48 protein-coding genes and 1 pseudogene (1 of these 49 running past the window's edge) are annotated in these 57671 nt (G+C 55.8%); 26 read left to right on the top strand and 23 right to left on the bottom strand.

What is annotated here, in order from left to right; translation table 11 throughout:
- Positions 1-1580, bottom strand: the 5' portion of a protein-coding gene (locus V3W49_RS13850) for a PTS mannitol transporter subunit IICBA (protein WP_500146231.1). Its footprint begins 328 nt before the window's first position; only the first 1580 of its 1908 coding nucleotides appear in the window; the start codon lies at positions 1578-1580; its stop codon lies off the left edge, out of view.
- A 473-nt stretch (positions 1581-2053) separates the two neighbouring features.
- Here V3W49_RS13850 and V3W49_RS13845 point away from each other — a divergent pair, with 473 nt between their 5' ends.
- The 3 genes and pseudogenes from V3W49_RS13845 to V3W49_RS13835 all read left to right on the top strand — a co-directional run bounded on the left by V3W49_RS13845 (position 2054) and on the right by V3W49_RS13835 (position 4107).
- Entirely contained in the window at positions 2054-2662 is a 609-nt protein-coding gene (locus tag V3W49_RS13845) for a glutathione S-transferase (RefSeq protein ID WP_500146230.1), read from the top strand.
- A gap of 148 nt (positions 2663-2810) precedes the next feature.
- Positions 2811-3272, top strand: coding sequence for a hypothetical protein (locus V3W49_RS13840; protein ID WP_500146229.1), 462 nt, complete (start codon positions 2811-2813; stop codon positions 3270-3272).
- 35 nt (positions 3273-3307) lie between these two features.
- Positions 3308-4107: pseudogene (locus V3W49_RS13835) on the top strand (colicin-like pore-forming protein).
- A 99-nt stretch (positions 4108-4206) separates the two neighbouring features.
- Here V3W49_RS13835 and V3W49_RS13830 read toward each other — a convergent pair.
- Complete coding sequence (locus V3W49_RS13830; protein ID WP_500146227.1) at positions 4207-4506, bottom strand: colicin E1 family microcin immunity protein; 300 nt, start codon at positions 4504-4506, stop codon at positions 4207-4209.
- Between the two features lie 268 nt (positions 4507-4774).
- Between V3W49_RS13830 and selA the strand changes: the two genes are divergently transcribed.
- The 5 genes from selA to V3W49_RS13805 all read left to right on the top strand — a co-directional run bounded on the left by selA (position 4775) and on the right by V3W49_RS13805 (position 11714).
- Positions 4775-6157: an L-seryl-tRNA(Sec) selenium transferase gene (gene selA, locus V3W49_RS13825; protein WP_500146225.1), complete on the top strand. Its 1383-nt coding sequence runs from the start codon at positions 4775-4777 to the stop codon at positions 6155-6157.
- Positions 6154-7995, top strand: a complete 1842-nt coding sequence (gene selB, locus V3W49_RS13820; protein ID WP_500146223.1) for a selenocysteine-specific translation elongation factor — start codon at positions 6154-6156, stop codon at positions 7993-7995. The genes selA and selB overlap by 4 nt, the downstream gene beginning before the upstream one ends.
- Before the next feature lie 307 nt (positions 7996-8302).
- Positions 8303-9454, top strand: coding sequence for an L-threonine dehydrogenase (gene yiaY / locus V3W49_RS13815; RefSeq protein ID WP_500146221.1), 1152 nt, complete (start codon positions 8303-8305; stop codon positions 9452-9454).
- A gap of 68 nt (positions 9455-9522) precedes the next feature.
- Positions 9523-11049, top strand: coding sequence for an acetaldehyde dehydrogenase ExaC (gene exaC, locus V3W49_RS13810; protein ID WP_500146219.1), 1527 nt, complete (start codon positions 9523-9525; stop codon positions 11047-11049).
- 158 nt (positions 11050-11207) lie between these two features.
- Entirely contained in the window at positions 11208-11714 is a 507-nt protein-coding gene (locus V3W49_RS13805; protein ID WP_500146271.1) for a 4Fe-4S dicluster domain-containing protein, read from the top strand.
- Here the strand turns inward: V3W49_RS13805 and avtA are convergent.
- Positions 11704-12960: a valine--pyruvate transaminase gene (gene avtA, locus V3W49_RS13800; protein ID WP_500146217.1), complete on the bottom strand. Its 1257-nt coding sequence runs from the start codon at positions 12958-12960 to the stop codon at positions 11704-11706. The two genes, V3W49_RS13805 and avtA, sit on opposite strands and share 11 nt — an antisense overlap.
- Positions 12961-13364: 404 nt before the next feature.
- Between avtA and V3W49_RS13795 the strand changes: the two genes are divergently transcribed.
- Positions 13365-14186, top strand: a complete 822-nt coding sequence (locus V3W49_RS13795) for a protein bax (protein WP_500146216.1) — start codon at positions 13365-13367, stop codon at positions 14184-14186.
- A gap of 51 nt (positions 14187-14237) precedes the next feature.
- Here the strand turns inward: V3W49_RS13795 and xylR are convergent, their stop codons facing one another.
- The gene (xylR, locus tag V3W49_RS13790) at positions 14238-15458 is read right to left on the bottom strand and encodes a D-xylose utilization transcriptional activator XylR (RefSeq protein ID WP_500146214.1); all 1221 of its coding nucleotides are present in this window, start codon (positions 15456-15458) and stop codon (positions 14238-14240) included.
- A gap of 411 nt (positions 15459-15869) precedes the next feature.
- Here xylR and xylA point away from each other — a divergent pair, with 411 nt between their 5' ends.
- Both xylA and xylB read left to right on the top strand, forming a co-directional pair.
- The gene (xylA, locus tag V3W49_RS13785) at positions 15870-17192 is read left to right on the top strand and encodes a xylose isomerase (RefSeq protein ID WP_500146269.1); all 1323 of its coding nucleotides are present in this window, start codon (positions 15870-15872) and stop codon (positions 17190-17192) included.
- A gap of 49 nt (positions 17193-17241) precedes the next feature.
- The gene (gene xylB, locus V3W49_RS13780; RefSeq protein ID WP_500146212.1) at positions 17242-18702 is read left to right on the top strand and encodes a xylulokinase; all 1461 of its coding nucleotides are present in this window, start codon (positions 17242-17244) and stop codon (positions 18700-18702) included.
- Positions 18703-18740: 38 nt separating this feature from the next.
- Here the strand turns inward: xylB and V3W49_RS13775 are convergent, their stop codons facing one another.
- Positions 18741-19736, bottom strand: a complete 996-nt coding sequence (locus V3W49_RS13775) for an acyltransferase (RefSeq protein ID WP_500146211.1) — start codon at positions 19734-19736, stop codon at positions 18741-18743.
- 165 nt (positions 19737-19901) lie between these two features.
- Here V3W49_RS13775 and V3W49_RS13770 point away from each other — a divergent pair, with 165 nt between their 5' ends.
- The 6 genes from V3W49_RS13770 (at position 19902) to glyS (ending at position 26419) form a co-directional block, all read left to right on the top strand.
- A complete protein-coding gene (locus V3W49_RS13770) occupies positions 19902-20213 on the top strand; it encodes a YsaB family lipoprotein (protein WP_500146210.1) in 312 nt (103 codons plus the stop codon).
- A gap of 303 nt (positions 20214-20516) precedes the next feature.
- A complete protein-coding gene (locus V3W49_RS13765; RefSeq protein WP_500146208.1) occupies positions 20517-21506 on the top strand; it encodes a C4-dicarboxylate TRAP transporter substrate-binding protein in 990 nt (329 codons plus the stop codon).
- 48 nt (positions 21507-21554) lie between these two features.
- Complete coding sequence (locus V3W49_RS13760; RefSeq protein ID WP_500146207.1) at positions 21555-22016, top strand: TRAP transporter small permease; 462 nt, start codon at positions 21555-21557, stop codon at positions 22014-22016.
- Complete coding sequence (locus V3W49_RS13755) at positions 22016-23296, top strand: TRAP transporter large permease (RefSeq protein WP_500146205.1); 1281 nt, start codon at positions 22016-22018, stop codon at positions 23294-23296. The genes V3W49_RS13760 and V3W49_RS13755 overlap by 1 nt, the downstream gene beginning before the upstream one ends.
- Before the next feature lie 129 nt (positions 23297-23425).
- The gene (gene glyQ, locus V3W49_RS13750; protein ID WP_500146203.1) at positions 23426-24340 is read left to right on the top strand and encodes a glycine--tRNA ligase subunit alpha; all 915 of its coding nucleotides are present in this window, start codon (positions 23426-23428) and stop codon (positions 24338-24340) included.
- Positions 24341-24349: 9 nt separating this feature from the next.
- Positions 24350-26419 carry a glycine--tRNA ligase subunit beta gene (gene glyS, locus V3W49_RS13745; protein ID WP_500146202.1) on the top strand — a complete coding sequence of 690 codons (2070 nt, stop codon included), beginning with the start codon at positions 24350-24352 and terminating at the stop codon, positions 26417-26419.
- A gap of 207 nt (positions 26420-26626) precedes the next feature.
- Here glyS and V3W49_RS13740 read toward each other — a convergent pair whose 3' ends face one another.
- The 7 genes from V3W49_RS13740 to V3W49_RS13710 form a co-directional block, all read right to left on the bottom strand.
- A complete protein-coding gene (locus tag V3W49_RS13740) occupies positions 26627-27157 on the bottom strand; it encodes a fimbrial protein (protein WP_500146267.1) in 531 nt (176 codons plus the stop codon).
- Between the two features lie 238 nt (positions 27158-27395).
- Positions 27396-27689, bottom strand: a complete 294-nt coding sequence (locus V3W49_RS13735; RefSeq protein WP_500146200.1) for a hypothetical protein — start codon at positions 27687-27689, stop codon at positions 27396-27398.
- A gap of 5 nt (positions 27690-27694) precedes the next feature.
- Positions 27695-30262: a fimbria/pilus outer membrane usher protein gene (locus V3W49_RS13730; protein ID WP_500146198.1), complete on the bottom strand. Its 2568-nt coding sequence runs from the start codon at positions 30260-30262 to the stop codon at positions 27695-27697.
- A 57-nt stretch (positions 30263-30319) separates the two neighbouring features.
- On the bottom strand, positions 30320-31036 hold the full coding sequence (locus V3W49_RS13725) for a fimbrial biogenesis chaperone (protein WP_500146197.1): 717 nt from the start codon (positions 31034-31036) through the stop codon (positions 30320-30322).
- 72 nt (positions 31037-31108) lie between these two features.
- Positions 31109-31672: a fimbrial protein gene (locus tag V3W49_RS13720; RefSeq protein ID WP_500146196.1), complete on the bottom strand. Its 564-nt coding sequence runs from the start codon at positions 31670-31672 to the stop codon at positions 31109-31111.
- Between the two features lie 144 nt (positions 31673-31816).
- Positions 31817-32161, bottom strand: a complete 345-nt coding sequence (locus tag V3W49_RS13715) for a LuxR C-terminal-related transcriptional regulator (protein ID WP_500146195.1) — start codon at positions 32159-32161, stop codon at positions 31817-31819.
- A gap of 837 nt (positions 32162-32998) precedes the next feature.
- Complete coding sequence (locus V3W49_RS13710) at positions 32999-34018, bottom strand: LacI family DNA-binding transcriptional regulator (protein WP_500146194.1); 1020 nt, start codon at positions 34016-34018, stop codon at positions 32999-33001.
- 284 nt (positions 34019-34302) lie between these two features.
- Between V3W49_RS13710 and ascF the strand changes: the two genes are divergently transcribed.
- Both ascF and V3W49_RS13700 read left to right on the top strand, forming a co-directional pair.
- On the top strand, positions 34303-35757 hold the full coding sequence (ascF, locus tag V3W49_RS13705; RefSeq protein WP_500146192.1) for a PTS cellobiose/arbutin/salicin transporter subunit IIBC: 1455 nt from the start codon (positions 34303-34305) through the stop codon (positions 35755-35757).
- A gap of 22 nt (positions 35758-35779) precedes the next feature.
- Positions 35780-37210, top strand: a complete 1431-nt coding sequence (locus V3W49_RS13700) for a 6-phospho-beta-glucosidase (RefSeq protein WP_500146191.1) — start codon at positions 35780-35782, stop codon at positions 37208-37210.
- Positions 37211-37263: 53 nt separating this feature from the next.
- Here the strand turns inward: V3W49_RS13700 and V3W49_RS13695 are convergent, their stop codons facing one another.
- Positions 37264-38631 carry an MFS transporter gene (locus tag V3W49_RS13695; RefSeq protein WP_500146189.1) on the bottom strand — a complete coding sequence of 456 codons (1368 nt, stop codon included), beginning with the start codon at positions 38629-38631 and terminating at the stop codon, positions 37264-37266.
- 399 nt (positions 38632-39030) lie between these two features.
- Here V3W49_RS13695 and V3W49_RS13690 point away from each other — a divergent pair, with 399 nt between their 5' ends.
- Positions 39031-39741: a DUF3053 domain-containing protein gene (locus tag V3W49_RS13690; RefSeq protein ID WP_500146188.1), complete on the top strand. Its 711-nt coding sequence runs from the start codon at positions 39031-39033 to the stop codon at positions 39739-39741.
- 208 nt (positions 39742-39949) lie between these two features.
- Here V3W49_RS13690 and V3W49_RS13685 read toward each other — a convergent pair whose 3' ends face one another.
- Positions 39950-41170 carry an amino acid deaminase gene (locus V3W49_RS13685; protein ID WP_500146186.1) on the bottom strand — a complete coding sequence of 407 codons (1221 nt, stop codon included), beginning with the start codon at positions 41168-41170 and terminating at the stop codon, positions 39950-39952.
- Between the two features lie 199 nt (positions 41171-41369).
- Between V3W49_RS13685 and V3W49_RS13680 the strand changes: the two genes are divergently transcribed.
- From V3W49_RS13680 to V3W49_RS13660, 5 genes are all read left to right on the top strand, one after another.
- Positions 41370-42812, top strand: a complete 1443-nt coding sequence (locus V3W49_RS13680) for an N-acyl-D-amino-acid deacylase family protein (protein WP_500146184.1) — start codon at positions 41370-41372, stop codon at positions 42810-42812.
- Between the two features lie 10 nt (positions 42813-42822).
- Positions 42823-43215, top strand: coding sequence for a RidA family protein (locus V3W49_RS13675; RefSeq protein ID WP_500146183.1), 393 nt, complete (start codon positions 42823-42825; stop codon positions 43213-43215).
- 99 nt (positions 43216-43314) lie between these two features.
- Positions 43315-44796, top strand: coding sequence for a sodium:solute symporter family protein (locus V3W49_RS13670; protein WP_500146182.1), 1482 nt, complete (start codon positions 43315-43317; stop codon positions 44794-44796).
- Positions 44797-44801: 5 nt separating this feature from the next.
- Complete coding sequence (locus V3W49_RS13665; RefSeq protein WP_500146180.1) at positions 44802-45677, top strand: 2-dehydro-3-deoxygalactonokinase; 876 nt, start codon at positions 44802-44804, stop codon at positions 45675-45677.
- On the top strand, positions 45664-46269 hold the full coding sequence (locus V3W49_RS13660) for a 2-dehydro-3-deoxy-6-phosphogalactonate aldolase (RefSeq protein WP_500146179.1): 606 nt from the start codon (positions 45664-45666) through the stop codon (positions 46267-46269). The genes V3W49_RS13665 and V3W49_RS13660 overlap by 14 nt, the downstream gene beginning before the upstream one ends.
- Here the strand turns inward: V3W49_RS13660 and V3W49_RS13655 are convergent.
- From V3W49_RS13655 to V3W49_RS13625, 7 genes are all read right to left on the bottom strand, one after another.
- Positions 46266-47135 carry a MurR/RpiR family transcriptional regulator gene (locus V3W49_RS13655; RefSeq protein ID WP_500146178.1) on the bottom strand — a complete coding sequence of 290 codons (870 nt, stop codon included), beginning with the start codon at positions 47133-47135 and terminating at the stop codon, positions 46266-46268. The two genes, V3W49_RS13660 and V3W49_RS13655, sit on opposite strands and share 4 nt — an antisense overlap.
- 372 nt (positions 47136-47507) lie before the next feature.
- Positions 47508-48485 carry a glyoxylate/hydroxypyruvate reductase GhrB gene (gene ghrB, locus V3W49_RS13650; RefSeq protein ID WP_500146176.1) on the bottom strand — a complete coding sequence of 326 codons (978 nt, stop codon included), beginning with the start codon at positions 48483-48485 and terminating at the stop codon, positions 47508-47510.
- 26 nt (positions 48486-48511) lie between these two features.
- Positions 48512-49801, bottom strand: a complete 1290-nt coding sequence (locus V3W49_RS13645) for an MFS transporter (RefSeq protein ID WP_500146175.1) — start codon at positions 49799-49801, stop codon at positions 48512-48514.
- A 106-nt stretch (positions 49802-49907) separates the two neighbouring features.
- The gene (locus V3W49_RS13640) at positions 49908-50837 is read right to left on the bottom strand and encodes a sugar kinase (protein ID WP_500146173.1); all 930 of its coding nucleotides are present in this window, start codon (positions 50835-50837) and stop codon (positions 49908-49910) included.
- A gap of 3 nt (positions 50838-50840) precedes the next feature.
- On the bottom strand, positions 50841-51590 hold the full coding sequence (locus tag V3W49_RS13635) for a sugar phosphate isomerase/epimerase family protein (protein ID WP_500146172.1): 750 nt from the start codon (positions 51588-51590) through the stop codon (positions 50841-50843).
- Positions 51591-51698: 108 nt separating this feature from the next.
- Entirely contained in the window at positions 51699-52715 is a 1017-nt protein-coding gene (locus V3W49_RS13630) for a LacI family DNA-binding transcriptional regulator (RefSeq protein WP_500146170.1), read from the bottom strand.
- Positions 52716-52784: 69 nt separating this feature from the next.
- Positions 52785-53447: an OmpA family lipoprotein gene (locus V3W49_RS13625; RefSeq protein ID WP_500146169.1), complete on the bottom strand. Its 663-nt coding sequence runs from the start codon at positions 53445-53447 to the stop codon at positions 52785-52787.
- Positions 53448-53630: 183 nt separating this feature from the next.
- Between V3W49_RS13625 and V3W49_RS13620 the strand changes: the two genes are divergently transcribed.
- Positions 53631-55940, top strand: coding sequence for a molybdopterin guanine dinucleotide-containing S/N-oxide reductase (locus V3W49_RS13620; protein ID WP_500146265.1), 2310 nt, complete (start codon positions 53631-53633; stop codon positions 55938-55940).
- Here the strand turns inward: V3W49_RS13620 and V3W49_RS13615 are convergent.
- Both V3W49_RS13615 and tag read right to left on the bottom strand, forming a co-directional pair.
- Positions 55909-56349, bottom strand: coding sequence for an N-acetyltransferase (locus V3W49_RS13615; RefSeq protein ID WP_500146168.1), 441 nt, complete (start codon positions 56347-56349; stop codon positions 55909-55911). The genes V3W49_RS13620 and V3W49_RS13615 overlap by 32 nt on opposite strands.
- A complete protein-coding gene (gene tag, locus V3W49_RS13610) occupies positions 56346-56909 on the bottom strand; it encodes a DNA-3-methyladenine glycosylase I (protein WP_500146166.1) in 564 nt (187 codons plus the stop codon). The genes V3W49_RS13615 and tag overlap by 4 nt, the downstream gene beginning before the upstream one ends.
- Positions 56910-57671 lie beyond the last annotated feature (762 nt).

Raw genomic sequence — 57671 nt, 5'->3', positions numbered from 1 at the left:
TCGACATAGCCGCCTTTCACCAGTTGCTCGCCGGCAAAGCGAATCGCCTCTTCTTTACTGGCGGCTTGCAGGCCCAGGAAGATATTGCCTTCGCTCAGTTTGAACAGGCGGCTGTCGTCCTGATCGAAGCTGTCTTTCAGGCTACTCTGCACCTTCTCTGCGTTTTCGGTATGGCGCTGTGCGGCGATAAGACGCTGGGTCAGATCGCTGTACATGGCGTTATCCAGGAAGTTGGTCAGCGAAATGTGTTGCGCGTGCGGCGCCTGGCGCATAGCGCGTTCGGTCAGATCGCGGTGGGTAATCACCAGATCCACATCGCCAGGCAGACTGTTGATGGCGCAGTTGGTGACCGAGATATTGCTCAGACCGGCATCCTGAACTTTCTTACGCAGCACCCCGGCGCCCATGGCGCTGGAACCCATACCGGCGTCGCAGGCCACGATAATTTTACGCACGTGGCTCAGGTCGCCCGTCTCGTTAGCGGCTGTTGCGTTACCGCTTTTGGACTGGGCTTTCATATCCTGCATACGGCGGGTAGCGGCGTCGATATCGTCATCTTCTTTCACCTTGCTGGTTTTCAGCAGTACGGCGGAAACGACGAAGGAAACCGCCATCGCAGCGACAATAGCGGCGATATTGGCGAACCAGGCGCCTTTCGGCGTCATGGCCAGCACCGCCAGAATCGAGCCAGGAGACGCCGGGGAAACCAGACCGCCGTCCAGCAGGTTTAGCGTGAACACTCCGGTCATACCGCCCAGGATGACGGCGATAATCAGACGCGGATTCATCAGTACGTAAGGGAAGTAGATCTCATGGATACCGCCCAGGAAGTGGATGATGGCCGCACCGCCTGCGGACTGTTTAGCGCTGCCGCGACCGAAGAACATGTAGGCCAGCAGGACGCCCATCCCCGGCCCTGGGTTGGCCTCAATCAGGAAGAACAGGGATTTACCCATTTCCTGGGACTGCTGAATTCCCAGCGGCGAGAAGATGCCGTGGTTAATGGCATTATTCAGGAACAGAATTTTTGCCGGCTCAACGAAAATAGAGGCCAGCGGCAGCATGTCGTGCGCCACCATAAAGTTAACGCCAGCCGCCAGCAGCCTGGAGAGCACCTCTACTGCCGGGCCGATACCGAGAAACGCCAGAATCGCCAGCAGCATACCGATAATGCCGGCGGAAAAGTTGTTAACCAGCATTTCGAAGCCGGATTTGATCTTGCCGTCGACGGCGGCGTCGAACTTCTTAATGCACCAGCCGCCCAGCGGGCCGGCAATCATCGAGCCAAGGAACATTGGCATATCGGCACCGGCTATCACCCCCATTGTGGTAATCGCACCCACCACGCCGCCGCGCTCGCCGCCCACCAGACGGCCACCGGTATAACCGATAAGCAGCGGCAGCAGATAGGTGATCATAGGGCCTACCAGCTTCGCCAGCGTTTCGTTAGGCCACCATCCCGTGGGAATAAAGAGAGCGGTGATTATCCCCCATGCGATAAACGCCCCGATATTGGGCATGACCATATTGCTGAGAAAACGACCAAAGCTTTGCACTTTGATCTTGATATCGGATGACATATTACACCCCTTATTGTGATGTCGAGCAGGGCACAGCCCGGTGTTTTTCGAGGCCGCATGAGGCGGCGGGGTCGCCGGCCTTTCCGTCCATGACGCGAAATCTGGCACCTAATGGGCAGACTGTCCAGATGTCGGAATTTTTTGTGATATAGATCACTTAATATCAGGGGGGTTTAGGTGTTTTTGAGTGATTGTGATCACAAAAATTGAGGGGGCGAAAATACCAACGATGAAAAAATCATCGTCAAACACCATTTTGTGTGAACTTGGTCACATTTATAAGGATCGTTTTTGTTTGGTTATTGTGATGTTAATCACGATTTATGGCTGTGAATTTCTCCCTATGTGATCGCGATCGTCTGATGTCACGCGATGGCTCGTCAAAAGCGCGATAGCGACGATGGAATAACCTGCCTCTTAATTTTGTCGTACACCATAATGATAGGTGGTCGGCTTAAAGAGGGACGGCGATTATGAAACTGATAGGCAGTTACACCAGCCCTTATGTTCGCAAGATCTCGGTAATTCTGCTGGAAAAGGGCATTGCGTTCGAGTTTGTTAATGACATCCCCTGGGAGGAGACAACGCAGGTACCGGACTACAATCCGCTGGGCAAAGTACCCACCCTGGTCACTGATGATGGGGGCGTCTGGTTCGACTCTTCAGTGATCGCCAGTTATCTGGAACTGCTGGATATTGCACCAGCGATGATCCCGCGGGAGCCGAAACTGGCGCTGTGGGAACGGCAGGTTGAAGCCCTGGCCGACGGTGTTCTTGATGCTGCAGTGCTGCTGGTTCGTGAACGTCAGCGCCCGGCGCCGCAGCAATCTGAAGCGTTTCTGGTTCGTCAGCGCCAGAAAATCGTGCGCGGGCTGGACTGGCTCGAACAGCAGATCAACGAGCAGAAAATTGAGTGCGAACCACCACGGTTGGGCACCATCGCGCTGGGATGCGCTATCGGCTATCTTAACTTCCGACGCATTGCCCCCGGCTGGTGCGCCGAGCGCCCGTTGCTGGTACGCCTGGCCGGAAAGCTCTTTGAACGCGAAAGCTTCGCGCGTACCGAACCGCCAATGCCATAAACGCCGTAAGTCGGATCGTGGGTCCCATTTTTCTTTTTTTTGGCGATAAAGTAACCGCAGAGGGTTGACGAAAAATAGGTATGCGTTGTATGAAATTTAATCATCACATGTGTGTGATTTTTTCTATATCGATGACAAGGAGTCTATTATGTCGAGTTCCATTGCGTACTATAAGGATGGCGTTCCGTATTCTGCTAATGGCTATGTTGTAATTACCATTACCGGGAGACCCGTGTCTCAGATCGGGTGGCCAGGTAGTAATCCCAGAAGTCCCAATCCTGTTTATGTGAACTGGCCTGGTGTAGGTAGTATTCCACGCGGTGGTGGGATCGTTGATTATAACCCTAAAAAACTCCCCTTTACAGGTTTATATTACATGAGAGAAGGGCAAAAGAAGATTGATAATATACTGAACAAAGCGAAGAAAGATTATCCAGATAATGCGGACCTGGTAAAGCATGATGCTAATCGCCTCATTGAAAATTTAAAAAACTCTGATTTCATCAAACACCATGAGATCACGACCGCAGTGAATGTACTACAAACAGCTGTAGATTCATTGCAGGATAATATAGCATTAAAAATAAGTTGGAGTCGGAAGTTGACATAAAATCTAAGGATACGGAAAAGACATTTCAGGATTTTATGAGGAAGTATAAGCTGAAAAAATTTATAAATAAACCATACGATCATGTTGATTTAGCAATAGCAACAACGGGACGATGGCTTCACATTTTATGGGATGAAGTAGTTACTCCTAAATTTAGTGTCGAAATTGAAGCGAAAAATCAGCTTATTACTTATCTTGACCGTGTTAAAGTAATAACTAATGATGTTATTGAGAAAGAAAAAACTCTGATTAATGCAAGGAATGATGTGGAAAGTAAAATTAGAGAGGAACAGGCAGTGAAAAATGCGATAAAATTCACTGCCAATTTTTACAAAGAGTTATTTGAAAAATACGGAGAATACTCGTCTAAAGTAGCACAGATGCTGGCTGCTGAATCGAAAGGAAAAAAATCCGTGGGATTAATGATGCATTGAAATCTTTTGATAAATACAAGGATGTGTTGAATAAAAAATTCAGTGTTGAAGACCGAGTGGCTATCAGTAAGGCTCTGGAGTCTGTTAATCGTGATAATGTAGCGAGAAATCTCGCTAAGTTTAGTAAGGCGTTTGGACATACAGGGAAAATTATCAACGGATATGAAGTTTTTGTTGTTGAGTTACCAAAAGCGATAAAAAGCAACGATTGGCGTCCCTTTTTTGTTAAGGTTGAAAGTATCTTTGCTGGAATGGTGGCGACAGCCATTACTGCTTATGCTTTTAGCATCATTCTGGGGACTCCGATTGGAATATTAGGTTTTGCTTTGATTATGACGTTAGTGAGTTCATTTATTGATGAAAAAGCAATGGAAAATTTCAATAAAATAATTGATGTGTGAAGGTGTAAAATCGGCAATGTGGTTAATTTTCTTTAAGGCTTTAAAATTTTCGTGGTACATGGTGCCGCGGCCTTTTAGGGATTTTTAATCTGGTGGTTTTCATTTTTTTCGATTAGTAGTGATGTACAATAAATATATTGTTCCAAACAATGCTGCGACGCTAAAACATAACCCATAATAGAGTACATATAATCCATTCTTGCCGATGGTGTCTTTGAATATACCTTTGTGCCAAAAATCTTCTTTAGTAAATTTCAATGCGATCAACTCTATGGGCTTTTTCGACAGGGGATAAAGCAGGCAGCTAAATAATGAAACAACCAAGATCCATGTTAATATTCTGTTGTCGTGGTTCTCACTCCATTGATAACAAACTATAGCAAAAAAAATATCCCCCAAAAAATATTTTTAAGATAATATTTTATGTCCATATTTATCATCTACTCCTCATTCGGTTGATATTTTTACCTGATAAATTGATAAGCCTTTCTACTCAACGTGAGGCTAAAGTAGTATGGCGGAGATCATATTCCGGGGCCAGTATATTGTTAAAAAGCATTTCCCATTAATGACGTTGATCGCATCATGCCATGATCTGGCTCTTATGACAGGGGGAAGCCCCCCTGTTAAACTTAGCGCTACACTTCTTCCGGAATGACACAGTCTAATGAGTCAACACGCACTATTCAGCCAGCTGCCCGCGACGGATCGTCTGCTGCGAGAGCCGGCGTTTACGGCGCTGTGCGCCGAATTTGGTCACACCCGACTGGTGGATACTCTGCGGCAGATGCAGGTGGCGGCGCGCGATGAAATACGCGCCGCTCAGCGGCTGCCTGAGTGGAGCGCCGACTGGGCGGCGGAAGCGCTAAGACGCCTGCATAAAGATGAAGAGAGCGCCCTGCGTCCGGTGTTTAATCTGACGGGCACGGTGCTGCATACCAATCTTGGTCGCGCCGTTCAGGCAGAAGCGGCGGTAGAGGCGGTCAGTCGCGCCATGCGTTCTCCGGTGACCCTGGAATATGATCTGGATGACGCCGGGCGCGGCCATCGGGATCGCGCGCTGGCGAAGCTGCTGTGCGAGCTGACCGGTGCGGAAGACGCCTGCATCGTCAATAACAATGCGGCGGCGGTGCTGTTGATGCTGGCGGCCTGTGCGCAGGGCGGCGAAGTGGTGGTTTCCCGCGGCGAGCTGGTGGAGATAGGCGGTGCTTTCCGAATTCCTGATGTGATGCGCCAGGCGGGATGCCAGCTTCACGAGGTCGGCACCACCAACCGCACTCACCTTAAAGATTACCGCCAGGCCATTGGGTCGGAAACCGCGCTGCTGATGAAGGTGCATACCAGCAACTACCAGATTAGCGGCTTTACCAAATCGGTCTGCGAAGAGGAGCTGGCGCAGCTGGGGGCGGAAAGCGATATCCCGGTGGTGGTGGATCTGGGCAGCGGTTCGCTGGTGGATCTTACCCAATACGGTCTGCCCGCAGAGCCGATGCCTCAGCGCCTGATTGCGGCTGGCGTCAGCCTGGTGAGTTTTTCGGGCGACAAGCTGCTGGGGGGGCCCCAGGCCGGTATTATCGTCGGGAAGAAAGAGTTAATCGCCCGCCTGCAGTCGCACCCGCTGAAGCGAGCGTTGCGTGCCGATAAAATGACGCTGGCGGCCCTGGAAGCCACGCTGCGCCTGTATCGCCACCCGGAGAGACTGGTGGAACGTTTACCCACCCTGCGCCTGCTCACCCGTAAACCGGCAGAGATTCAGGCCCAGGGGGAGCGCCTGTTGCCGCTGCTGGCGCCGCACTATCCGGATTTTGAACTGCGGGTGGAGCCCTGCCTGTCGCAAATAGGCAGTGGTTCGCTGCCGGTTGACCGTCTGCCTGGCGCTGCGTTGACCTTTACCCCGCGCTCCGGTCGTGGCAGCGCGCTGGTTCGCCTGGCGGAGCGCTGGCGCGGCGCGGCGCGTCCGGTTATTGGCCGTATCAATGATGGAAAGATGTGGCTGGATTTACGCTGCCTGGAGGATGAGGCAGGCCTGATGGAGATGTTGCAGTCATGATTATTGCCACCGCCGGGCATGTGGACCACGGCAAAACCACGCTATTGCAGGCGTTAACCGGCGTCAATGCCGACCGGCTACCGGAAGAGAAGAAGCGTGGGATGACCATCGATCTGGGTTACGCTTACTGGCCTCAGCCAGACGGTGAGGTCATTGGTTTTATCGATGTGCCCGGGCACGAAAAATTCCTGGCCAATATGCTGGCGGGGGTGGGGGGAATCGACCATGCCCTGCTGGTGGTGGCCTGTGACGACGGCGTCATGGCACAGACCCGGGAGCACCTGGCGATTTTGCAACTGACTGGCCTGCCGTCGCTAACGGTGGCCCTGACCCGGGCAGATCGGGTTAGCGAAGCGCGTATCCGTGAAGTGGAACAGCAGGTGAGTGAACTGGTGACTTCGCTGGGCTGGCCGACGGCATCGCTGTTTGTTACGGCGGCTCCTCAGGGCACGGGTATTGAGGCGCTACGCCAGCATCTTCGACAGCTGGATGGTCGCGAGCATCCCGCCAACCGGCGTTTTCGGCTGGCTATCGACCGTGCTTTCACCGTTAAGGGGGCCGGACTGGTGGTGACCGGGACGGCGCTTTGCGGCGAAGTGAGCGTGGGCGATACCCTGTGGCTGACGGGGATGGATAAGCCGATGCGCGTGCGTGGCCTGCATGCCCAGAACCAGCCGGTGGAAAAGGCTCGCGCCGGGCAGCGTATTGCGCTGAATATTAGCGGCGATGCGGAAAAAGCGGATATTCAACGCGGCGACTGGTTACTGGCGGCGCGCCCCGGCGAACCTTCCGAACGGATTATTGTTCAACTGAGCGGCAACGCGTCGCTCCAGCAGTGGCAGTCGCTGCATCTGCACCATGCCGCCCGCCACATTACCGGGCGGGTATCGCTGCTGGAAGGCGATCTGGCGGAACTGGTGCTGGATACGCCGCTCTGGCTGGCGGATAACGACCGGCTGGTACTGCGGGACATCAGTGCCCGAACGACGCTTGCGGGCGCGCGAGTGGTGCTTCTGAATCCGCCACGGCGCGGTAAGCGTCAGCGGCCATTTCTCGACTGGCTGGCGCAACTGGCGAACGCCCGGGACGACGAGGCCTCCTTCACGGCCTGGCTTCAGCGCGGCGCCGTACCGCTGGCGGCCTTCGCCTGGGCGCGTCAGCTTTCACCAGCGGGCATGATGCAGCTTACCCGGCGCCCCGGACTACTGCTGGCGGGCGATCATGTGTTAAGTCCATCCGTTGCTGCCGTCTGGCAGCAGACGCTGCTGAAAACGCTGGCGCGTTACCACGAGCAGCATGACGATCAGCCGGGGCCGGGGCGTGAACGGCTGCGGCGTATGGCGTTGCCGACGGAAAACGAGGCGCTGGTGCTGGGGCTTATTGAACGGCTGCGCCAGGAAGGACTGGTGGAAAGCCGTCGCGGCTGGCTGCATTTGCCTGACCATAAGCCGGGCTTTTCCGGTGAACAGCTGGCGCTATGGCAGCAGGTTGAGGCGTTATTTGGCGATGAGCCCTGGTGGGTGCGCGATCTGGCCCGGGAAACCAGCCAGGAAGAGCAGGTCATGCGCCAACTGCTGCGGATGGCCGCTCAACAAGGGCTGATCACGGCGATCGTTAAAGATCGCTACTATCGCCACGACAGGATCCGTGCATTCGCAAATCTGGTGCGGGATCTGGATAAGGAACGGGGTACTACCTGTGCCGCCGATTTCCGCGACCGTCTGGGCGTCGGGCGCAAGCTGGCGATTCAGATTCTGGAATACTTCGACCGCATCGGCTTTACCCGGCGGCGCGGCAATGACCATTTGCTGCGTGATAACGGGCTGTTCGATGCCTGATTGCCGTATCTGCTGTCAAAACCTGTTCCTTAACGCTGTATAGATGCTCGCGGCGTTAAGGAATCGGTTAGCATGGCGCGTTCTGCGGCCCTGCCCGATTCACCGACTTCTCCCGTTACGTGACGGGTACCTCTCCTCCATGGACTGAACTTGCAGTAATTCATCCATTCTTTAGAAGTGATTCGATTAAGTGAAAAAAATAAAACCATTTAATTTTAATGGTTTTTGGCGTCGGTAATCCGGTCACAGTATTCACGGCAGCGGTTGTTATTTTCATGTAGCCATATGGCAATCTGGAGGATAAATAATGACGACAAGCTGCTTTTATATGCCTTCCGTTAACGTTATTGGTCTGCATAGCGTTAAGGATGTGCCTGACTATCTGAAGGAGTGGGGGTTTCAACGCGCGCTGATCGTGACGGATAAGGGGGTATCCGGGCTGGGTATGACGGATATGCTGGTTAAGATATTAGCGCGGGAAAATATTGCGACTTTCGTTTATGACGGCACTCATCCCAATCCGACCACCGCGAATGTGGCGGCGGGACTCGCATTATTGCGGGAATCCGATTGTCAGTGCGTTATTTCTTTAGGCGGCGGTAGCCCGCATGACTGCGCGAAGGCAATCGCGCTGGTGGCGACAAACGGTGGCACCATTCGTGACTACGAGGGCGTCGATCGCTCCCGCCAGCCGCAACTCCCCATGGTGGCGATTAACACCACGGCCGGCACGGCATCGGAGATGACCCGTTTTTGCATCATTACCGATGAAGAACGGCATATCAAAATGGCGATTGTGGACAAGCATGTCACACCCAGGCTTTCCGTTAACGATCCGCAGCTTATGATGGGCATGCCCGCGATGTTGACCGCCGCGACCGGTATGGATGCTCTGACGCATGCGATTGAAGCCTACGTTTCTACTGCGGCGACCCCGATTACTGACGCCTGCGCCCTGAAAGCGATAGCGATGATCGCGCACGCGTTGCCGACCGCCGTTGCCAGCGGCGATGACTGCCGGGCGCGGGAGGATATGGCCTGGGCGCAATTTCTGGCGGGTATGGCGTTTAATAACGCATCGTTGGGCTATGTTCATGCGATGGCGCACCAGCTTGGCGGATTTTACGACCTGCCGCACGGGGTCTGTAACGCGGTGTTGCTGCCTCATGTACAGAAGTTTAACCGGCAGGCTTCAGCGGACAGGCTGCGCGATTGCGCCTGCGCGCTTGGCGTGGACGTCGGATCGTTGAACGCTGCAGAGGGGGCCGATGCCTGTATTACGGCTATCAGTCAGCTGGCCCGGCGTGTTGGTATTCCACGCGGTTTGCGTGAATTGGGCGTGAAAGAGCAGGATTTTTCCGTGCTTGCTGATAACGCTCTGAAGGACGCCTGTGGGTTCACCAACCCGGTTCAGGCGACACACGAGGAGATCGTCGCTATCTACCGTGCGGCGCTGTAAAGCGCGGTATAAGCGCGAAGCATGCAGCGCTTTGCGATGATTTGTGACAATCAGCAAGGAGTCGAACGATGAATAAGAATGCGTTAACGCCCGGCGAATATGGTTATCCACTGCGTCTGAAAGCCCGTTATAACAACTATATTGGCGGGGAATGGATGCCGCCGCAGGCAGGGGAGTGGTACCAGGATCTGACGCCTATTACCGGAAAACCGCTATGCGAGGTGGCTAATTCCACGGCGCAGGATATTGAACTGGCGCTGGATGCCGCCCATGCGGTTAAAGCGCAGTGGGGAAGGACATCGGTGCAGGAGCGAGCATCGCTGCTGTTAGCGATTGCCGATCGCATGGAGCAGAATATTGATCTGTTGGCCGCCGCTGAAACCTGGGATAACGGTAAGCCCATCCGTGAAACCCGTGGCGCCGACGTGCCGCTATCCATTGACCATTTCCGTTACTTTGCCGCCTGTATTCGCGCCCAGGAAGGGGGAATCAGCGAACTGGACGCCGATACCGTCGCTTACCACTTCCACGAGCCTCTGGGCGTTGTGGGGCAAATAATTCCATGGAATTTTCCGTTACTGATGGCCTGCTGGAAGATGGCGCCTGCCCTGGCGGCAGGGAACGCGATTGTTCTTAAACCGGCCCGTCTTACGCCGCTGTCTGTTCTCGTCCTGATGGAACTCATTGGTGATTTGCTGCCCCCGGGGGTGATTAATGTCGTGAATGGGGCAGGCGGAGAAATTGGTGAATATCTGGCAACCTCGCCGCGTATCGCCAAAGTCGCCTTCACCGGATCAACGGAAGTGGGGCGGCAGATTATGCAGTACGCCACCCGCAATATCATTCCCGTGACGCTGGAGCTGGGAGGCAAGTCTCCTAATATCTTCTTTGAAGACGTGATGGCGAGGGACGATGCCTACCTGGAGAAGGCTATCGAAGGATTCGCTATGTTTGCCTTCAATCAGGGAGAGGTGTGCACCTGCCCAAGTCGGGCACTGATTCAGGAATCGATTTATGAGCGTTTCATGGAACGCGCCCTGAAGCGCGTAGCAGCGATTCGGGGAGGCAATCCCCTGGATGAAAAGACGCAAATAGGCGCCCAGGTGTCAAAAGGGCAAATGGAAGCCATTCTGAATTATATCGATATCGGCAAACAGGAGGGGGCCAGTTTGCTACTGGGGGGTAACGTGCGCCGTCAGGCCGGGGCGCTGGAAGGGGGATTTTATCTGGAGCCGACGGTGATGAGCGGCCACAATAAAATGCGAATCTTTCAGGAAGAAATCTTTGGCCCTGTGCTGGCGGTGACGACGTTTAAAACGCCGGAAGAGGCGTTGGCTATCGCCAATGATACGCAATATGGTCTGGGGGCCGGCGTCTGGAGCCGGAACGGCGCTCTGGCCTATCGTATGGGGCGTGGTATTCAGGCCGGAAGAGTCTGGACTAACTGCTACCATGCTTACCCTGCCCATGCCGCTTTCGGTGGCTATAAACAATCTGGTATCGGCCGGGAGACCCACAAGATGATGCTGGAGCACTATCAACAGACCAAATGCCTGCTGGTCAGCTACTCAGAAAAGCCGCAGGGACTCTTTTAAATCAACCGAAAGTTTCGCTATTGCCCGGGCGGTATTCTTATCGTTCCGGGCGTTTTTAAGGTAAGAGAAAAAAGAGCTGGCCTGGCCACCGGGATCAATAACGCTCTCTGAAACAGTGGGTATGTTACAGGCACCCCAGAAACGGAGAGATAAGGATGATGAACCGTTTTATTTTCGCCGATGCGGCAAAGTGTATCGGCTGTAGAACCTGCGAGGTGGCCTGCGCGGTAGCGCACCGGGCGGAGCGCAGCGTACAGGGATTAACGGCGCAGACTTTGCTGTCGCGCATTCAGGTGGTGAAAGAGGGAAAGGTGTCCGTGGCGCTGGCCTGTCGTCAGTGCGAAGCGGCGCCCTGTGCTGGCGCCTGCCCTACAGGAGCGTTATGGCGTGGAGGGGGCGCGATACGCGCGCGTGATGCAGACTGCATTGGCTGTAAGCACTGCATAGTGGCTTGTCCCTTCGGTGCCATTAATATCGTGGCAGCCCCGGCCAATGGGGGGATGCAGATAGTGAAGTGCGATCTGTGCCACGAACGGGCAGGCGGCCCGGCCTGTGTCAGCGTCTGCCCCACCGGGGCGCTCAGTTGTCTGGACTACCGGGCGTTAGCCGCCGCCGGTGTGCGTAAACGGCAGCGTACGGCCTGCGCGCCGTCGGCTATGGCGTAGTTTCGCGCCAGGCTCGTTCAACCTCTTCGGCCAGAATCTGAACTCCTTTCTCAATCTGTGCCGGTTCCGGTACATAGTTCATTCGCATGCACTGGTGGGTATGGGGCCAGGGCTTATCCAGCCCGGGGAAGAAGTGATTACCCGGCACCATCAGTACGCCGCGTCTCTTCAGACGCTGATAAAGCTGTTCGGTTGTGATGGGCAAATCCTTAAACCAGAGCCACAGGAAGATGGCACCTTCCGGTTTATGGATCAGACAGCGTTCCGGCGACAGCCAGCGCCGCAGGATGGCGATGGTCTCTTCGACCCGCTGCTGATAGAACGGCTTGACCACTGTTTCCGAGAGGCGCAGCAGATCGTTACGCTTGATCATTTCACAGGCGATAGCCGGGCCCACGCCGCCCGGCGCCAGGCTGATAATGCCGTTCATATTGCTGATGGCGCTAATCAGCGCCTCGTTGGCGATAATAATGCCGCAGCGGCTTCCCGGCAGGCCTAGCTTGGAAAGGCTCATACACAGAATGATGTTCGGATTCCACAGCGGGCGGGCTTCGCTAAAGATAATTCCCGGGAAGGGCAGACCATACGCATTGTCGATCACCAGCGGGATGCCGTGCTGATTGGCCATAGCATCCAGCTTACGCAGCTCATCGTCGGTAATGACGTTGCCCGTAGGGTTGGTGGGGCGTGATACGCAGATCATGCCGGTATCTTCGCCGATATGCAGATGTTCGAAATCGACGTGATATTTAAACTGCCCGTCCGGCAGCAGTTCGATGTTGGGGCGGGTGGAAACGAACAGGTCGTCTTCCAGTCCGGATTCGGCATAGCCGATATATTCCGGCGCCAGCGGGAACAGAACCTTCTTCACGCTGCCGTCCGCCCGACGCCCGGCGAACAGATTAAATAAGTAGAAAAATGCGCTCTGACTGCCATTTGTCAGTGCAATATTCTGTGGCCCGATATCCCAGCCTTCGCTCTCCCGCAGCATCGAAGCCAGAGCTTTCAGCAGTTCATCCTTCCCCTGAGGCCCGTCGTAGTTACACAGCGAGCGGGTCAACTGACCATCGGCGAGCATCTCGTTCAATAGCCCCTGGAAGTAGTCATTCATCGCCGGAATTTGTGCCGGGTTTCCACCGCCAAGCATGATGGCGCCGGGGGTTTTCAGGCCGTCGTTAAGATCTTCCATCAGTCGGGTAATGGCGGAGGGACGGGTGAATTTATTGCCGAAAAGTGAAAACGTCATAGCGGTCAGTCAGTCGCAATCCTGGAGAAGGAGCTAACCATAGCGCCAGAGTTCCCGCTCTGCAAACTGTGTGTCATCGCCTGGATTAGTTAATCATGCTTTTATTTTTTGAAAATTTAGATAAAACGGCTGAATTTTCCGTATTGATGGCTCGGGAAGGATGTTGACCGTGGTGGGACTGAGGATTACGCATCAATTTTAGTCATTGAAATCACGATAAAATAGTCGAAATAAGGAGTTTTTTAGCAAACTTTGAGGCTATTTCCGTGACGCTGATTCGGATTTTGTTTATTCATTTAGTGTCCCGAAGTCTGTACATTTGATATACTTCTCGGGTTTATTCCTGAATTTTACTTTTCAAACATAAGGATGTACGACGCTGTCGCATCCAACCAGGAGACATAATGATATCGTCACGCTACCGACGCGTCGGGGCTGCGGTAATCCTGTCTCTCGCGTGGGGTTTTGCCGGCAACGCGCTGGCAAGCAAGCAAGAGACAGGCATAACGAGTCATAAAGCCCAGACTACACAAAGTAAGTTACTGACAAAAAATAATAAAGAGTATTCTCGCAATAGTGAAAGCGGACCACTTCCTGATTTGCGAAAATACCCTTCCGGAACGGCAAGGAAAAAGGCGTTTATCCGGACGGTGATGCCATCCATTAAGCGTCAGAATGCGGCAATTTCCGCAGACCGTAACTGGCTGGTGCAAAAGCGCTACGACAGTCGCTGGTCGCCAGCCGAAAAGGCGCGGATGAAGGCGCTGGCGGCGCGCTATAAGGTATCCTGGAACGGGAATCCCCGTTCGGTGCCCTGGAACACGCTTCTGGAGCGCGTAGACATTATTCCCAGCAGCATGGTGGTGACCATGGCGGCGGTAGAGAGTGGATGGGGAACCTCCAGGCTGGCTCGCGCTAACACCAACCTGTTCGGGATGAAGTGTTCCAGCCGCAGCTGTAATCGCGGCGCGGGGAAGATTGGCGGGTATCAGCACTTCGATTCGGTGAAGGAATCGGTGACGGCTTACGTAAACAATCTGAACACGCACCCGGCGTACAAATCCTTCCGGAAGTCGCGCGCCCAGTTGCGCAAGTCGGATACGGAACTGACGGCGGGCAACATGATCCATAAGTTGAAGGGCTATTCCACCAAAGGGAAAAGCTACAACAACTATTTGTTCTCTTTGTATCAGAGCAATCAGCACCTGCTGACGGCGTCTAACTGATACTTCGGGTTCAACAGGCAACAAAGCCCCCGCTTGCGGGGGTTTTGTCGTTTAGCGATGGATAGATTCTTTGTCGCCGCGATCGGGTTCAGTGCGGGCGCCAACTTCATTATGGCGTTCCCGGTAGTCCCGGGGCGTGGTTCGATACTCCTTGCGGAACACGGAGTAGAAATACTGCAGCGACGGATAGCCGCACATGCGCGAGATTTCATTAATCGACAGCGAGGTGGCGACCAGCAGACTGCGGGCTTTCTCCAGCTTTTCGGCGTGGATAACGGCATGGATAGTTTCGCCGACTTCCTCCTTAAAGCGCTTTTCCAGATTGGAGCGGGAGATACCCACGGCATCCAGTACCTGTTCGACTTTAATACCCTTGCAGGCGTGGTTGCGGATATAGTGCATGGCCTGAATTACCGCGGGATCGTGCAGTGAGCGGTAGTCGGTTGAGCGGCGTTCCACCACCCGGGTGGGCGGCACCAGTATCCGCTGTAGCGGCGGCTGCTCCCCGGCCAGCAGCCGGTGCAGCAGGTCGGCGGCCTGGTAGCCCATCTGGCGGGCTCCCTGAGCCACGGAAGAGAGCGCTACCCGGGACAGATAGCGGCTCAGCTCTTCGTTATCGATGCCGATGACACACAGTTTTTCGGGCACGGGAATATGTAGATGATCGCAGACCTGCAGCAGGTGACGGGCCCGGGCGTCGGTTACGGCGATAATTCCGGTCTGGGGCGGCAGCGTTTGCACCCAGTCCGCCAGCCGGTTCTGAGCGTACTGCCAGTGTTCCGGGGCCGTTTCCTGGCCCTGGTAAACCACGCCGCGGTACTGTTCCCGTTCCATCAACTGGCGAAACGCCAGCTCCCGCTCTTCCGCCCAGCGTTTACCGCTGCTGGCGGGCAGTCCGTAGAACGCGAAGCGGTGCAGCCCTTTTTCCTTCAGATGCAGGAAAGCGCGCTCAATTAGCGCGAAATTATCGGTGGCGATGTAGTGCACCGACGGATAGAGCGCGGGATCGTGGTAGGAGCCTCCCACGCCGACAATAGGCACATTAGTGCCGCTCAGCAGAGTTTCAATGTCTTTGTCATCAAAGTCGGCGATAACGCCGTCTCCCAGCCACTGGCTGATGTTGTCGAGACGGGTGCGGAAATCCTCTTCAATGAAAATATCCCACTCGGACTGAGACGCCTGCAAATATTCGCCTACCCCTTCCACCACCTGGCGGTCGTAGGCTTTGTTGGCATTGAATAACAGCGTAATGCGGTGACGTTTCTCAAACATGTTTCTCTGTACCTGGATGAATCCTTCCCTTCAATACCATAAAGCGGGCTTTTCGGGGGGAACCATAGTTGAGAATTGCGATCGCGGACGGTTTCCGGGGAAGCGTTGCATCGGATGCTGACGATACGGCGTGATACCGCTGATGCGGCGCGCTTTTCTCGCTGTTATCCATCTCATTTCTTATTTTTGCATTACGTTTTTTTGTTTTATTTTTTCCTCAGGAAATTATCGATAATTATTCAGATGGATAGTGTGCATTTATGGAACAGAAGGCCTTTTTGGGATCTGGCGCACGTTTGTGTATTCTCTTAATCGCGGTGTGAAATAACGTAATTGAGCTGGAAAAGCGGAAAATCCAGGATGAATAAACCATCACTACCTGATGTCGTTATTCTGAATCTGGAGCCGATTATGGATGCTTATTTCGATAAACTCGACCGCGTACGTTACGAAGGGCCGAAAACCACCAATCCGCTGGCATTTCGCCACTACAATCCGGATGAGCTGGTACTGGGTAAGCGCATGGAAGATCATCTGCGTTTCGCCGCCTGCTACTGGCACACTTTCTGCTGGCCCGGTAACGATATGTTCGGCGTGGGCGCGTTCGAAAGGCCCTGGCAGCAGCCGGGCGATGCGCTGGCGTTGGCGGAGCGCAAGGCGGATGTCGCCTTTGAGTTTTTCCATAAGCTGAATGTGCCGTACTACTGCTTCCACGATGTGGATGTCTCGCCCGAAGGCGGTTCGCTGCGCGAATACCGCAACAACTTTGCTCATATGATCGAGATTCTGGCCGCGAAGCAGCAGCAGACTGGCGTTAAGCTGCTGTGGGGCACCGCCAACTGCTTTACCAATCCACGCTACGGCGCTGGCGCCGCGACCAATCCAGACCCGGAAATCTTCGCCTGGGCGGCAACTCAGGTCGTTAGCGCCATGGAAGCCACCCATAAACTGGGGGGGGAGAATTACGTGCTGTGGGGGGGCCGCGAAGGCTACGAAACCCTGCTGAACACCGATTTGCGCCAGGAGCGCGAGCAGATTGGCCGCTTTATGCAGATGGTGGTGGAACACAAACATAAGATTGGCTTCCAGGGCACCCTGCTTATCGAACCGAAGCCTCAGGAGCCGACCAAGCATCAGTATGACTACGATGCCGCGACGGTGTACGGCTTCCTGAAGCAGTTCGGCCTGGAAAAAGAGATCAAACTGAATATTGAGGCGAACCACGCCACCCTGGCTGGCCACTCTTTCCATCATGAAATCGCCACGGCTATCGCGCTGGGCCTGTTCGGCTCGGTTGACGCCAACCGCGGCGATCCGCAGCTGGGCTGGGATACCGACCAGTTCCCGAACAGCGTGGAAGAGAACGCACTGGTGATGTACGAAATCCTGAAAGCGGGCGGGTTCACCACCGGCGGCCTGAATTTTGACGCCAAGGTGCGTCGCCAGAGTACCGACCCTTACGATCTGTTCTATGGTCATATTGGCGGCATGGACACCATGGCGCTGGCGCTGAAGATTGCGGCGGGCATGGTGGAAGACGGCGAACTGGATAAGCGGGTCGCGCAGCGCTACGCCGGGTGGAACGGCGAACTGGGCCAGCAGATTATGAAAGGGCAGATGAACCTGGCGCAGGTGGCGGAGTACGCGCAGCAGCATAACCTGGCGCCACATCATAAGAGCGGCCATCAGGAGCAGCTTGAAAACCTGGTCAATCACTATATCTTTGATAAGTAAGGTTAGCGCGCCAGGGGAAACCCTGGCGCAGTACTAAGGAGCGCCTTATATGTATATCGGGATCGATCTGGGTACCTCCGGGGTTAAGGCGATTTTGCTGGGGGAAGAGGGGGACGTTCTGGCCTCCTGCACCCAGAAGCTGACGGTGTCTCGCCCCCATCCGCTCTGGTCTGAACAGAACCCTGAAGAGTGGTGGCAGGCCACTGATGCCGCCATGCGCGGTCTGGCTGGCCAGCATCCGCTCGATGGCGTCAAGGCTATCGGGCTTTCCGGGCAGATGCACGGCGCCACTCTGCTGGATAAACAGCAGCAGGTGCTGCGTCCGGCGATTCTGTGGAACGATGGGCGCTGCGCGAAAGAGTGCGACTGGCTGGAGTCGCAGGAGCCCGCTTCGCGTCGTATTACCGGCAACCTGATTATGCCTGGTTTTACCGCACCCAAGCTGGTGTGGGTGGCTCGCCACGAGCCAGAGATTTTCCGCCAGCTGGATAAAGTTCTGCTGCCTAAAGATTATCTGCGGCTGCGCATGACCGGCGAGTTCGCCAGCGATATGTCAGACGCCGCAGGCACCATGTGGCTCGATGTCGCAAAACGTGACTGGAGCGACGAGATGCTGGCGGCCTGTGATATGAACCGGGAGCAGATGCCGGCGCTGTTTGAAGGCTGTGAGATTACCGGTCATTTACGCAAAGCGGTAGCGGAGTCCTGGGGCATGGGCTGTGTTCCTGTGGTGGCGGGTGGAGGAGACAACGCCGCGGGTGCCGTGGGCGTAGGTATGGCCGATGCCGGTCAGGCCATGCTGTCGTTGGGCACCTCCGGGGTCTATTTCGCCGTTAGCGATGGGTTCCTGAGCAAACCGGAGCGCGCAGTGCACAGTTTCTGCCACGCGTTACCTCAGCGCTGGCATCTGATGTCGGTGATGCTGAGCGCGGCCTCCTGTCTGGACTGGGCCGCGCGGCTAACGGGGATGGAGAACGTACCGGCCCTGCTGGCGGCGGCACAAAAGGCCGACGAGCAGGCGGGGGAACTCTGGTTCCTGCCTTATTTGTCCGGTGAGCGTACGCCCCATAACAATCCTGAAGCCAAAGGCGTTTTCTTCGGCCTGACGCATCGGCATGGCCCGGCAGAGCTGGCGCGCGCGGTGCTGGAAGGCGTGGGTTACGGTCTGGCAGAGGGTATGGATGTGGTGCATGAATGCGGCGTCGCGCCACGGAGCGTAACGCTCATCGGCGGCGGCGCCCGCAGTCCGTACTGGCGCCAGATGCTGGCGGATATCAGCGGCCAGGTGCTGGATTATCGTACCGGCGGCGATGTGGGGCCCGCGCTGGGCGCAGCCCGGCTGGCGCAGATTGCGCTGTCTCCTGGCCGTTCGCTTGGCGAGCTGTTGCCGCAGCTGGCACTGGAGCAGCGCCATGAGCCGGATGTGGCGCGCCATCAACGCTACATTGAGCGGCGTAAAGTCTTCAGCGATCTGTACCATCGGCTGGAACCGCTGATGTCGGTGAAGTGAGCGTTAAATCAACGCCTCCGTCGCCGGAGGCGTTCTTATCAGCAGACGTAGCGGCGGCTATCGATGCGCCGCAGCCCCATCGCCAGCAGTACGCTGCCGCATAGCGTGGCGGTGAACACCCAGACCATATCCAGCGTGGGCCACTGTTTCATATCCAGATTGTGGGTGCGCAGAAAGTGGATAAACAGCGCGTGGAAGCCATAAATACCCAGAGAATGACGGGAGATAAACGCCAGCCCGGGCAGCGGACGGGCATTAAGCCACTGTTTGGCCATCATCAGCGCGCAGAGCGTCGCCAGGAAGACCAGCGGCCCGCAGTAAAGGTACCAGGTGTCTGCGAAGTCCCCACGCGCCAGCAATTCACGCCAGGTTCCCCAGCCGATCGCCGCCACGCAGCCCACAAAACCAACAGCGGAAAGGGTGGCAGTACGCCCCTTGCCGGTTTCCATCATGCCGATAGCGCGCCCCAGTACGCCATACAGCACGTAGTAGAAGGTATCGCCGTTAATATAGAGATTCACCGGCAGCCATTGCAGCCTGGCGATGCTTTGCGCCGGCGTATTGGGATTAGCGATAACCCCCAGTACCAGCAGGAGGGGAATCAGCGTTTTAACAGAGGTTTTTTTTACTTCGATCAGCGGTGACAGCAGGTAGACGGCAAACAGCGCGAAGAAAAACCACAGATGATAGAACACCGGCTTCTGGAACAGATTGGTCAGCGACAGCCCCACGCTGATGGGCGTTAACAGCCAGATGTAGAGCAGCGCTACCGCGCTGTAAAACAGCAGGCACAACGTGATGCGCAGAAAGTGGCGCCCCTGTGCGCTGCGTTCACCAAAGAACAGGTAGCCGGAAATCATAAAAAATAGCGGAACGCAGACCCGGGATGCCGCATCAAGCAGGTTCGCCAGCCACCAGTCGGCGGCGCTAATCAGATCGGGGTTAGTCACATACCAGGCCGTGGTATGAATGATGATAACCATCAGGCAGGCAATACCACGCAGGTTATCAATCCAGTTTATCTTTTGCGGCATTCAGATCCTCTGTTATATCTTTTTAGTCATGCAGTGTGACTGCCGGAAGGGCAGATTGGCTTCCCGGAACCGTCTGAGTTTTGCGGTTTATCTTGCTCAGGTTTGCCGGGCTTTGCAAAATGCGGGTTCGCCGTTGGGCGTCCTGGAAGGGAAAAAGGATAAATAATGCGCAAAATTGAGATCCGGGTGGCGGTACTGGCACTGATGCTGGCGGGGTGCGGCGCACCCCAGCATGAAGAGCGGCATACCCAGTACGCTCAGACAGCGCGGATCGACGCGGCGCGAGCGTTAACCATGGAGCAGCAATGTCGGGGCAGCGCCGCCCGTCAGTACAATACACAACCTCCGCAGATTGAAATTCAGGGGCTTGAGGCATTTCAGGGAAGCTACGAAGTGCGTGGCGTTACCCGCTCCCGGGAACAATTCACCTGTACTTTCGAACCAGACGGCCAGTTTCTGCACCTTTCCATGCGCTAGAGGATAATTTGTGAACAGCTTAACGATTTTAAGCATTCTTGTATGGTAGTTGTATTATTCTGCATCATTTTCGATTAAAACGTTATTCGGGAACGGTAAGACGTAGTGATGCATAATTAATACTACGTTTTATCACTTCCAGTAATATTATTTGCGGCGCAAGGGCAGGTGCTGTTATTCAACGCAGGCGAACCTGGCATTCAAATTAAATAATTATTTATCTGATTTACCCATTATTTACTGGCATTTCTATGCCTGCCAGCACTTGCATGACGAATAATGTAAGAAAAATGAGGGGGAAATATGTTTAAGCTAATCGGGGGGGGAACCCGAGCGGTGGTGCTGGCGGTGTTAATGGCGGCTTCCACAACGGCTATTGCGGGTCATACATTGAATGTCAGTACGTCTTTGTCACCTGACGATCCGGTATTTAAAGGGCTACAGCAATTTAAAAAATCGGTGGAGTCACGCAGCGACGGTAAAGTAAAAATTCGCCTTTTCTCCAGCGGTCAGTTGGGCGCCGATAATGAACTGTTACAGCACGCTCAGTCAGGCAGTAATGTTGGCGTTGTGGTCGATGGTGCACGTCTCTCCTCTTTTGTGCCTGAGCTGGCTTTATTACCCGCTCCCTTTGTTTTTCCTGACTATGCGGCCCAGAAAAAATTTGTCAGCAGCGCTATTTTCCAGGGCTGGCAGCAAAAGCTCACCGAAAAATCTGGCCTGACGGCACTGTCGTTTAACTGGTATCAGGGCGCGAGAATGCTGGTGACCCAGAAAAAAATAACCACACCGGCTGATTTACATGGCGTGAAGGTACGGGCGCTGGAAGCGCCGGTCACTATCGAAGCAATCAAGTGCCTGGGCGGCGAGCCCACGCCGCTCTCCTGGTCTGAAATTTACTCCTCCATTCAGACCGGAATCGTGAATGCCGCTGAAGCGCAGCCTACGGCGATTTATGGCAGTAAGCTGTTTGAAATCACCAAATACATCACGAAAACCAACCATATCTATCTGACCACCGGCATTATCGTTTCTCAGAAGTGGCTGGATACACTGCCGCCAGATCTCCAGAGCCTGTTGCGTGAAGAAGCGCAGAAACAGGGGGAAGTGGCTTCACAGAATGTACTGGCCGTGGAAGACAGCCTGCTGCAGGAGATGGCAAAACAGGGCGTTACCGTGGAAGAGGTCGACCGGGCGCCGTTCCAGAAGGCCTGCGCCTATGTCCCTGGCAAGATGCATCTACAAACCGCCTGGCAGCAGGTTCAGGACGTTATCAACGAGTCATCCCATTGATATTAAGAGGGCCACGCGGTCGGCCCTCTGCCACCTTTGAGGTTTATCATGCTGTTGTTTCGTCAAATTGAGCTGGCGCTGACGCGTATCGGCCTGGTCGCTATCGTGGTGATTATCCTGGCGGGGGGCGTAGGTCGTGCACTGGGATATCCCCTGATCTGGTCGCTGGAAGTCGCGATGGTTATTTTTGCCTGGGTTAGCGTGCTGGCTATCGACTATGCGTTGCAGACCCGTCGCCATATCGGTATCGACGCCGTTGTCAATCTGATGCCGCCTCGTTTACGTCAGCTCTGTGAATGGATTAACGAACTGTTGATTCTGGCCTTCCTGGGATGTGGCGTTTGGTTTGGCTGGTCGTTTACCGCCATGACCTCATCCAGCGTCTTGCCGGTGACCGAGCTTTCCGTGGCCTGGCTAAACAGCGCTGTTCCCACGGGCTGTATGCTGATGTTCATCACCAGCGCGTTACATCTTATTCGCGGCTGTCCGCGGCCGCAGGGAGAGGCTTGATGATTATTGTGACTGTTGTCGTATTCCTGCTGTTGCTGGTGATCGGTATGCCCGTTGGGTTTGTGATTGCCATCTCCAGCCTCTGTTATTTCTTTTTCGCCGACTTCCTGCCTATTGGTATTGCCTTTCAGAAGTTTACCGCGCCGACCCAGTCGTTTCCGATTATGGCGACACCGCTATTCTTGCTGGTGGGTAATTTGCTGAATAAGACCGGCGTTACCCACCGGCTGCTGGATTTCGCACGGGTGCTGTCGGGCTGGATGGTAGGGGGGCTGGCGCAGATTAACGTGCTGCTGGCCTGCCTGCTGGGTGGCGTTTCCGGTTCGGCAACCGCAGATGCGGCGATGCAGGCCAAGGTGCTGGGGCTACCGATGATCGCCCGGGGCTATCCAAAGGCTTTCAGCGCGGTGGTGATCGCTTTTAGCTCGCTGATTACGGCTACCATTCCGCCCAGTATTCTGCTGATTCTCTACGGTTTTGTGGGGAACGTCTCGATCGGTAAGCTGTTTATTGCCGGTATCGTTCCGGGGTTGTTGCTGACCACCATTCTGATGGTCACTAATTTCCTGCTGGCGCGCCGTATGGGCATCCGGCCGGAAACGCAAAAGATGCCGACCCGCCACGAGGTGTGGCAGAGCTTTCGTCAGGGCTTCTGGGCGCTGATGTTCCCCGTGGTGTTGATTCTGGTGATCCGTATGGGGTTTTTCACCACCACCGAAGCGGGAGCCTTTATCGTGCTCTATGCCTTTGTCATAGGCCGCTATATCTACAAAGAGCTGGATAACCGCGCGCTGTGGGAGGTGCTAAAAGAGACGGTGAACGACATTGGTGTGGTCATGCTGCTGATTATGTCGGCGGCGATTCTGGGTCATGTCACCATTATCGATCAGATTCCACAAACCCTGGCGGAGTTGTTGACCAGCGTAACGGAAAATCGTTATGGCATTCTGATTCTGCTACTCGCCTTTATTACCGTGGCCGGAATGATCTTCGACGGCAGCGTAATTATCCTGCTGCTGACGCCCATTCTGCTGCCCATCGCTATGCAGGCGGGGTTTGACCCGGTGCATTTCGGACTGATCTTCGTGGTGCTGACGCTATTGGGAGCGAATACGCCGCCGGTGGGGATCTGCATGTACACGGTATGCGGCATTCTGAACTGTAGTTCGGTGGCTTTTGTGAAAGCTTCTGTTCCCTATCTGGTGGCGTTTTTCCTGTTTATCGCCTTACTGGTTATCTTCCCGGGACTGGTGCTGTTCCTGCCCTCCACGCTGATGTAAACCGGGCCGGGGGCGCGCGCCCGGCTCAGAACTTGCTGCGATGGGTGGCGATTCGGGCTGTATATCTGACGGTCAAAGGGTATACTGGCCGTTTCCCAAATCTATCACTCGTATCGCACACGACATATTATGCAAAAGTTTGATACCAGGACCTTTCAGGGCCTGATCCTGACCTTACAGGATTACTGGGCCACGCAGGGCTGCACCATTGTCCAACCTCTGGACATGGAAGTCGGCGCTGGCACCTCTCACCCGATGACCTGCCTGCGCGCGCTGGGGCCGGAACCTATCGCCGCCGCCTATGTTCAGCCTTCCCGCCGTCCGACCGACGGCCGTTACGGCGAAAACCCGAACCGCCTGCAGCACTACTACCAGTTCCAGGTCATCATCAAGCCTTCTCCGGACAACATTCAGGAGCTTTATCTGGGCTCGCTGAAGGCGCTGGGTCTGGATCCGACCATTCATGATATCCGCTTCGTGGAAGATAACTGGGAAAACCCGACGCTGGGCGCCTGGGGCCTTGGCTGGGAAGTGTGGCTGAACGGAATGGAGGTGACGCAGTTCACTTACTTCCAACAGGTCGGCGGCCTGGAGTGTAAGCCTGTCACCGGTGAGATCACCTACGGTCTGGAGCGCCTGGCGATGTACATCCAGGGCGTGGACAGCGTCTACGACCTGGTCTGGAGCGACGGCCCGCTGGGTAAAACCACCTATGGCGACGTGTTCCATCAGAACGAAGTGGAACAGTCCACCTATAACTTTGAATACGCCGATGTCGACTTCCTCTTTACCTGCTTTGAGCAGTATGAAAAAGAGGCGCAGCAGCTGCTGGCGCTGGAGAAGCCGCTGCCGCTGCCGGCCTATGAACGTATTCTGAAAGCGGCGCACAGCTTTAACCTGCTGGATGCCCGCAAGGCCATCTCCGTGACTGAACGCCAGCGCTATATTCTGCGTATTCGTACGCTGACTAAAGCGGTGGCGGAAGCCTACTACGCTTCCCGGGAAGCGCTGGGCTTCCCGATGTGCAACAACAATAAGAAGTAAGGGGCGCGCATGTCTGAGAAAACTTTTTTGGTGGAGATCGGCACTGAAGAGCTGCCGCCGAAAGCGCTGCGCAGCCTGGCTGAAGCCTTTGCGGCGCGTTTCACCGCAGAACTGGACGCGGCCTCTCTTGCTCACGGTAAGGTTGAGTGGTTCGCGGCGCCGCGCCGTCTGGCGCTGAAGGTAACAAACCTTGCTGCGGCCCAGCCGGATCGTACCGTAGAGAAACGCGGCCCGGCGGTGGCGCAGGCCTTTGACGCCGAGGGTAATCCCAGCAAAGCGGCCGAAGGCTGGGCGCGCGGTTGCGGCATCCAGGTTTCCGAAGCCGAACGTATGGTGACCGATAAAGGCGAATGGCTGTTGTATCGCGCCCAGGTGAAAGGCGAAAGCGTGGAAGCGCTGGTGCCGGAAATGGTTAATCGCGCGCTAGCGAAACTGCCGATTCCAAAGCTGATGCGCTGGGGCGACAGCGACGAGCACTTCGTGCGTCCGGTGCATACTGTGACCCTGCTGCTGGGCGACCAGGTGGTTCCGGCCAACGTGCTGGGTATTGAGTCCGATCGCATTATTCGCGGCCACCGCTTTATGGGCGAGCCGTCGCTTACCATCGACAACGCCGATCAGTATCCGCAAATTCTGCTGGAGCGCGGAAAGGTAATGGCCGATTACGACGCCCGTAAGGCCAAAATTAAGGCTGATGCCGAAGCAGCGGCGCGTCAGATTGGCGGCAAGGCTGATCTGAGCGACAGCCTGCTGGAAGAAGTGACCTCGCTGGTGGAATGGCCGGTAGTGCTGACCGCGAAGTTCGAAGAGAAATTCCTGGCGGTGCCTGCCGAAGCGCTGGTCTACACCATGAAAGGCGACCAGAAATACTTCCCGGTTTATGACGACGCGGGCAAGCTGCTGCCGAACTTTATCTTTGTAGCCAATATCGATTCCAGAGATCCGCAGCAGATTATTGCCGGTAACGAGAAGGTGGTGCGTCCGCGTCTGGCCGATGCCGAATTCTTCTTCAACAGCGACCGGAAAAAGCGTCTGGAAGACAACCTGCCGCGTCTGGAGACGGTACTTTTCCAGAAGCAGCTTGGCTCCCTGCGCGATAAAACCGATCGCATCGAAGCGCTGTCCGGCTGGATTGCCCGTGAAATCGGCGCTGACGTCACTCACGCTACCCGCGCCGGTCTGCTTTCCAAATGCGACCTGATGACCAACATGGTGTTCGAATTCACCGACACTCAGGGCGTGATGGGGATGCACTACGCGCGTCACGACGGCGAAGCGGAAGATGTGGCCGTTGCCCTGAACGAGCAGTATATGCCGCGTTTTGCCGGTGACGACCTGCCAGGAAGCCTGGTCTCCTGCGCGGTGGCGATTGCCGACAAGATGGACACCCTGGCGGGGATCTTCGGTATCGGTCAGCATCCGAAAGGCGATAAAGATCCGTTTGCGCTGCGTCGCGCCGCGCTGGGCGTGCTGCGTATTATCGTTGAGAAACAGCTGCCGCTGGATCTCCAGACCCTGACCGAAGAGGCGGTGCGTCTGTACGGCGATAAGCTGACCAACGCCAAAGTGGTCGATGACGTTATCGACTTTATGCTGGGCCGCTTCCGCGCCTGGTATCAGGAAGAAGGGCACGCTGTGGATACCATCCAGGCGGTGCTGGCGCGTCGTCCGACCCGCCCGGCAGATTTCGACGCCCGGGTGAAGGCGGTTACTCACTTCCGTACCCTGAGCGATGCTGAAGCGCTGGCCGCGGCCAACAAGCGCGTCTCCAATATCCTGGCGAAGAGCGACGAGCCGCTGAATGACGACGTGCTGGCATCGGCGCTGAAAGAGGACGAAGAGATTCGTCTGGCGCTTCAGGTGCGGGTATTGGGTGACAAGCTGGCGCCGCTGTATCAGGAGGGCCGTTACCAGGAAGCGCTGGTGGAACTGGCTGCGCTGCGCGAGCCGGTGGACGCCTTCTTTGAGAAAGTGATGGTGATGGCGGAAGATAAAGATCTGCGCATCAACCGTCTGACGCTGCTGGCGAAGCTTCGTGAGCTGTTCCTGCAGGTGGCGGATATCTCGGTACTGCAGTAAGCCCTGCCACTGATGGATAAAATGCTCCCTTCGGGGAGCAATGTTGTTAGTGATTGTGTATGAATCCGGAAACGCTCAGCCGTTTCCGGATTTTTTACGTCTGGCACTCAGGGACAGAGTGTCAGTCGATCTCTGCCCGCAGGCCGGTGTGGCCTGCCTGTTGGAGCTTACGAGTTTTGCCTTTTGAAGGGCAATAACAGGTAAAATTTAGTTGTAATTTATCAGAAAGGTTACAGAACTATTTGCCTGACCACTCGTTATTTTATCCTCGGTTTGAGTATATCTCGCTGCCATAGGGATGATAAATTGGCCAGATGAACCTATCGGCATTACATATTCTTTGGGAGTGATGAAGTTGGCAAATTCTGATGAACTTCCATCTCCGTAGGCAAGTTGTATTCCAATGCCAGAAGCACTTGTATTACTTTTGTCTAAAGAAAAAATGCCATTTTGGCTGTCGATTGTTTCTGTATTGGGGGTAAGTAACAGGGATATATTATTGTTTAACGCACCAGGATCCTGTCTTGTCCCATTCGTATATGAGGTTATGAATCTGGTTGAGTTGTAATACCCTGAAAAAACAGGACAGTTAGTCATTGTTATATTGAATTTTTTCCATTCTGAGTTTTTATTTTTATATATGTCTGATATCTCTACGCTACCCATGTTAACATTCACATCAGAAACGTTACAGGTTCGGGATTGAACATTCAGTGAACCACTGAAATTATAATAAATAACATCCCAGGTAAGTTCTGAACCAGAATTTATAGTACTATCAGTCGATGATAGTTTGATGTTTAGCGCCAGAGTCGGTAAGGTGCTTCCCGATAGGGCACCTGGGGTTATATCCCCTATTTTAATTAAGGATAACCTTACCGGAAGGGTGACGGGAATTATAGTACCGACAGTATCAAATAATCTGTCTCCTTGCCATTGCAGTATATTGTCCCCGGGGCCAATAGCGTTGCCTTTGCTATAGTCTCCATGTGGCCAATGGCAGAGGAGATGACATAATTTTAAAATACTGGCTGTCCGTAAGCTTTGAATCTTTTACATCGGCCTTACAAAAATAATTCGGCGGTGTTGAAATAGCGGTTTTGTTCTCGAATATAACGGTACCGTTAGGGGTGTCCGGGCCAACATTTATTGCTCCAGATAAGGGGATGGTATAGGTTACCAGTGGATCGTGATTACAGGTAATACTAGCCGCAAATGAAATCGGTATAGAAAATATGTTCAGGATAAGAATAAAAGCAGTTTTTTTCATTACCATCACTCCTTACACATCGAATCAAAACGCACCAGCCCGTTCGCGGCGCCATCCTTTGACTGCGGCGGCAGAACATAGTGGATCTGGCACTGTTGTGTACCACCACTTCCCCATTTTGCCGTCAGTGTTCCGCGGGTATTTTCCACCCGGGCATACAGCTGTCCGCCCTGGCCAACGCTGCCAACCACGTTCCCCCGGGCGTCATACACTTCGGCGCCAAATGGGACGGATTCGCCACTGCTGCGCCGTGCCTGGATAAGCAGCGGCGTACCCTGCTGGGTTTTAAACACAATTTTGCTTACAGCCCCTTCATAGGGCGCGACTTTCTCACTGGTGTTTTCCAGCTCCACGTTATACGGCAGCCCTTTGGGGTCGATCGTAATTTCGTTCAGTTCATACGGATTCAGGTAAGGCACGGCGGCGTGCCCCCACGGGTCGATGCGGATGCCCGAATAGCCGCTGACTTTCGCGCCCTGCGCCCCTTTGGCTTCCACCACCGCGAAAGTGTCTCCGGTATAAGGGGTTAACGTTGCCGCGTACGGCCAGGCGATCAGTGAACCGCTCATGCCCACCGAACCGTTCTGGTAATGTTTACCCGCTCCATAGGTGGCGGTCAGATTCGTGTAAGGCGTGCGCCAGCCGCCGTTCAGCGACATGCTGCTGCCGGTGCCCTGGTTGTAGTTCATTGCTGTCAGGCCATAGCTGTACTGATAGTCTTCACCGGCGGTGCCCGAAATGCCCACCTGCTCACCGGTGCGTCCGCTGGTGCTGTGGCTCATGCTGGCATTCAGCGTTGGCGTGTTGTAGCCGGGGCTGCCCAGCGGCATTGTCAGGTTCAGCAGCCAGCTGGTTTCCATATGGCCGTCGGTATTACGTACGCGACCGGCACTCAGGCTGTAGCTCAGGCGCCTCCAGTTGTTGCTGTATCCCAGCTGGTACTGCAGATCCGAATTATCCCGGTTCCAGTAATCCTGGCTGTAACCGGTGACGTAGACGTTGCCCCAGCCCTGGGGCAACGTCTGGTTCATGGTCACGTTGAACCGGTTTTTGGGGCGCCATATGGTGTCTGCCGTACCGCCGTGCTTTTCCTCATCAATAGCCCGCATTGCGGTCTGATAGTCGTAATAGCCGGATGTTGAAAAGCGGTAAGCCGCGATGGTCAGGTTACTTTGCGTTTCCGGCAGGTACTTGCTGTAGCTCAGCTGATAGCTCTGCCCGCTGCTGCGGTTGTCTTCCACCGTGCTCAGGTGGGTTCGGGCCTGGGTGACATCGGCGGAAAAGGCGCCCACCGGCGTACTGACGGCCATGCCTCCCTGAATGGCGTAATACCCTGCGCCGCTGCCCTGAATGCCGCCGTAGCCGGTCAGGGTATTCGTTAACCCGCGCTGGTAAGTTGCCTGGTAGAGCGTAGGGTCAAACGATATTGAGGGATCGTTAAGCTTACCCGCCACCACATCATAGTGATGCTGGCCGGGGCGCAGCAGCTGGGTGACAGACGCATAGGGTACCTGGAAGTTCTGAACTGAGCCGTCGGCTTCTGTCACCGTCACGTCCAGATCGCCGCCATAGCCTGTGGGGTAGAGATCGTTAATCACGAACGCGCCAGGCGATACGGTGGTTTCGTAGATGATTCTGCTGTTCTGACGGACGGTGACGCGTGCGTTGGTTCGCGCAATGCCCCGAATATCTGGCGCATAGCCACGCTGTGACTGTGGCAGCATCCGGTCTTCGTTAACCAGCTCGACACCGCGGAAGGGCAGGGTATCGAACAGCTGTCCCGCCGTGCTGGTTTCGCCGATGCGTACCCGACCCTGAATGGCCGGAATATCGCGCTGCACATAGTTATTGGTGGACTGATAGCTACCGCCGCTCTGCTCCTGCCAGGTATAGTTGCCATCATGGCGGAAATACCAGGCGCCCAGATTCAGGCCCGCGTTGATGCCCGCGTATCCGGAATTGTAACTGTGGCCGTTGCTGTGGGTGGTATAGGCGCTGGCGTTATAGCCGAACAGCAGGGCAGGAACACCGCTGTCCCAGAGCTCCGGGCTGACATAACCGCGGGCGGTATTCTGCATCATGGCCTGCGGTACGCTGATATCCAGCCGCTGGGTGCCGGAATCGTAGCCCATGGATGCCTGAGGGATCAGCCGCTCCAGGGTATAGCACTCAGATCCCTGTCGGAGAGAATCGGTAAAACTGCGCGGCAGCTGTGAGTAATTAAAATTAATTTTTCTGAGCAAGTCCGTAGTCAGGCAGGGGCGTATCCGTTTATCTGCCTGCTCGATAAATTTCACCTTCTGGTGGCTGACCATCTGGCCATTAACGTAAATATCCGTAGCCCAGTTTCCGGGCAGAGCGGAATCCCCCCGCTCGAAACGGGATAAGTCCAGACCTTTATCACCGGATGTTCCCAGAAAGATCGGGTCGAAGGTGACAGTATCGTCATTCACACCCGGTGCCGGCTGAGCGGAAGTCTGCGATACCGGAGAGGAGAGGATACCGGCAAAGGTGGTTACTGGTACCGCTGTCATGACTGCTGAGGCCAGTAAGGAGTAATGAAACTGACGCATAATAAACGTTCCTGTTCTGAGTCGTTATTGTTCCGTGTTGTGGAGCCATGACGCTTGTTACAGAGCGGTCTTCACCGTTTTTACGGCACCCCAGTCGTTGATATATTCGTAAATCACCTGCGTACCCTGACTCAGGCTGTGCGCGCTTTTCAGGGGAAAGCGATGGCTGCCCTGCGGGGCCAGCATCTCTCCGGCAATGGTGTGGCCACCGGCCTGAATGGACGCCAGAGAGATGAAATAGGGAGAAGCGTTAGTGGCGACCAGTTCATTTCCTTCCGCACGCCAGGTCACCTTTTCCGCCGCCCCGGAAGCGCCGTTCTGGCTGGCCAGAGCGGCCGGGCGATAGAACAACTTGATGCGGGTCCGGTAGGCGACCTGCAGGCGATTGGGAGAGGCGCCTTTCTTCAGCGGCGGGATTTCCAGTACGTTAAGCCAGTAAACGGATTCCCTGTCTTCAGGCAGGGCCGGTGAGGCGGTATAACTGAGTCGCAGGGTCTGGCTCTTGTCCGGATTAATCCGGTTAATCGGTGGTGTCAGAATAAAGGGTACCTGAATTTTATCGGGGCTGGCTTTGACGTCGCCGGTATCGATCCAGCTCTGAACCAGAACGGGCAATTTTCCCTTGTTGGATAACTTAACAGTGACTTCCTTTTCACTACCGGGATAAACAACCCGGGTACCGTTAACCACCACACTGGCCTGTACCGGCAGAGATAAAAGCGTAAGAAAACTCAGGGCGGCGCAGCAGGCCGACAGAAAAGATTTAACTGACATAACAGGCTCTCCTTAACCGGAAAACAGGGAGACGAATGTCTCCCTGCTGACTTACATGTCGCTTGAAAGGGATTACTTATACTGCAGGTTATAAACGACGCTGCTGGTGACGGTACCCGCGGTAGTCTTGCCGTTCGCGTAATATTCAACGGCGTACGGCAGTGTGGCGGTACCGTCGGTCGCGATATCGACATAGGCCATATCATTGACCTGAGCGGTATTCCCCACGTTAATGACCGCGTAGCTGTTGCTGGCATCCAGCAGTTCCAGATCCACGTTGGTGGCGTCGCCGGAAACATTTTTCAGGCGACCGGTGCTCAGGTCGACGGTGTCACCCGGCTGGAAGAAAGCGGATACGGTGGACTGCTGACCGACGGTGCCGATGGTGCAACCGGAAAGCGCCATACGGAACGCGGTGCGACCGGTGGTGTTACCCGCAGCCGTTAATTCGCTGACGCTAACTGTCGGCAGCGTAACGGTGGCGTCGGCGCCCTGACCTTCAATATTCACATTACAGGTCGTGTCGGTCAGTTTGCCGTTAAAGGTGATGGTGCCTGTAGATGCCGCCATTGCATTGACAGAAACAGCAGACAGCAGGGCAGCCAGTGCTGCAGACAGTACGGTAACTTTACGCATTGTTTTTTCCTTAAAAAGAAATGGTTCCGAGTTTAATTAATCAGTTACTTATAAATAAAAAATGTAATGTATCTTTAAACCGTTATTCCTGTGTTCCCTGTTACCTCCCTGTTATTTTCCCCGTTTGGTTATTTCTGGTATGTATCAGAATGCGGTGAGTTGATTTTCGCTAATCTGGAGATCCGGTTGGCCGGAACCAGTATCGTATCCGACAGACGATTCCATTAATCCAAAGCGAAAGCGGATCAGCGTATAGCAGTAAATCAGATTCACACTATGGGTGCTGTTGAATCCAAACTTTCTCATTATCATGTACTTACGGTTGTGCACGGCTTTGTCCGAAATATTGAGTCGACGAGCGATTTGTAATGTGCCATTACCGGTTTCGACGATTTCACGAATAACGCTGATATCTTTTTCTGAGAGTGGAATCCTGGCCGAGAAACCACGGCGGATAAATTTATATATGGTTTCCAGAGTATCTGACAAAGATGCTCTCTTGGAGATATAACCCAGTTGTAAAGGTGTGCTTCCATTCACCGGGATATCAAATATATGCAGAACATTTTTTTTATTACTAATGACGTTTAATATGCCGTTTATGAATTTTTTTCTTCAACGACAACAATATAAAGCATCACGGGATCGGATGGTATTGACGGGATACATTGTAGATCATTACAAACGAACACATTTACACCAAGATTTTTTAAAAAATTGGTTATTCCATAGGTATAAAATGAGTCATCAGAAAAAACAACGATATCTGTCATGTTCCACCATCCTGGTATTGGTATCCTGCAAAGGAATTAAAAAGTATCGTTAACTAATGAATACGGCTATTCCCATGGGGGAAATAAAGCTGGCCTTCCCTGGATAAACTTTAAATTAGGTATTTCAGTCCAGTGATTTTTGTTCAAAGTAAAAAAATAGCAAAGACGTTTATACCAATTGAAGCGTAATTCGTGATAGTTTTTGGCTATCAATCAACGGGTGATTGATCGCTAAAAACGAAATAATTTTTTAGGTGTTTTTATAAAAAGTAATTATATATCATTGTGTTGTTGGTTGTTTTGGGCTTGCGGCGGTGCTTTGTCTGTGTACAAAAAAGGAACAGTCAGAGTGAATTCCAGGATAAATTGATGGTTAATATTTAGGACATATCAATTTAGATTTTGTTTATGGGTGGGGGGAGGTTTATTTATATATCCTAAGATAAAAATAAAATTCCTAACAAATATCTAAAAATCTTAAGTCTATTGATAGTTGAATCTGAAATGAATGTTTTTTTTGACCTGGATATTTCGGGTGTTGAAATGAAATTCGTTATTTCTTGATATATGGGCCTGGAGCCAGGGAGTCTCTCACGATCAGTTCGCCGCTAAAGTCGTTTCTGTTATTCAACTCGCCGCCATCCAGCATGGCGATCAGTTTGCTTACGGTTTCGGCTATCATGTCAGAGACCGGAATTTTCACGCTGGACAGGGAAGGAATGGTGAAAGGTGCGGTAGGGGTATCGTCAAAACCCAGTACGGAAATTTGTTGTGGCACGGCAATACCTGCCTCGTGCAGGCCTTTCATCGCGCCAATTGCCATATTATCGTTAGCGGCGACCAGAGCGCTGAAAGGGCGACCGTTCGCCAGCAGTTGCCGGGCGGCCTGGCAGCCGCTTTCCGGCGTCCAGCAACCCCCGATAATTAACGCCGGATCAACCGGTAACTGGTGTTGTAACAGTGCCGCCTGGTAACCGGAAAGGCGCTCCAGGCTGGTTGGCGAGCCCTGAGTACCGCTCACAAAAGCAATCTCCCGGTGCCCCTGGCGAATCAGGTGGTCGACGGCATTGAAGCAGGTCGTTCTGTGATCGGCAAAAATGCAGTGGCTGGGGTTCTTTCTGAGACGGCGGTTAAACACCATAATCGGCTGGCGGTGGCTGGCAATAATCTCGTCCATCTCGTCCGGGCTCAGAAAACGCGGATAGATAATTAACGCGTCGCAGCGCAGATCGAGGAGCAGTTGAATGGCCTGGCGTTCCTGTTCGGCACTGTGCTTGCCGTCGGCCAGAATCAACTGCCGGCCACGCTCTTCAGCCATTCTGGCGGCCTGGGAAAGCAGCTCGCTAAAGTAGCTGCCGTGGTATAGCGTGTTGGTCATCACCAGCCCCAGGGTTTGCGATTTGCGGGTGGCGAGCTGCCTGGCCAGCAGATTGGGCCGGTAGCCGCTCTCTTCGATGGCTTTAAACACCCGTGCCCTGGTCGTTTCGCCGACGTAGCCATTGCCGGACAGCACCCGGGAAACAGTGGCTTTAGATACGCCCGCCCTTTTTGCCACCTCAAGCATGGTTGTCATTTGATCCCGCCGTTCCGTTTTGACTCGCTGTGGCAACAGTTTACTTCAGCACTCGCATTTTTTCAGCCGCCGTAAAACGGCGTTCTTCACGGTTAATAGTGATTAATATCTCAAATTTGAAATCGTGTTTCCGGAAATTTATTGCGATCGTATTTTGATCTATCCATGATTTTGTGAAACCGGTTTCCTATGCTGTTCCATCGGATGATAGCGACTGGAGCACCGTGGTTTAGCGCATTAAGCCGTGCGCGACTGTACCCAAAATAACAATGAGATAAGAGTCCATGGCAAAAAACTACGCGGCAGTATCCGGCGCCATCCTGAAAGCACTGGGCGGGGCTGACAATATCGAGGCGCTTACCCACTGCATGACGCGACTGCGGTTTGTGGTTAAAGACCTGAACCAGGTGGATGAATCAGCGCTACAGACCATTGATGGCGTACTGGGCGTAGTGCGGGCCGACAGCCAGTGCCAGGTAATTATCGGTAATACGGTGGGGCAGGCGTATGCGGAAGTGATGAAACGGCTTCCGACGCTGGCGGCGCCGGACGAAACGCCTGCCGTGTCGACGAGCCGCGGCGGTTTCAGCCTGCGGCGCATCGGCGCCGGTATTCTGGACGCGCTGATCGGTACCATGTCGCCGCTGATCCCGGCCATTATCGGCGGCTCGATGGTCAAGCTGCTGGCGATGATGCTGGAGATGGGCGGGGTGCTGGAAAAGGGCGCATCGACGCTTATTATCCTCAACGCTATCGGCGACGGCGCCTTCTTCTTCCTGCCGGTAATGGTGGCGGCCTCGGCGGCGGTGAAATTCAAAACCAATATGTCGCTGGCTATCGCTATTGCCGGGGTGTTGATTCACCCGGGTTTTATCGATCTGATGGCGAAAGCCGCCGAAGGACAGCCGGTGGAGTTTGTCGGGCTGCCGGTGACGGCGGTGAAATATACCTATACGGTGATCCCGGCGCTGTGCATGACCTGGATTCTGTCGTGGATCGAGCGTGGCATCGATCGCATTACGCCGGCGGTGACCAAAAACTTCCTGAAGCCGATGCTGATCGTGCTGACGGCGGCGCCGGTAGCGATCCTGCTGATCGGTCCGTTAGGGATCTGGATCGGCAGCGGGATCTCCGCGCTGGTTTATACCATTCACGGCTATCTGGGCTGGCTCTCCGTCGCCATTATGGGGGCGTTGTGGCCGCTGCTGGTCATGACCGGTATGCACCGGGTATTTACCCCTACCATTATTCAGACCATTGCCGAAACCGGCAAAGAGGGAATGGTGATGCCGTCCGAGATTGGCGCCAACCTGTCGCTGGGCGGCTCTTCGCTGGCGGTGGCGGTGCGCACCAAAAACCCGGCGCTGCGTCAGACGGCGCTTGCCGCTGCGGCATCCGCTATCGTAGCCGGTATTTCAGAGCCGGCCCTGTACGGCGTGGCGGTGCGCCTGAAGCGCCCGCTGATCGCCAGCCTGATCAGCGGTTTTATCTGCGGCGCCGTCGCGGGCATTGGCGGTCTCGCCAGTCATTCCATGGCCTCGCCCGGGCTGTTTACCAGCGTGCAGTTTATCGATCCCGGCAATCCGATGAGTCTTGTCTGGATCGCGGGCATTATGGTGCTGTCGGTGGTGCTCTCCTTCATTCTTACCCTGATGCTCGGTTTTGAGGATATTCCCGTGGAGCCTCAGCAGAGCACGAGTGGCGCAACGCCTGCGCGATCGGCGCAGGCGACTCACTAACGATTAACGAGGTACTGATTTGATGTCAGAAACGGCATTTCCGGATGATTTTTTGTGGGGCGGTGCCATCGCGGCGAACCAGGCGGAAGGCGCCTGGCAGGAGGGCGGTAAGGGACTGGCGACGGTGGATATGCTGCCCCATGGCCCGCACCGTATGCCGATTAAACTGGGGCTGGAGCGGCGCACGGCGCTGCGTGATGATGAGTTCTATCCCAGCCATCAGGCTATCGATTTTTATCACCACTATAAAGAGGATATTGCGCTGATGGCGGAGATGGGATTCCGGGTGTTCCGCACCTCCATCGCCTGGAGTCGTATCTATCCAAACGGCGACGAGCGCGCGCCGAACGAGGCCGGAATCGCCTTTTACCGTGAACTGTTCCAGGAGTGCCGACGCTATAACATCGAGCCGTTGGTCACGCTCTGCCACTTCGATGTACCGATGCACCTGGTCACGCAGTACGGTTCGTGGCGCAGCCGTGAAATGGTGACCTTCTTTACCCGCTACGCCCGTACCTGCTTCGAAGCCTTCGATGGTCTGGTGAAATACTGGTTAACCTTTAATGAAATCAATATCCTGCTGCACAGCCCGTTTTCCGGCGCCGGTCTGGTGTTTGAAAAGGGGGAAAATCCGGAGCAGGTGAAGTATCAGGCGGCGCATCACGAACTACTGGCAAGTGCCCTGGCGACCCGTATCGCCCACGAGGTGAACCCGAAAAACCAGGTGGGATGTATGCTGGCGGGCGGCAACTTCTATCCGTACTCCTGCAAGCCGGAAGATGTCTGGGCGGCGCTGGAAAAGGATCGCGAAAATCTGTTTTTTATCGATGTTCAGGCGCGCGGCGCCTATCCGGCCTGGACGGCGCGGATGTTTAAAGAGAAGGGCGTCCACGTGCAAATGGCACCCGGCGATGCGGAGATTCTGCGCCATACCGTCGATTTTGTGTCGTTCAGCTATTACGCCTCGCGTTGCGCATCCGCCGATATGAACGATAGCAACAGCAGCGCCGCGAATGTAGTGAAGTCCCTGAAAAACCCCTGGATTCAGCAGAGTGAATGGGGCTGGGGCATCGATCCGTTGGGCCTGCGTATTACCATGAATATGATGTATGACCGCTACCAGAAGCCGCTGTTCCTGGTGGAAAACGGCCTGGGGGCCCGGGATGAGCCGGACGCTCAGGGGGAAATCAACGACGACTATCGCATCAGTTATCTGCGTGAGCACATTCGGGCCATGGCTCAGGCTATGGAAGACGGCGTACCGCTGATGGGCTATACCACCTGGGGCTGCATCGACCTGGTTTCCGCGTCGACCGGCGAAATGAGTAAGCGTTACGGGCTGGTGTATGTCGATCGTGATGACCAGGGGCGCGGCACCCTGGCGCGGCGGCGTAAGAAATCATTCTGGTGGTATAAGCAGGTGATCGCCAGCAACGGGCGCGATCTGGGCTGATCCTGGCGCGTGGCCTGTGGGCGACGCGCCTTTCTGGAATGTGGTGGCATCGTTTACGGCGAGGCTTTGTTGGCTCCGGTTAGCGCATCCGACTGCCGACAGGCCACCCGCAGGCCCACTTTCTGCTTCACCAGCAGTGCCAGTGCGGAAAACAGTGCGGGTATCGCCAGCATCATAAAGATGACGCGGAATGACAGTTCGGCCTGCATCAGAAATGCCCCGCTAAAAGCGCCCAGAATACCGCCGAAGCGCCCCAGCCCCAGCATCCAGGAAACGCCGGTGGCGCGTCCCAGAGTCGGGTAGAAGCCTGCCGCGAGCGCAGGCATAGAGGACTGGGCGCCGTTCATAATGGTTCCGGCAATAAATACAGCGATGCCCATTAGCACCAGGCTGCCGGTGGCAAAGCCTGTCAGGCAGACAAACAGTCCGGTCAGCAGATAGCTGACTGCCACGACTTTATTGGGTTCCAGACGATCCATCAGCGCGCCAATAATCAGTACCCCAACCCCGCCGCCAAGCGGAAACAGAGCCGTTATTACTGAAGCCTGGGCCAGGGTGGCGCCGGTTTCGCGAATCAGTAGCGGTAGCCAGCTGGTGAGCAGATAGAAGATCAGCAGCCCCATAAAATAGGTGAAGCACAGCATCAGGGTGCCGATGATATAGCGGCGCGAGAAAATGACGCCGATGGCCGAGGCTTGCTGGGGTTGATCCGGCTCGTCCAGTACCAGGCGTGCCCCTTCGGGCAGCGGTGCAATGCGCCTCATGACGGCGGTGATTTGCGGCTGGGGCCTGTTACGCACTACCAGATAGCGGGCCGACTCCGGCAGCCAGATAGCCAGTACCAGCGCCAGTATCAGCGGCATGACGCCGCCCAGAATCAGTACGCTCTGCCAGCCGAAGTGGGGAATCAGCCATGCGGAAATAAAACCCCCTATCGACGAACCGATCGGAAAACCGACGAACATCAGGTTCACCAGCAGCGCCCGCCGACGCTGCGGCGCGTATTCGGACATCAGCGTAGCGGCGTTGGGCATAGCGGCGCCCAGTCCCAGTCCGGTCAGAAAACGCAGCAGCGCCAGCGTGTTCAGGCTGGTGGCAAAGGCGCTTATCAGGCTGAAGCTGCCAAAGGTGATGATTGACAGAATCAGCACTTTCTTGCGGCCGATACGGTCAGCCATGGGGCCAGCTGTCAGGGCTCCGACGGCCAGACCTACCAGCGCGGCGCTCATTACCGGGCCGAGAGAGGCTTTATTGACGCCCCATTCCTGAACCAGGTCGGAGGCGATAAAACCAATAATTGCCGTGTCGAAGCCGTCCATAGCTACGGTAATAAAGCAGAGAATAAGAATCAGCCACTGATATTTTGAAATGGGGTTGTTGTTAATCAGCGTCTGAATATCTATGGTCGTTGGTTGCGTCATAGGGACAATTCCTGCGGAATACTGACGGGAGCCCGGATAACTTGCTGATGACTCGCGCCGCTGCGTCAGTTTGGGCGATGTTCGAACACTTTTCCGTTAATCGGCTCTTTAATTAAACAGAGCCCCGCCGGCGCGGCAACCGGACGCCTGACGTTAGCGTGCGATAATCGGACGCTCCCGAGCAATGCCGGGGGCTATAAACGCGATTATTAAGGAAAATCATGCTATTAGTGGCGATCTGTCGGCACCAACATTTCACTGGTTTTGTGATTTAAATAACAAACAATTAACATGACGAAGATCCGCAGAAAAACCGGTATACGGGCTATGCTGTGATTGCGTGTTAGACTATTCTTGTGGTCATCAGGCGATAGCTAAAAATAACCAGGAGTCAAAAAGATGGTGACAGGTAAGTCCTGCTCCCGTTGGTTCGCGCCACTGGCGGCATTATTAATGGTCGTAAGTCTGAGTGGTTGTTTCGACAAAGAAGGGGATCAGCGTAAAGCGTTTATCGATTTTCTGCAGAATACCGTGATGCGTAGCGGTGAGCGTCTGCCGACGCTCACCACGGATCAGAAGAAGCAGTTTGGCCCGTTCGCATCCGACTATGCAATTCTGTACGGCTTCTCCCGCCAGGTAAACCAGGCGGTGGATAACGGTATTAAACCGGTTGTGGACAGCGTTAATGCCATCCGGGTTCCTCAGGATTATGTGACTCAGCGTGAAGCGCTGCGCCAGGCGAACGGCAATCTTGGCGTCGTCGGGCAACAGGTGCAAAATGCGAAAGCACAGGCTGACAGCGCCCGTTCCAGCCTGAATCAGGCCGAAGAGCTGAAGAAGGTTTATGACCAGGTCTATCAGAAGGTCGTCACCCAGCCGGCGAATGTGCTGCAACCGCTGATTCCGGCGGCGCAGACCTTTACCCAGCAGCTGGTGCAGGTCGGCGACTTTATTCAGCAGCAGGGGGATAAAGTAGGTTTCGCCGCGGGCGGCATTCAGTTCCCCACCAGCCAGCAGGCCAGTCAGTACAACAGTCTGATAGCGCCGCTGGCGTCGCAGCACCAGGCCTTTAGCCAGGCGTGGGACTCCGCATCCAGGGCGATGCAGTAACGCGAACGCGATAAGCAAAAAAGGCCGCATAGCGGCCTTTCTGGTTGATGACAAAGCGGGAAAAAACGTGGTTTTTCCCTCTTTGTGGTTATCAGCCGGAAATCAATGAATTGATTTTCCGTGTTTATTTTTCTGGTGATTCTGGACGAACCTGTTCGGCCCAGGTTTGTCATCAGTCTCAAAGGCCGCATAGCGGCCTTTTTTATGGCTAAAATCGGGTGATTAGCTCTTCAATGACCTGATAGTCGTCATCCACCAGATACAGAGACTGCCATTTGTCGAAGGTCAGGCAGGGGTGAGAAGTGCCAAACACCAGAATATCACCTACCTGGATATCGGCATCCGCTGTCAGCGTGAGCATACAGTGTTGATCCATAATGCCGGTGCTGACGATATCGCCGTGATTCAGCGGCAGCGCCTGTCCGTTGCGGTAGTGGGCTATGGGTTGGGGCAGGCCGGCGTCGAAGGCGCTGTCGCGTTTGCCGAAGTTCACGATTGCGCGGCCCGGTTCCGGTACGGATTGCACGATGGCGACAAGCTCCAGCGCTGTGGTTAAATCTCCCCCTAAATCGCAGGCGGCGCTATCGCGGGCCATTAGCTGCCGCTGTGCTTCATCATAGATGCCACGATCGTGGGTAATGTAGCAGCCCGGACGGATGACGATGCGGCACCGGGGCGGCTTTTGCGCCGCGTTCCAGACGTTACAAACCACGTCGTACCAGACGCTGCCGGCACCGGTAAGAATAAACTCGCCATTGACCAGAGGCGCCATCTGGCAGGCCAGCGTGGCAGCATCCCGCAGCAGCGCTTCCACCCGAGGCTGTGGGTTATCGCCGTGCAGAACGCCTTCATACAGCTCGACCCCGCGCAGGCGCAGCCCCGACATTTTGCTGACACTTTGTGCAAGCGTTAAAGCCTCTTCCATCGTACGGCAGCCGCAGCGGCCACCGGTTACGCCGAGTTCAATCAACACATCCAGCGTTTGTCCGCGGGCGGCGAAAAAATCGGATAGCGTCCGGGCGTTGGCCGTGCTGTCGATACAACAGATGAAATCCACCTGGCGGTAGTGTGCCTTCAGGTGGGAAATCAGCTGCATATTGGCTTTGCCGACCAGCTGGTTAACCATCATCACCCGGCTGATGCCGCTGGCCATCGCCACGCTGGCTTGCCAGGCGCTGCCCACGCCGATTCCCCACGCTCCGGCCTGCTGCTGCGCCCGGAATATCCAGGGCGTCATGGTGGTCTTGCCGTGCGGTACCAGCGAGACGCCGCGCGCGTCTGCGTAGCGCTGCATCCAGAGAATGTTATTTTCAAGGGCTGACTGCTTAATGATTGCGGCGGGCAGGCAAACATCTTCCGCCAGGATGTTCGCCGGGGCGTTCATTACCGCGGATTTGTGAGGGACTAACGTATCGGGATGGTATTTCATAACCTTTTTCCTTCGTTTTATGACGATGAAAATAAATTGGTATCATATTTATGGCACTGAATATAAAGGGATAAAATTAATTTCTGTATTTTTTATGCATAAAAGTATCAATAATTCATGGTCTTTTTGCGTAGTCTTCCACTGTTTTTCTCGCTTGTAAATGGTTTACTTTTTCACCATGAATTAAGGGGTGAAAAGCATGAAGGTTGACTGGTTGTTTAAAGATGTCACGGTGATCGATGGCAGCGGCGGGCCGCAGTATCGCGCCGATGTTGCGGTGGCAGACGATCGCATTGTCGATATTGCGCCCGGGCTGGATGTCGAGGCCGGACAGGAGATCGAAGGGGCGGGAAGAGTACTTGCGCCGGGCTTCATTGATGTTCATACCCATGACGATACCAATGTGATCCGCATTCCTGAATATTTGCCGAAAATCAGCCAGGGCGTCACGACGGTGATTGTCGGTAACTGCGGCATTAGCGCCGCAACGGCGACCATTAAAGACGAAGTGCCGGACCCCATGAATTTGCTGGGCGAGCGCGAACACTTTATTTATCCGACCGTCAGCGCTTATGCCCATGCGGTTGAAGCGGCCCGTCCGGCGCTGAATGTGGGCACCCTGATAGGTCATACTACGCTGCGCAATAACCATATGGATTCGCTGTTCCGTGAAGCCACGACGCAGGAGATTGCCGCCATGCGTCAGCAACTGCGGGAAGGGTTAGAGCAGGGGGCGCTGGGGCTGAGTACCGGTCTGGCATACGCCAGCGCATTTCAGTCCAGTACCGAAGAGGTGATGGCGCTGGCGGAAGAGCTGGCGGCGCAGAAGGGGATTTACACCACTCATCTGCGTTCCGAATTTGAACCCATCCTTGATGCGCTTGACGAGGCATTCCGTATTGGTCGGCACGCGAAGGTTCCGGTAGTGGTATCGCACCATAAGTGCGCCGGGGCGAAGAACTGGGGGCGTACCCGAGAAACGCTGGCCTTCTTCGACAGGATGCGCCAGCGCCAGGAGATTGGCTGCGACTGCTACCCCTATTCCGCCAGCTCTTCCACTCTGGATTTAAAACAGGTTACGGACGAGTTCGATATCATCATTACCTGGTCGGAGCCGCATCCGGAGCAGGCAGGCAAAACCCTGCAGCAGATTGCGGACGACTGGCGGATGAGCATGCACGATGCGGCGCGGCAGTTGATGCCTGCCGGAGCCATTTACTACAACATGGACGAGCAGGATGTGCGTCGGGTGATGCGCTATCCGGTCACAATGATAGGCTCGGACGGTCTGCCGAACGATCCGATGCCGCATCCGAGGCTATGGGGCGCATTTCCCAGAGTGCTGGGGCACTATTGCCGCGATGAGGGATTGTTTCCACTAACGACGGCAGTTCACAAAATGACGGGACTGTCGGCGGCGCGCTTCCAGCTACCGCAGCGCGGTTTAGTGAAAACCGGTTACTATGCCGATTTGGTACTGTTTGATCCGCAAACGATTCGCGACATCGCCAGTTTTTCCGATCCCCAGCGGCCCGCGGAAGGCATTGAGGCGGTGATGGTGAATGGCGTGATGAGCTACGGGAAAAATCAACCGATTATGGGGCGTGCAGGGCGTTTTCTGCGTCGCTGCAGTGTGGAATAAAGGAGTGAATATGAGCATTAAACGTTATGGCGCAGAAGGTGGTACGGGGACTGGCGGTCAGCGTCTGCCTTTCGCCCGGGCGGTAGAGGCCGGCGGCTGGCTGTATATTTCCGGCCAGACGCCGATGAAGAATGGCGAAGTGGTGGAAGGCGGTATTGTCGAGCAGTCGCGGCTGGCGATCCAGAACTGCCTGGATATCATGACCGAAGCGGGTTACGCCCTTACGGATGTGGTGCATGTATCCGTGATTCTGACCGATGCGCGCTATTTCCAGTCCTTCAATAAAGTGTTTAGCGAGTTTTTTGGCGATCACCCCCCGGCGAGAATCTGCTGCGTGGCGGATTTAGTGGTCGACTGCAAGGTGGAAGTGGATGTGACCTGCTATAACGCAGCGCGCGTCTGATCGTTATTAAAAAATAAAAACGTAATAAATGAGTGTTGAATTTATTCAACACTCAGGATCCTCTTACCCTATTTTTAGCTAAGTGGCAGGATGTGAGTTATGAACAACCATGTCTTTTTAGTCGGCTTTATTATTTACGCCATCGCCATGATCTGGCTTGGCTGGTATGTATCACGGAACCAGAAAAGCGGAGAAGACTTTCTGCTGGGCGGGCGCTCCCTGCCGCTATTCTTAACCCTTGGCTCCACCGTGGCGACCATGGTCGGTACCGGGTCAAGCATGGGCGCCGTGGGGTTTGGCTACAGCAATGGCTGGGCGGGTATGCTGTACGGTTTGGGGGGCGCGGTTGGTATTTTGCTGGTGGCATGGCTATTTGCGCCGGTTCGTAAATTACGCTTTATGACCATGAGCGAAGAGCTTTCTTATTATACCGGCGGCAGCCATTTAATTAAAAATGTTGTCGGTCTGATGATATTTATTGCCTCTATTGGCTGGCTGGGTGCGCATATTCTTGGCGGAAGTTTATATCTGGCCTGGGCCACAGGAATAAATCTGACGGTCGCTAAACTGATTATTGCGCTGGCGTTTGCTATTTATGTCATCATCGGCGGTTATTCTGCGGTGGTATGGACAGATACTATCCAGGCGTTGATTCTGTTCTTTGGTTTTATCCTGATGGCGATTCTGGCGGTGGTGCACGCTGGCGGCTGGAGCGTCATTGAACAGGCGATGGATCCTGCGGCGCTCAGCCTGTTTGCCGTCGATAAACTGGGGGCGATCCCGGCGCTATCGCTGGCGATGGTGATTGGTGTGGGAGTGCTGGCAACCCCCTCTTATCGCCAGCGTATTTATTCGGGCAAGGATGTCTCTTCGGTGCGCCGATCCTTCGTTTATACTGGCGTACTCTATCTGTTCTTCTCCATACTCCCTGCCATTATCGGTATGGCGGCGTTCGCCATGAATCCGGATTTGTCGAACAGTAATTATGCCTTCCTGTTCGCCACCAGCTTTCTGCCCCCGGTGCTGGGTATGATTGTGCTGATTGCCGGGTTATCCGCCACCATGTCTTCCGCCAGTTCCGATGCGATCGCAGCCGTAGCCATCATGATGCGCGATCTTTACACCATGATAACCGGCAAAATGCCGCCGGAACATAAGGCGATACGCCTTTCCCGTCTGATGCTGACGCTGGTGATTGGGCTGGCGCTTATCTTTGCCCTGACTTCGGACGACATCATCAGCTACATCACCAAAATGATCTCTATGCTGATGTCTGGTCTGTTCGTCTGCTCCATTCTTGGCCGATTCTGGCTGCGCTTTAACTGGCAGGGCGCGTTAACGGCGCTGCTTGGCGGGATGGTGACTTCCATCGTTATCCTGGCGCGCGCCGACTGGCTGGCATTCTGGGGCAATCCCTGTATTCCCTCCGTGCTGGCGAGCCTGGCGTCCGCCGTGTTTGTCACGGTGATGACGCCGGCAAACAAACTGAGCCGCGAACAGGCGCTGGAAGCGATCACCCGCGAACGCGAAGATCGGGGCGGATCGCTGGCGGCGGTGAAAGCAACGCGCAATGCGGGGTGAGAGCGATGACTGAAGAGTATATCGCCGTTGACTGGGGCTCCACCCATTTGCGGGCCTGGCGTATCCGCGGCGGAGCGTGCGTCGATACGCTGGCGCTTCCCTGCGGCATTACCCGAATGGGCCAGCAGAGCGCACAGGATATCTTCCAGCGCTATCTGGCCCCCTGGCGCGGTGGCGATGCCGTACCGGTCGTGATGGCCGGCATGATTGGCAGCGAGTCGGGCTGGATGTCGGTGCCTTATCTGCCTTGTCCGGTGACGCTGGATGCGCCTGGTGAACAGCGCTGCGCCGTTGCCGAAGGGGTGTGGATTGTCCCTGGTCTGAAGAGCTGTCGGCATGGGGCGTACAACGTGATGCGTGGCGAAGAGACCCAGCTTTTGGGGGCTTATGAGCTGGCGCCGGCCAGCTGCTATGTGATGCCCGGCACCCACTGTAAATGGGTGCCGGTTGTCGAGCGTCAGGTGCCGGGGTTCGACACCATAATGACGGGAGAGCTGCATCATCTGCTACTTGCCCATTCCCTGGTGGGGCAGTCGCTTCCCGCACAGCAGGATGATCAACAGGCGTTTTGCCGCGGGCTGGAAACGGGGCTTGAGACGCCATCGGTACTGCCGCGTCTGTTTGAAACCCGGGCCGCCTGGCTTCTGGGAGCGCTGGCGCGTGAATCGGTCAGCGATTATCTGTCGGGGCTGCTTATTGGTGCCGAGGTGGCGGCGCAGACCGCGCAGCAGCGGCCGGAATCGGTGGTGGTGGTGGGCAGCGAAGCTTTAGCGAAGCGCTACCTTAAGGCATTTGCTCTGGCGGGTATAGGCGCCAGCGCGTGTGACGGCGAGCGCGCGTTTGTGCGCGGGATTGAGAGGATAATGGATGCAGGAAAATAAGCTGGTTGCGATTTTACGGGGGATTCAGCCCACGGAAGCAGACGATCACGTCGCCGCGCTGTGTGATGCCGGATTTCGCTATATTGAGATTCCACTTAATTCCCCGGACTGGCCGCAGAGTATCCGACAGGCGGTTGCGCGTTTTGGCGAGCGGGCGATGATCGGCGCTGGTACCGTGCTTAATATTGAACAGGTGGATGCGCTGGCGGAAATGGGGGCCAGGCTGGTGGTTACCCCCAATACCCAGCCTGCGGTGATCCGCAGCGCGGTACGCCAGGGGATGCTGGTGTGCGCAGGCTGCGCAACGGCGACCGAGGCCTTTAACGCGCTGGAGTCCGGCGCGCACTGGCTGAAGATTTTTCCCTCGTCGGCGTTTGGCCCCGCGTATATTCGTGCGCTGAAGGCGGTACTCCCCCCAACGACGCCAGTGCTGGCGGTCGGGGGCGTGACTCCGCAAAACCTGGGGGATTATTTGCGGGCCGGATGCGCAGGCGCGGGGTTAGGCAGTGACCTCTACCGTCCCGGGCAGAGTGTGGCAGATACCACAGAGCGGGCGCGTCGTTTTATTCGTGCGTGGGAGGCGGCCTGCTAATCCCCCAGTGGCTGGCGATCGCCGCCGCTGCTACGCTGGCCATCCAGCGCCAGCTTAATTCGCCGCAGTCGGTCTTTCGCCTGCGGCTTATTGGCCATGGCCAGTTCGGTCGCCAGCACATCGACCATCGCCAGCATGGCGTAACGTGAAGTGCTGGGTTTGAAAATGTAGTCATTTTCCTGCACCACCAGCGGCAGAACTAAATCCGATTGCTTTGCCAGCGGCGTTTCCTGCGGCGTAATCGCCACCACTTTGGCGCCGTACTGCCGGGCGATGGCGGCGCTGTCGGTAAGCTCCTGAGTGTAACCACCCAGCGACAGAGCAATTACCACATCCCGGGGAGCTACCGCAGCGCACATCATGCGAACCAGCATCCCGTCGCTCTGATTAACGACCGGCAGCCCCAGTCGGAATAGCCGATGCTGTAACTCCTGGGCGCAGATTGTCGAGCCACCGCCCATGCCGATTGCCAGAATCTGGCGGGCGCGACTCATCCAGCCTACGGCCTTCCCCAGTATTTCGCTGTTCAGCGCCCGTCGGTTGGTGTCCAGCACGCTGATAATCGATTCGTAGATGCCCTGTACGCCTTCCAGATCCGGCACGTCCAGAATAAATCGTTGGCCCACCGCCAGGGACTGGGCCAGTCGCATTTTCAGTTCGCGAACGTCTTTACAGTCCAGCGTCCGCGCAAAGCGTGTGACCGAAGCCTGGCTGCTGCCGGTCAGCCGGGCAAGTTCGGCAATGGGCAGTTCCGCTGCCGCCGCGACATCGTCCAGAATAAAGCGGGCAATGCGCTTTTCGGTAGCGGTCAGCGCCATAAAGCGATCGGTGATACAGGAGATAATATCGATTGTATAAGATGCCATATGTAGTCGCGTTGATTTATTCGTACCTGATACTTTGTACCATATTTTATGACGATTAACCGGGCTGCAGGGGGGGAATCGGGGATATTCAGGCACAAAAAGGCCCAACGGCTAAATTGGACTTTTTTATCCTGACTTAGAATTGGTGCTCTGACCGGAGTGAGCTAATCCCTACCTGACAGTAGAAATAAACTATCGCGACAGGCAGCGTAAGAGTAAGCGAGGGTTATGGAAAACGGGTGATGGATATCGCCATCATCGTTCTGAAAGTGCCAGCAGTGCTTTCAGAGCTGGCTCGCTATTTCCTGCCTTAGCCAGAAAAGAGTCTGGAAATGGAACAAAGACCGGAGTGCTATCCCGGCCTTTAACTCGTTACGGCTTCAGGGCCTGAGGATTAACGCAATTTTGCTCTACCTTACCGGCCAGGGCAGCAATAAGGTTATCCACGGCGCAGGCGGCCATATTGTAGCGGGTTTCGAAGGTAGCAGAGCCGATATGGGGCAGGGCGACCACGTTTGGCATCTCCAGCAGGGGAGAGTCCTGGGGCAGCGGTTCCTGTTCGAATACGTCCAGTCCGGCACCGTGAATCTGACCCGCCTGAAGTGCGGCGATCAGCGCCTTTTCATCCACCACCGGGCCGCGCCCGCCGTTGATCAGAATGGCGGAAGTTTTCATCTTCGCCAGCTGCGGCGCACCGATCAAATGATGGGTTTCTTCGGTCAACGGCAACACCAGGCAGACGAAATCTGACTCCGCCAGCAGCGTATCCAAATCACAATGGCGGGCATTAAAGCGCGTTTCGGCCTGCTGGTGGCGGCTGCGGGCATGGTAGAGAATTGGCATGCCGAACCCCAGATTCGCCCGCTGCGCCAGCGCCATGCCGATGCGCCCCATCCCGATAATGCCCATCGTTTTATGGTGTACATCCACCCCGAACCAGTCTGGCGTGATGCCGGAGCGCCATTCGCCTCGCTTCACCCGTTCGGCGACCTCTACAGCGCGCCGCGCCGTGGCCAGCACCAGGGTCATTAGCGTGTCGGCCACCGTTTCAGTGAGTACCGTCGGCGTGTGCATCAGTACGATGCCGCGTTCGGTAAGCGCTGACACATCGTAGTTGTTATAGCCTACTGAAACCGTAGAGGCCGCACGCAGGGCTGGCATTTTCTCCAGCAGGCTGCGATCCACCGTTTGGCTGGAGCCCAGCATTCCCTCGGCGTGAGCGAAGGCTTCGCTATTCTGTTTCACGGTTTCCGGGCTGAGATCCTTCACCCGAACCAGGTTGAAATGGGCCTCCAGGCGTTGTGTCAGGTCATCAGGCAGCGCTTTATAGAGGATGACGGACGGCTTCATTCTTGGTCTCTCCTTCATTCTTCAGGCTATGCGTGGCTATGGGCGCCCGGCGTAATCGATTTCTGATTGGCAGCGGGTTTCACAATCAGAGTAAGCCACACCGAGACAAAGAGCGCCACCCCCATAAACACATAGGATGCCGCCGGGCCGCCGGTTGCGCCGTTGAGATAGCCCACGAACCAGGAGCCAAAGAAGGAACCCAGCGCCCCCATGCTGTTGATCAGCGCCATGGCACCGCCCGCGACATTTTTCGGCAGCATTTCAGGGATGATGGCGAAGAACGGGCCATAAGGGGCATACATCGCCGCTCCGGCAATCACCAGCAGGGAATAAGAGAGCCAGAAGTGGTTCGCGCCCACCGCCCAGGAGGCGATAAACGCCAGCCCGCCAATCAGCAGCAGCGGCCAGACGAAAATCTTACGACGCTGCATTTTATCCGAGGCCCAGGAAACCACGACCATGGCGATAGTGGCGGCCAGATAAGGCACGGCGGAAAGCCAGCCCACCTCGACCATATCCATACCGGCGACGCTACCGCTGCGGATAATCGAAGGCAGCCACAGAACAAAACCGTATACACCAATGCTCCAGGCGAAATATTGCAGACACAGCAGCACAACGTTACGCGAACGGAAGGCTTCGCCGTAGTTACGTACCGCTTTAATACCTTCCTGCTCTTTATCCAGTTGGGCCTGAAGCGCGGCTTTTTCACTTTCCGCCAGCCAGCCTACCTGCGCTGGTTTATCCTTCACCAGCACCCACCAGCAGAAGGTCCAGATTACCGCCGGGATCCCTTCAAAAATAAACATTTCCCGCCAGCCGAAGGCGTTAATCAGATAGCCGGAAACCACGGACATCCAGAGCACTGTCACCGGATTACCGAGGATCAGGAAGGTATTGGCGCGCGAACGTTCCGATTTGGTAAACCAGTTGCTGATGTAGATAAGCATGGCGGGCATCACCGCCGCTTCTACCACCCCAAGAATAAAGCGGATAGCCGCCAGCGCCGGGATATTGCTGATAACCCCGGTCAGTGATGCGCAGCCGCCCCACAGAATCAGGCAGACGAAGATAAGCTTACGCACACTGCGGCGTTCGGCATAGATAGCGCCCGGAATCTGAAAGAAAAAGTAGCCCAGGAAGAACAGGGCGCCCAGCAGCGAGGAGATCCCTTTGGTGATACCGAGATCGTCGTTGATCCCTGCTGCGGAGGCAAAGCTGAAGTTTGCGCGATCGAGGTACGCCAGGCTGTACGTGATAAACACGATAGGCATGATGTACCACCAGCGTTTTACTGCATTAGTCGGACTTTTCATCGTACTGTCCTCTGGTTGAGGCTAGCGCGCAGGGGTGTAGGGTAAGAGGCCGATGCGCGATATTCCGGTGTTGAACTCTTTTTTCGCCATAGCGGTGGCGCTGCCGTTATTCGCCCAACCCATCCCGGGTGGGTAAGCCTTCACTATCGCCGCTGACCTGAATCGCCAGCGCGCCGATATGGTTGCCGCGGCGACACGCCTGTTCCAGGGATCTCCCTTCCAGTAGCGCGCTAATCGCGCCTACCGCAAATCCATCCCCGGCGCCTACGGTATCGACCACGTTATCCACTTTTATTGCCGCCACCGCGCCGCTTTCGCCCGCTGCGGTTTTATACCAGGCGCCATCGGCGCCGGTCTTGATGATGACCGCTTTCACTCCGCGTTCCAGCCAGAAGTCGGCAATGTCCTGAGGCGTTTTACGCCCCGTCAGAATCATGCCTTCCCTGAGTCCGGGCAGCACCCAGTCGGCCTGGCAGGCGAGGTGGTTGAGCTTCCTCACCATTTCCGCCTCGCTTTTCCACAGCACCGGACGCAGGTTGGGATCGAAAGAGATGGTTTTACCGCTGGCTTTCATGGCCGCCGCGGCGTGGTTAAGCAGCGCCAGCGAGCTTTCGGAAAGCGCGGCGGCGACACCGCTTAAATGCAGATGTCGGGCGTCGTTAAACAGCGTCGGCGAGTAGTCTTCTACAGAGAGGTGGCTGGCCGCCGACCCTTTGCGGAAATACTCCACGCTGGGATCGGTTCCATCTTCAACCTTCGATTTCAGCTGGAAACCGGTGGGATAACGACCGTCGATGGACACGCCGCGGGTGTCTATTCCCTCTTGCTTCAGCACATTAAGGATGAAACGGCCAAAGGAGTCATCACCCACCCGGCTGACCCAACTGACGTCGAAGCCCAGTCTGGCGAGGCCGGTGGCGACGTTAAGCTCGGCGCCCGCCGCCCGTTTAATAAAGCTTTCGCAGTCGGCAAGATCGCCGGTTTCACGCGCGACGAACATCGCCATCGCTTCGCCGATTGTAATGATATCGGGCATCCCTTACTCCTCGCGTAACAGATTGACATAATGGCGGGTCACAGCGGTCAGATCGCGGCCTGCCAGCGGGAATTCAATACCGCGCGGCACGTCTGATGGCAGAAGGTTAAGCAGTGCCATCCAGCGTTCACCAGCTTCATCCGGGGGAATCGCTCGCCAGCCATGATTGCCGGGAGCGGCGGCTTTCACATGGACATAACCAACGGCCGGGGCGAGGAGCCGCGCCGCCTGTTCCGGAGATTCGTCCACCCACAGCCAGTTGCCCATATCGAAGGTTAGTCTGATTGGCAGTTGATGCTGGCGGCAGGCATCGCGAAAGCGCGCCATCGGCGCCAGGCGGCCGCCCGGAGTTTGATCGTTTTCCACCACCAGCGCCACGGGGCTTTGCGCCAGCCACTGACGCAGCCGGTTGGCCGGAAAATTATCCTGAAAATGGCCCAGAGAAAGCTTCAGCCAGCGGGCATTAAGGCGATGCGCTTCCAGCAGCAGTTCGGGGATTTGCGGATTCAGACCGCCATCCAGCAGGCAGAGCGTTTCGGGAGCTGAATAGCAGGCCATCAGGCCGTTAGCGGCAATGGCGTCCGCCAGTGAAGCAAGATGCTCTGGCTGGGTGGAGGTGAGCAGTTCGCGGCGGATTTCTACGCCGTCGGCGCCCGCTTCGGCAATGACAGGCAGGACGGCGGACTGGCCTCCCAGCGCCTGGATACGGTCACGCCCATAGGCGGCGGTGACCACGATAATCTTTCTGTCCATCGGACGCTCCGGTCTGGCAACAACTTATTCACACTTACGGTAAATGGAACCGGTTCCATCGAGAAGTCCTGGAGTCATAATTTATGATCGTCGTCACGAAGATAGGGATTAACGGCGGGTGGAGCCCCGGACGATCAGTTCGCCGGAAAATACCTGCTCGCATACCGGATCGCTGGCCCCTTCAATGCGTTTAACCACCTGTTCCAGCGCGGCGTAGCCGATCTGCCAGGTAGGCTGTTTCAGCGTGGTGATGCCTACGCCCGCCAGCTCTGCCCACTCCAGTTCGTCGAAGCCCAGCAGGCCGATGTCGCTCCCCCAGTGAAGACCCAAACGCTTCAGGGAACGGGCCACCTGAAGCGTTAGCGCGCCGTTGGCGGAAATAAGCGCTTTGCGCATACCGCGGCAGCGGTTGCTGAACTGGCGCAGCAGGGTATCGAGCTGCGCGTTTTCATGCAGGGGAACCTCGGCATTTTCGGCCACGATATCCGGATAACGGGAGAGGGTATCCTGAAACGCGCGCAGCCGTTCACGGCGGGTGTTGACGGTACCCAGCGGCTCGCTGAGAAACAGAATGGCTTCGAATCCCTGAGTGACCAAATGCTCGGTGGCGGTACTGGCGGCCTGGGTATTGTCCAGCCCCACCACGTCGCAGGCGAAGTCCGGAATTTTGCGGTCGATAAGTACCATCGGCAACGCGGACTGCTGCATGCGGCTAAGCCCCTCTTCACGCATGCCCACTGCATTCACCACAATGCCTTCCACCTGATAACTGCGTAACAGATCCAGGTAATGCAGCTCCTGATCCACTTCGTTATTGGTGTTACAGACCAGCGGCGTAAAGCCCCGCTCGCGGCAGGCAGCCTCTATGCCGCTGAGTACGTCCACCGAATAGGGATTGGTAATATCCGCGATAATGAGCCCGATAAGGCGGGTACGCCCTCGCTTCAGCCCCCGGGCCATTAAACTGGGGCGATAATCGAGATCGGCAATGGCTTTTTCAATACGGGCAAGCAGAGGGGCGGAGAGCAGATGCTTTTCGCCATTGAGATAGCGCGAAACGCTGGTTTTTCCGGTATTGGCCGCTTTGGCGACATCGCTGATGGTCGCCCGAGTTGATTTTTTCATCGCCGATTCCTTCGCTGAAGTGACAACACCTTAGCGCGAAAATCGGCGATGGCAAGAGAACCGGAAGGATTACATCGGGCTTAAGGTAATCTCAACGCGGCGGTTTTGAGCCTTCCCTTCTTCAGTGCTGTTGCTGGCGACAGGATTCGCCGGGCCCATTCCGCTGGTGCGAATGCGGCTGGCTTCCACGCCCTGGGTAATCAGTGAGCTGGCCACGGAATCTGCGCGCTGCTGTGACAAATGCATGTTCAGATCCTGCCCGCCGGTGCTGTCAGTGTAACCTACTACGTTAACGGCGGTTTTGTTGTACTCCTTGAGCACCATCGCCACCCCGGTCAGGGTATTGGCGCCGGCTGGTTTTAGCGTCGCGCTGCTGCTGTCGAAGGTGACGTTGTTTGGCATATTGAGAATGATGTTGTCGCCGTTACGGGTCACGCTAACGCCAGTGCCTTTCATTTTTTCACGCAGTTTAGCCTCCTGGGCATCCATGTAATAGCCGATGCCGCCGCCTAATGCGGCGCCTGCTACTGCGCCTATCAGGGAACCTTTACCACGATCTTTATGAGAAGAGGAGAGCGCCCCAACGCCAGCGCCGACCAGCGAGCCGATACCGGCACCAATGCCTGATTTGCCCGCTTCTTCTTCACCGGTGTAAGGGTTAGTTGTGCAGCCGGAAACCATCAGAGCGCCGCTGACTACAGCGGCAACAGAAATAACTACACGTTTTTTCATTTTATTATTTCCTTCGTCCTTCTTTATTATGCCTCGATGAGCGTCGCGGGAGATTATGCCGTTTGAGGACGCAAAATATTTCGAGCCATAGTCTGAAATTTGTGACAATTAATAACAATCCCGGACAGGGGCCGACATCTGCAATGACATCCAGGAGCGCATGCTGTGACCACTTCAACCAAAATGATTCTGACCGCCGCCCACTGGGGACCGATGCTGGTCGAGACCGACGGCGAGAGGGTGCTTTCATCCCGGGGAGCTCTGGCCTCGAAACACCCCAATTCGTTACAGAGCGCCGTACGCGATCAGGTTCACAGTAAAACTCGCGTGCGCTGGCCGATGATGCGTAAGGGATTTCTGGCATCGCCGGAGCAGCCGCAGGGCGTGCGCGGGCAGGATGAGTATGTACGGGTGAGCTGGGAAGAGGCGCTGGATCTCATTCACGCGCAGCATCAGCGCATTCGCGAAAGCTACGGGCCTGCCGCGATTTTCGCTGGCTCTTACGGCTGGCGTTCCAACGGCATCCTGCATAAAGCGGCCACGCTGCTACAGCGCTACATGAGTCAGGCCGGAGGCTATACCGGCCATCTGGGGGATTATTCCACCGGCGCGGCGCAGGTGATTATGCCTTACGTGGTGGGCGGTAATGAGGTGTATCAGCAGCAAACCAGCTGGCCGCTGGTGCTGGAGCACAGTGAAGTGGTGGTGCTGTGGAGCGCCAATCCGCTGAATACCCTGAAAATTGCCTGGAATGCCTCGGATGAACAGGGAGTAGGCTTCTTCGAACAGCTTAAGCAGAGCGGCAAGCGCCTGATTTGTATCGACCCCATGCGTTCAGAAACGGCGGCCTTCCTGGGCGAGCGCGCCGAGTGGGTCGCGCCGCACATGGGCAGCGATGTCGCGTTGATGTTGGGTATAGCCCATACTCTGGTGGAAAATGGCTGGCACGACAGGGCGTTTCTGGCTTCCTGCACCCACGGCTATGAGATATTCGAACGCTACCTGACAGGCCGGGATGACGGCGTGGCGAAAAACGCGGAGTGGGCGGCGACTATCTGCGGCGTTTCTGGCGATAAAATTCGCGAACTTGCAGATATCTTCCGTTGTCATCGCACCATGTTAATGGCCGGCTGGGGGATGCAGCGCCAGCAGTATGGCGAGCAAAAGCACTGGATGCTGGTGACGCTGGCGGCCATGCTGGGCCAGATTGGGCTGCCCGGCGGCGGTTTTGGTTTATCGTATCACTTCGCCAACGGCGGTAACCCAACCCGTCGTGCCGCGGTGCCCAGCTCGATGCAGGGCAGTGTGGCCGGGGGCGGCGACGCCGTGGAGCGTATCCCGGTAGCGCGCATTGTCGAAGCGCTGGAGAATCCCGGCGGCGACTACCAGCATAATGGCGAGACGCGGCGCTTCCCTGATATCCGCATGGTCTGGTGGGCCGGCGGCGGCAACTTTACCCATCATCAGGATACCAACCGGCTGATTGCCGCCTGGCAGAAGCCGGAGCTGGTGGTGATCTCCGAATGTTTCTGGACTGCGGCGGCGAAGCATGCCGACATCGTATTGCCGATTACCACTTCGTTTGAGCGTAACGATCTGACCATGACCGGCGATTACAGCCAGCAGCATCTGGTGCCGATGAAACAGGTCGTGGCGCCACAGTCTGGCGCCCGTAACGATTTTGATGTTTTCGCTTCTTTGGCCGAACGGCTGGAGCAGGGCGGTCGCGAACGTTTTACCGAAGGCCGGGATGAAATGGCCTGGCTGGCGCATTTCTATGAAGTCGCCCGTAAGCGCGGCGAAGCCCGTGGCGTAACGCTGCCGGAATTTTCCGCCTTCTGGGCCGCAAACCAGATTGTAGAGATGCCGGAAGATGAAAGCAGCGCCCGGTTTGTGCGTTTTGCCGACTTCCGGGCCGATCCGCAGGCGCACCCGCTGAAGACGCCCAGCGGCAAAATCGAGATCTATTCAGAACGCATTGCCGCATACGGTTATGCCGATTGCCCGCCTCATCCCTGCTGGCTGGCGCCGGACGAATGGCATGGTAACGCCCGGGAAGGGCAGCTACAGCTGCTCTCTTCCCACCCCGCTCACCGGTTGCACAGCCAGCTGAACTATGCGCGGCTACGCGAACGTTACGCCGTGGCGGGGCGGGAGCCGGTGACGCTGCATCCCGCTGACGCGGCGGCGCGCGGCATTGCCGATGGCGATGTGGTTCGGGTCTGGAATCAGCGCGGCCAGGTGCTGGCCGGGGCGCAGGTGACGGCGGATATTAAGCCGGGCGTCATCTGTATTCATGAAGGCGGATGGCCGGATCTGGCGCCGGAAGCCGGGGGGATTTGTCGACACGGTGCGGTCAATGTGCTGACTCTGGATATTCCCACTTCGCGGCTGGCGAATGGCTGTGCCGCTAATTCGTCGCTGGTCTGGCTGGAAAAATACCAGGGCCCCGAACTGCCGGTCAGGGCGTTTGAGCCGCCTGCCACTGCATAATCCAGGTGTGGTGGCAGGTATCGCGCTGCCAGGCGGATTCCACAACGCGAAATCCCTGGGCCTGATAGAAGGCGACGGCCCGGGTGTTTTGCTGGTAGACCTCCAGGCTGAGCTGTGGATAGCGGCTCTGGGCGTGATGCAGCAGCGCGCCGCCGATTCCCCGGCGGACGTATCCCGGAGCCACAAACAGCGCGCCGACGAAGCGATCGTTCATCACGCTGATGAAGCCGCGCAGCGCACCGTCGTCCCATACCCAGGTGCGGGCATGGGGCAGGTAGTCATCGCGTACCGCAGGCAGGCTGTCATACCAGTAGCTGGCGGGAATAAAGGGGTGCGCCCGGGTGGTGCTTTCCAGCCACAGCGCCAGCAGCGGCGGAATATCCGCTCCGGGGGCAAGAGGGCGAATCATGACTGCGAATCCGGATGACAAAAGCAGGCGATCAGGTGGTCGTTAACCAGCCCGCAGGCCTGCATAAACGAATAGCAGATAGTGGGGCCCACAAACTTGAAGCCGCGTTTTTTCAGCGCTTTTGACAGCGCATCGGAAGCGGGGGTGGTAACCGGAACGTCGTTCAGTGTGGCGGCGTGATTAACGATGGGCTGCCCGTCGACGAAAGACCAGACGAACTGCACAAAATCTTCGCCGTTTTGCTCCATCGCCAGCAGCGCCCGGGCGTTGCCAATAATCGCGGTCACCTTTCCCCGATGGCGAATAATGCCAGGATCCTGCAAGCGCTGCTCTACATCGTCGGGTGTCATTCGGGCGACGGTTTCAGGGTCGAAGTGATGAAAAGCCTGGCGGTAGTTTTCCCTTTTTTTTAGCACGGTTATCCATGACAGTCCCGCCTGCTGACCTTCCAGACAGATCATTTCAAACAGCTTTCGCCGGTCGGTTTCCGGTGTACCCCACTCATTATCGTGATAGGCAAGATAGAGCGGATCCTGAGTCACCCATCCACAACGTTGCATTGATAGCTCCTTCATCAGACCGGCACAAACGCCAGTCGCGATAATAGCGCTTTTCTGCCTGAGTGGATCAGGTATGGCTAAAAATTGGTTCATTGCGGATTGTCGTGAAGCTGAAGTTACCGGCGGCTGCCCTGGGTTCCGGGAATACTCCGGCGATTTTCAGGCCGGAGTGTCACTGCCCTGAATCTTCTGCCCTGATTAACAGCAAAGAAGGTGCTGGTCGCTTTTGAGTGCCCCGTCTGAAGCGATGAGGGTGTAGCCACCCGGCTTAAAAAACGCCGTAGTGTTCACGAAGGGCCGGAGGAGCGACAGGATGTCGCGACAGGGCAAGGCCGCCAGGGATGGCGACTCTTGCCCGTTCCGAAAAGCCCGGCGTGATAAGCGAAGGGGCCCCGAAGGGAGTTTTTTACCGCCGGGGAGCCGGGGAGCCGGGGTCGCCAGGGAGGCGGCGACTGAGCCCCCAGGCCCGTTCACCCGCGGTGGATTAACAGAGAAGCAGTGACGCAAAGTGAACGGAACAGTCCGCCGCATCATCATATTCTGCCCGGTTGCTTTTCAGATGAAGGCTGGGGCGACGGTTGTAGTACGTGGTCATGCCGGTTGCGCTATTTCTGCACCAGTGTCGTGTTCTGGGGGAATATGTCACGCCGGCGAAGGTTCCGTTCACCTTAAGGGGATTTTTATATGTCGGTTGCGGAACCGGTGAACGGGCCAGGGGCTCAAATGCCGCCCCTGACAACCCCGCTTTCCGGCGTGAAAATC

It is taken from the genome of Rosenbergiella sp. YN46 (assembly GCF_036620675.1).
In the GTDB taxonomy this organism is placed as follows: domain Bacteria; phylum Pseudomonadota; class Gammaproteobacteria; order Enterobacterales; family Enterobacteriaceae; genus Jejubacter.
Note: the sequence above shows the minus strand (reverse complement) of the source record. Positions and strands in the feature narration are given on the sequence as shown.

Excerpts from the sequence above, each read along its gene's own strand:
- ghrB (WP_500146176.1), bottom strand. The coding sequence starts at position 48,485 with ATGAAGCCGTCCGTCATCCTCTATAAAGCGCTGCCTGATGACCTGACA.
- V3W49_RS13700 (WP_500146191.1), top strand. The coding sequence starts at position 35,780 with ATGTCAGAAACGGCATTTCCGGATGATTTTTTGTGGGGCGGTGCCATC.
- V3W49_RS13615 (WP_500146168.1), bottom strand. The coding sequence starts at position 56,349 with ATGATTCGCCCTCTTGCCCCCGGAGCGGATATTCCGCCGCTGCTGGCG.
- V3W49_RS13630 (WP_500146170.1), bottom strand. The coding sequence starts at position 52,715 with ATGAAAAAATCAACTCGGGCGACCATCAGCGATGTCGCCAAAGCGGCC.
- V3W49_RS13660 (WP_500146179.1), top strand. The coding sequence starts at position 45,664 with ATGCAGGAAAATAAGCTGGTTGCGATTTTACGGGGGATTCAGCCCACG.
- V3W49_RS13760 (WP_500146207.1), top strand. The coding sequence starts at position 21,555 with ATGCTGTTGTTTCGTCAAATTGAGCTGGCGCTGACGCGTATCGGCCTG.
- V3W49_RS13725 (WP_500146197.1), bottom strand. The coding sequence starts at position 31,036 with ATGTCAGTTAAATCTTTTCTGTCGGCCTGCTGCGCCGCCCTGAGTTTT.
- V3W49_RS13645 (WP_500146175.1), bottom strand. The coding sequence starts at position 49,801 with ATGAAAAGTCCGACTAATGCAGTAAAACGCTGGTGGTACATCATGCCT.
- tag (WP_500146166.1), bottom strand. The coding sequence starts at position 56,909 with ATGCAACGTTGTGGATGGGTGACTCAGGATCCGCTCTATCTTGCCTAT.
- V3W49_RS13690 (WP_500146188.1), top strand. The coding sequence starts at position 39,031 with ATGGTGACAGGTAAGTCCTGCTCCCGTTGGTTCGCGCCACTGGCGGCA.
- V3W49_RS13695 (WP_500146189.1), bottom strand. The coding sequence starts at position 38,631 with ATGACGCAACCAACGACCATAGATATTCAGACGCTGATTAACAACAAC.
- V3W49_RS13730 (WP_500146198.1), bottom strand. The coding sequence starts at position 30,262 with ATGCGTCAGTTTCATTACTCCTTACTGGCCTCAGCAGTCATGACAGCG.
- xylB (WP_500146212.1), top strand. The coding sequence starts at position 17,242 with ATGTATATCGGGATCGATCTGGGTACCTCCGGGGTTAAGGCGATTTTG.
- V3W49_RS13640 (WP_500146173.1), bottom strand. The coding sequence starts at position 50,837 with ATGCCCGATATCATTACAATCGGCGAAGCGATGGCGATGTTCGTCGCG.
- V3W49_RS13685 (WP_500146186.1), bottom strand. The coding sequence starts at position 41,170 with ATGAAATACCATCCCGATACGTTAGTCCCTCACAAATCCGCGGTAATG.
- V3W49_RS13795 (WP_500146216.1), top strand. The coding sequence starts at position 13,365 with ATGATATCGTCACGCTACCGACGCGTCGGGGCTGCGGTAATCCTGTCT.
- V3W49_RS13755 (WP_500146205.1), top strand. The coding sequence starts at position 22,016 with ATGATTATTGTGACTGTTGTCGTATTCCTGCTGTTGCTGGTGATCGGT.
- V3W49_RS13625 (WP_500146169.1), bottom strand. The coding sequence starts at position 53,447 with ATGAAAAAACGTGTAGTTATTTCTGTTGCCGCTGTAGTCAGCGGCGCT.
- xylA (WP_500146269.1), top strand. The coding sequence starts at position 15,870 with ATGGATGCTTATTTCGATAAACTCGACCGCGTACGTTACGAAGGGCCG.
- V3W49_RS13775 (WP_500146211.1), bottom strand. The coding sequence starts at position 19,736 with ATGCCGCAAAAGATAAACTGGATTGATAACCTGCGTGGTATTGCCTGC.
- V3W49_RS13675 (WP_500146183.1), top strand. The coding sequence starts at position 42,823 with ATGAGCATTAAACGTTATGGCGCAGAAGGTGGTACGGGGACTGGCGGT.
- yiaY (WP_500146221.1), top strand. The coding sequence starts at position 8,303 with ATGACGACAAGCTGCTTTTATATGCCTTCCGTTAACGTTATTGGTCTG.
- glyQ (WP_500146203.1), top strand. The coding sequence starts at position 23,426 with ATGCAAAAGTTTGATACCAGGACCTTTCAGGGCCTGATCCTGACCTTA.
- V3W49_RS13720 (WP_500146196.1), bottom strand. The coding sequence starts at position 31,672 with ATGCGTAAAGTTACCGTACTGTCTGCAGCACTGGCTGCCCTGCTGTCT.
- V3W49_RS13845 (WP_500146230.1), top strand. The coding sequence starts at position 2,054 with ATGAAACTGATAGGCAGTTACACCAGCCCTTATGTTCGCAAGATCTCG.
- V3W49_RS13680 (WP_500146184.1), top strand. The coding sequence starts at position 41,370 with ATGAAGGTTGACTGGTTGTTTAAAGATGTCACGGTGATCGATGGCAGC.
- selB (WP_500146223.1), top strand. The coding sequence starts at position 6,154 with ATGATTATTGCCACCGCCGGGCATGTGGACCACGGCAAAACCACGCTA.
- selA (WP_500146225.1), top strand. The coding sequence starts at position 4,775 with ATGAGTCAACACGCACTATTCAGCCAGCTGCCCGCGACGGATCGTCTG.
- xylR (WP_500146214.1), bottom strand. The coding sequence starts at position 15,458 with ATGTTTGAGAAACGTCACCGCATTACGCTGTTATTCAATGCCAACAAA.
- V3W49_RS13620 (WP_500146265.1), top strand. The coding sequence starts at position 53,631 with ATGATTCTGACCGCCGCCCACTGGGGACCGATGCTGGTCGAGACCGAC.
- V3W49_RS13710 (WP_500146194.1), bottom strand. The coding sequence starts at position 34,018 with ATGACAACCATGCTTGAGGTGGCAAAAAGGGCGGGCGTATCTAAAGCC.
- V3W49_RS13665 (WP_500146180.1), top strand. The coding sequence starts at position 44,802 with ATGACTGAAGAGTATATCGCCGTTGACTGGGGCTCCACCCATTTGCGG.
- V3W49_RS13655 (WP_500146178.1), bottom strand. The coding sequence starts at position 47,135 with ATGGCATCTTATACAATCGATATTATCTCCTGTATCACCGATCGCTTT.
- glyS (WP_500146202.1), top strand. The coding sequence starts at position 24,350 with ATGTCTGAGAAAACTTTTTTGGTGGAGATCGGCACTGAAGAGCTGCCG.
- avtA (WP_500146217.1), bottom strand. The coding sequence starts at position 12,960 with ATGACGTTTTCACTTTTCGGCAATAAATTCACCCGTCCCTCCGCCATT.
- V3W49_RS13735 (WP_500146200.1), bottom strand. The coding sequence starts at position 27,689 with ATGAAAAAAACTGCTTTTATTCTTATCCTGAACATATTTTCTATACCG.
- ascF (WP_500146192.1), top strand. The coding sequence starts at position 34,303 with ATGGCAAAAAACTACGCGGCAGTATCCGGCGCCATCCTGAAAGCACTG.
- V3W49_RS13770 (WP_500146210.1), top strand. The coding sequence starts at position 19,902 with ATGCGCAAAATTGAGATCCGGGTGGCGGTACTGGCACTGATGCTGGCG.
- V3W49_RS13670 (WP_500146182.1), top strand. The coding sequence starts at position 43,315 with ATGAACAACCATGTCTTTTTAGTCGGCTTTATTATTTACGCCATCGCC.
- V3W49_RS13805 (WP_500146271.1), top strand. The coding sequence starts at position 11,208 with ATGAACCGTTTTATTTTCGCCGATGCGGCAAAGTGTATCGGCTGTAGA.
- V3W49_RS13765 (WP_500146208.1), top strand. The coding sequence starts at position 20,517 with ATGTTTAAGCTAATCGGGGGGGGAACCCGAGCGGTGGTGCTGGCGGTG.
- V3W49_RS13635 (WP_500146172.1), bottom strand. The coding sequence starts at position 51,590 with ATGGACAGAAAGATTATCGTGGTCACCGCCGCCTATGGGCGTGACCGT.
- exaC (WP_500146219.1), top strand. The coding sequence starts at position 9,523 with ATGAATAAGAATGCGTTAACGCCCGGCGAATATGGTTATCCACTGCGT.
- V3W49_RS13840 (WP_500146229.1), top strand. The coding sequence starts at position 2,811 with ATGTCGAGTTCCATTGCGTACTATAAGGATGGCGTTCCGTATTCTGCT.